The following is a 48,196-nucleotide window of genomic DNA, read 5'->3' as shown; positions in this document are numbered from 1 at the left end:
ATCGGCCGCGTGGCCGCGCCCGACATCACGCCGGCCGGCCTCGCCGCGCGCGGCTGGACGGGCGCCGACCTGCAGACGTTCTTCGGCGTCGGCATCGCGCCGCAAGGCTCGGCATTCGGCGAAATGTACCCGGTCGTGCACCTGAGCACGCAATACATGACGAAGGACGACCTGCGCGCGCTGTCCGTGTACCTGCTGGGCGATACGCCGCCCGCGCCGCAACCGGTGAAGCCGGTGTCGGCCGACGCCGCGCAACTCGCGGCCGGCCGCTCGGTGTATCTCGCGGTCTGTGCGGGCTGTCACGGTTTCGACGGTGAAGGCAAGCCGCACGTGGCGGTGCCGATGAACGGCAATTCGACGGTGCGTCAGGGCGACCCGCGCAACCTGCTGGTCGCGATGCTCGATGGCATCGGCGAGCAGAAGTTTGCCGGGTTCGAGAACCTGCAGCCGATGCCCGGTTTCGCGCACACGCTGAGCGACGACGAACTCGCACAGCTCGCGAACTACCTGCGTGCGACGTGGGGCGGCCAGCCCGCGAGCGTCACGCCGGCCGACGTGAAGGCCATGCGTTAAGTCGTGCTGCAGGGCGGGGCGTCGCGCGCGATTCAGCCGGTTTCCGGTACTCGCGCGCGACGCGTCGCCCGATTTATTGCGGCGGCTCTTCAGTAGCCGCCGCCTCCTCCGCCACCCCCTCCGCTACCTCCCGCGCCACCGCCGCCGTACCGGCTCATGCCCGGTCCTTGCGATACGCCGCGATCCGACGACGTACATCCCGCCGACAGCACGAGCACCAGCGCCGCGATCAGCGCCGCAGCCAACGTTGACGATTTCATTTTCCGCCTCCTTGCCACGCGCAGGCCGCGGGTTAGCCCGGTTCGCATGAACCGCGCGTCTGCACGCTGACGAAACGTTTCGGGCGGGCTGTTTATTCCATGCGTTTTGATTGCGGATCGTCGAACGCAAAGGGGCCGGACCGGAGCCATCGCACCGTGCGTTGGTACACTCCGGCACGCCGCCATTCCGATTCCGACTACAAAAAACATGAGTGCCACCTCCGAACGTCCGCCGTCGCGTCCGTCCAATCCCGTCGTGCTCGGCTGCATGTCGTTTGCCGTCGGCGGCCCGCTGGTCGCGGCGCTCGTCTGGCCCGGCGTGATGCTGATCGCATGGTCGTTGATCGACGGCCCGTCGTGGGACGTCCTGAAAATCAGTGCCGGCATGGTGCCGATGATTTTTATCGCGTCGTTCGTATTCGGCTATTTCCTGCCCGCGACGGTCGCGGGCGGCATCATGGGCGCAATCGGCACGCGGATCCGGCGGCGCTGGTTCGTACTGCTGGGGATGGTTGTGGGCACCGCCACGATGATCGGCTACGTGCTGTTCCAGACCTGGCTGATCAACGCCGACAAGGTTGGCGACATCAACGCGATCGCCACGATCGATGCGATCGTGACGTCGGCGGTGTTGTCGAGCTGGCTCCATCGGCGGCTCGAACGCCGGCGTTGAGCGCGACGCGGGGTGAGGTCGCGTGCCTGAGCGGCGACCCGTATGAACGGGACGAACCGAACGGTACCCGTGACCGCAACGGCGGCCAGCGCGCTGTCATGCTTCACTGGTTGCGGATGCCGCCGTCACGGTGGCCTGCGATCAACGATAGACGAGATCGGCGCGGCGGTTCTGTGCCCACGAATCCTCGTCGTGGCCGAGCGCGACCGGCTTTTCCTTGCCGAGGCTGACCGCCTCGAGTTGCGTGGCCGGCACGCCGAGCGTTTCGAGTCCGCTCATCACGGCCTGCGAACGACGTTGGCCGAGCGCGAGGTTGTATTCGGACGTGCCGCGTTCGTCGGTGTTGCCCTGGATCAGCACGTGCCGCGCCGGATGGCTGCGCAGGTAGTCGGCGTGCGCTTGCATTAGCGACTGGTATTCGGGCTTGACGGAGTACTGGTCGAAATCGAAGTAGATGCTGCGCTTCGCGAGCGGGCTGTTCGGATTGTCGAGATCGTCGGCCGTCACCGTTGCGACGGCTTCGCTGGAGGGCGTCGGCGCGGTGCCGGCATTCTCGGGCGTCTTCGCCGCATGGTGGCAACCGGCCAGCAGTACGACGGTTGCCAGGATCGCAAATCGGTTCGTTTTGCTCATCGTTCGCCTCCAGCAGTTGACTGCGTTGAACGCGTGGGACGTGCGATCGGCACGTCCGTATCCGGCCGCAATGGCGCGAAAGGCCCGGCATCAACGACGCGAATCATGTTCGTAAGCCGGTGGTGCGCCATATGAAAGAGTGTTGCGACCGGAACGCCAAATCTCGGCGTCGCTGCAAACAGATTAGGAAAAATGTCACAGCGTGACCAGTTTCTCCGCATTTATTTGCGCGGACGAGACAGACCGGGCGGCATTCCTGCCGTCGCGCGGGGCGATGCCACAGCGAAAAAGGCCGCGCACGGGCGCGGCCTTTCCGGCTCGGGGCATGACGATCGAGCGGTGCTGGAAATGCATGCCCGACACGGTCGGCGCAGCAGCGTTGCGCTGCGCCGCTCCGTGTTGCACCGTCAGAACTTGTGCCGCAGCCCCAGTGCGACGACGACCTGGTTGCTGTTTGCCGATGGCGTCAGCGTCCAGACGGTCGCGTTGAACGCGGGATTGCCGTTGCCACCGCTCACGCTCTGGTAGACGCCTTCGAGATACGCATCGGTGCGCTTCGACAGCGCATAGTCGGCTTGCGCGACGACCTGGTTCCATTTCGGGCGCGTCTGGCCGGTGCGCGTGTCGAAGCGGCCCATCGTGTACGTGTACGCGGCCGAGAGACTCAACGCACGCGTGACGAAGAAGCGCCCGTCGACCGTGAAGTTGTCGAACACCAGCGATTCCCCCTTCAGCGGCGCGATGCTGCCGCCCTGGAGCACGCCCGTCACGCCGTCGGTGGTCGAGTGCGACCATGCGGCGCCGACCGAATGCGGCCCGAACGCATACCGGCCGGCCGCGGCCCAGATCTGCTGGTTGCCGCCCGTGATCGTCGCCGAGCCGTCGACTGTGCTCAGCGCGCCGTTCGGGTTAGGGGCATTGCGGTCGCGGCTGATCTTCAGGTAGCCGGCCCCGAGCTTCAGCGGCCCGTTCGCATACGACACGCCCGCGCTCCACGCCGCGTTGTTGGAGAACTGTCCGGCCGTGTTCGAGAACCCGTACATTGCGCCGAACGTCAGCCCGCGGTACGTCGGGCTCGTGTACTTCACCGCCTGGTTGATGCGGAGGTTGCGGTTCGAATCGTCGTTGTCGTACGGATGCACCGCGAGGTTGCCGCCCCAGCCGGGACCGGACGCGCCGAGCGGCGTCACGAAATCGAGGATCAGGTCGTACTGGCGGCCGAACGTGAGCGTGCCGGCCGTCGTCGAGCTCAGGCCGATCCATGCCTGACGGCCGAACATGTCGACGCCTTTCTGCGACAGCGCGCCGGTGGTGCCCGAGAAGCCGTTTTCGAGCGTGAAGACCGCAGCCGTCCCGCCGCCGAGATCCTCGCGGCCGCGCAGCCCCCAGCGCGACGCGTTCAGTGCGCCGCTCGTCATCGCGACGGTGCCGCTGCCCGGCGAGCCGGCGCCGTGCGTGCGCTGGTTGGTCGCGTAGGTGATCGACGTGTCGATCAGGCCGTACAGTGTCACGCTGCTCTGTGCGTGTACACCGCCCGACGCGAGGGCGGTCAGGCAGGTGGCGATGGCGGTCCCCGCGAGTCGAGTGCTGGCGTGCTTGTTCATCTTGTAGGAATGCATAGGAGTTTTTATCGTTTTCCCGGCCCGGTGGCCGGCGGATCGAGCGGCCATTATTGGAGATCGTGCGGCCGTCGATTAAGGCGCTGCACAGGAAAGGTCCTCTGCGAATTCACGCAGAATCGCGGCGAGGCAGGGGCTGGTGGATGTTCTGTCGGCCGGCCGTCGACGTACCCGGGCACGCCGACGCCGTGCGATCCAGAGGCCATGGCCGACACGATCCGGTATCGTGACGCGACGCCGCTTGAGCCGGCGCGGTGACATGACGTCGAGAGCGATCAATACATTGCGCCGCGAAATCGGGCGGATATGGTTCGACGTGTTTAAAGCGGGGGCGGGCAGGATGACCTCAGCACCGAGTCACAGTTCGGCCGCGGCGAGCACGTAATGTTCGCGTTCGATCGAACGATACCGATCGGGTAGCCCTGATTCAGGCAGTTCGTCGGGGCGGTGGTGCCGGGACTGCCGTCGCCGGACGCACCCGCGCATTGATGCGAACGCGGCGCGGCGGCAACAGGAGGATGTGCGTGTGCGACCGCGTGCGGGGCCGGCGCTCGAAGCCCGGCCCCGCGTTCGTCAATGCGGTGCAACCAGGCGCGGATCGATATACGCGTCGATGTCCTGCGACTGCTTGTACACGGCATTGCGCACGTTGAACGCATTCGCGTTGCGCGTCGAGCCATAGATCGAGTCGAGCCCGTCACCCTTGCGGAACGCACGCTTCGCGGCAGCCTCGTCGAGCAGGTGCGTGCCTTTCAGCAGCGGGAGGTATTGCTCCGGCGCGAGCCCGACGCGTGCGGACATGATCCTGACCGCGTCGGCCTGCGTCTTCGGATCGTTGATGTAGGCGACGCAGCGATACCAGACCTTGATCACCTTGGCCCAGTCGGCACGGCGCGCGGCGAGGCTCGCCGGTGCGACCGTGATCGCGTCGTAGATCAGCCCGGGCGCATCCGCCGACGTGAAGATCGCGCGTGCACCCGGGGCGCGCTTCAACGCCTCGCCGGCGTTCGGCTGCCACGCGGCCACCGCGGCAATGTCGGTCGACGAGCCGAGCACCTGCGGCAGTTCGTTGGTTTTGGCGTTCACGAGCGTCACGTCGCCGTCCTTCAGCCCGTGCTTTTGCAGCGCGGTTTCGAGCAGCAGGTGATCGACGAGACCGAGTTCGACGCCGACCTTCTTGCCCTTCAGCGCCTCGACGCTACGCAGCGGCGGCTTGGCGACGATCATGTCGTTGCCGGCGGAATAGTCGGTGAGCAGGATCATTACGTTCTTCGCGCCCGCCGCGCCCGTCACGAGCGCATCGCCGTTCGTCGCCGCGACCGCGTCGAGCTTGCCCGCGGAAAATGCGTCGAGCGATGCCGAGTAATCGAACCATTCGAAATCGACATCGACGCCGGCCTCCTTGAACCAGCCCTTGTCCAGCGCGACCTGGAACGCGACCCAGCCGGGCCAGTCGCTGTAGCCGATCTTGAGCGGCGCTGCCGCGTGCGCGGCGGGTGCCATGAGTAGCGTGGCGGCCGTGGCAGCGGCCCCCAATGCGTGACGGACGGAACGGCGGGACAGCAGGCGGTGGAGCGCCAGGGCGGGGCGGGTCATCGTTTTCTCCAGGAGACCGGGATCGGGATCGTCGATACGGACCATGCCAATGCACGGTCCGGCCGCGTGGCCGGTTCCTGCGGATGCGGAACGAATGAAGCGGCCACGGAGAGGCGCGACGGCCGTTGCCATCGCCAATCTCCCGGGCTTTTGTCCCGCCGTGTAGCGCGTGCGCGTCCGGTCTCGCGATCGGACGAACCCGCGCCGGGCTGCTCTCGGACCAGACGTTCGATGAACCGGAACCCTAGCACCCCTAAGATGCGACGCCGCCGCACCTCTCGGCGTCATGCCGAGCGAGAAGCGTGCCAACGGCGCGCGGCGGGCGGGCTCAGCGGCGGCGCGACATGCGCTGCAGTTCGATGAAGCGGGCGGAGAAGAGCGCGCTCAGCGCGCGCCGGAGCAGGTCGAGCTTGTTCATGAGGTGTCGCGTAACGAGTGAAGGTGCATGCATCGAGCAATGCCCATGCCATCGCCGATCGTGTCGTGCAGGCGGGCGCGGCGCGCACTGCGCCGGTGCGGGAGCGCGTTTGCATGGTGCGCGGCACGCCCGCCGCGAGGGCAGCCATCCGAATCCGGTGCGGCGCGCGTCAACGCGCGCATGCCGGGAAGCCGCGTGGCGCGGCGATTCCGCACACGCTGGCACGCAACTCGCTTAGTCGTTGCCCGAGAGGTGCGAAGCAATTTGCATCATCTTCAGGATCGCTAGGGTTCCGGTCGTGCGGCGTTCGCGCTGCGCGATGGCTGGTCCGAGAGCAATCCGGTCTTGTCTTCTCCTCGATTCGAGGAAACGGCGAGGCTCCACGGAGGGATAAAAGCCCGGGAGGTCGCGATGTCGTTCGGTCGCCCTCTCACGCCTTTTGTCCAACCGACCACGGAGCCGCCATGTCGCCGAGCCCCCAAGCCGTCCTTGCCCCGCCGCCACACGTCGTGTGGGAAACGCTCATTCCCGCCGGAACCCACTGGTCCGGCATCCTGCGCCGCGGTCTCGCGCTGCGCATCGTCGATATCGACGGCGGCGCGAACCTGTCCGCCGTGTTTCATCGCCAGGAAGACCCGCTCGAACGCTACAACATGGCCGACACGCTGAAGGCGCAGCACACCGCGCATCTCACGCGCGGCCACGCGTTGTACACGGACATGGGGCGCGTGATCGCATCGATCACGGCCGATACGCTCGGCTGGCACGACCCGCTCGGCGGCGTCGGCGATGCGCGGCTGTTCGCGCACAAGTACGGCACGACGTCGTACCAGGCCGATCGCAACGCGATGATCCGCAACGGCCGCGACAGCCTCGTGCTCGAACTCGCGAAATACGGGCTGTCGGCGCGCGACCTCGTCGCGAACGTCAATTTCTTCAGCAAGCTCGACACACGCGACGACGGCGCGCTCGATTTCGTCGCCGGACATTCGCCGGCCGGCAGCGCCGTCGACCTGCGCTTCGAAATGAACACGCTGGCGGCGTTCTCGACGGCGCCGCATCCGCTCGATCCACGCCCGGACTATGCGCCGAAGGCCGTGAAGCTGATCGCGTACCGCGCGTATCCGGCGGATGGCGCGGCACCGGAAGACGACCCGTGCCGCCGCACCTGCGCCGAGAACACGCGCGGCTTCACCAATACCGATCGCCTGTTTGCGTAAGGAGCCGAGCCATGCCGATCATCGAAAGCCGTCTCGACCCACGCGACGCGATCCACGACACCACGCTGAACGCGGGCGAACCGTGGCTGCACGAGCTGAAGCGCGGACAAGTCTTCCGCATCCTCGACCTGGAGGGCAACCAGGCCGTCGACACGCTGTTCTACCGCTCCGACGAGCCCGAAGAGCGTTACAGCGCGCAGGACACCATCCGCGCACAGCGCAACCTGTACCTGAGCGCGGGCAGCGTATTGCTGTCGAGCCGGGGCAACCCGCTGTTGACGATCGTCGCCGATACCTGCGGCCGCCACGATACGCTCGGCGGCGCCTGCGCGGCCGAGAGCAACACCGTGCGCTATGCGCTCGACAAGCGGCACATGCACAACTGCCGCGACAGCTTCCTCAACGCGATCGCGCACTGCACGTGCGGCGCGGGTGCGCGACTCACCAAGCGAGACCTCGTCGGCAACGTCAACTTCTTCATGAACGTGCCCGTCACGCCGCTCGGCGGACTGACCTTCGAGGACGGCATTTCCGCACCGGGCAAGTACGTCGAGATGCGCGCGGAGATGGACGTCACGGTGCTGATCTCGAACTGTCCGCAGCTCAACAATCCGTGCAACGGGTACAACCCGACGCCGGTGCGCCTCACGGTCTGGGAGGCTGAATGAGATTCACGAAAGTCCTCGTCGCGAACCGCGGCGAAATCGCGTGCCGCGTGATCCGCACGCTGAAGCGGCTCGGGATCGCGTCGGTCGCGATCTACTCCGACGCCGACCGCGATGCGCGTCACGTGGCGCTCGCCGACGAAGCCGTGCGGGTCGGCCCCGCACCGGCGGCGGAGAGCTACCTGAACGTCGCGGCGATCCTAGCCGCCGCACGCGAGACGGGCGCGCAAGCCGTGCATCCGGGCTACGGCTTCCTGTCCGAGCACGCCGGCTTCGCCGACGCATGCGAAGCCGCGGGCCTGCGCTTCATCGGGCCGCGTGGCGACCAGATGCGCGCGTTCGGGCTCAAGCACACCGCACGCGAGCTCGCTGCTGCGCAGGGCGTCGCGCTGCTGCCGGGCACGGGCCTGCTCGACGATGCACGGACGGCGCTCGCCGAAGCCGACGCGATCGGCTATCCGGTGATGCTGAAAAGCACCGCGGGCGGCGGCGGGATCGGCATGTCCCTGTGCCGCGACGCCGCGCAGCTCGAAGCGGCGTTCGATTCCGTCGTGCGGCTCGGCGCCGCGAACTTCGCGCATGCGGGCGTGTATCTCGAGAAATTCGTCGAGCACGCGCGGCACATCGAAGTGCAGATCTTCGGCGACGGCCGCGGCGATGCGATCGCGCTCGGCGAACGCGATTGCTCGGTGCAGCGCCGCAACCAGAAAGTGATCGAGGAAACGCCCGCGCCGGACCTCACCGATGAAGAGCGCGCCGCGTTGCACGCGAGTGCGGTGCGGCTTGCCCGCGCGGTCGGCTATGCGTCGGCCGGCACGGTCGAATTCGTGTTCGACGCGAACACGCGCCGGTTCTATTTCCTCGAGGTGAACACGCGGCTGCAGGTCGAGCATTGCGTGACCGAAGCGGTGACGGGCATCGATCTCGTGGAATGGATGATCCTCCAGGCGGAGGGCGACCTGCCGCCGCTCGCCACGCTCGCCGTCGCGCCGCGCGGCGCGAGCATCCAGGTGCGGCTCTATGCGGAGGATCCGCACAAGCAGTTCCTGCCGAGCGCGGGGCTGCTGACGCATGTCGCGTTTCCGGACGACGTGCGCGTCGACGGATGGATCGAGGCGGGCACCGAGATCAGCGCGTACTACGATCCGTTGCTTGCGAAGCTGATCGTGCATGGCGATACGCGCCGCGACGCGCTGGCCGCGCTGCGGGGCGCACTGGCGCGCACGGAGCTGTACGGCATCGAAACCAACCTCGACTATCTGCGCGCGATTGCCGGTTCGGACACGTTCGCGCGCGGTACATCGACGACAGCCTTCCTGTCGCGCTTCGCGTTCGCGCCGCACACGATCGACGTGCTCGACGGCGGCGTGCAGACCACCGTGCAGCAGGCGCCTGGGCGCGTCGGCTACTGGAACGTCGGCGTGCCGCCGTCCGGGCCCATGGACGATCGCGCGTTCGCGCTCGCGAATGCGTTGCTCGGCAATGCACGCGACGCGGCCGGGCTGGAATTCACGATGGTCGGCGCGACGCTGCGCTTCAACGCCGAGACGCTCTTCGTGCTCGGCGGCGCGCCGCTCGCGGCATCGCTCGATGGCGAACCCGCACCGTTCTGGCGGGTGCTGCGTGCACGGCCAGGCGCGGTGCTGAAGCTGGGCGGCGTGACGGGCGCCGGCGTGCGTGCTTGCCTGGCCGTGAAAGGCGGCCTGCAGGTGCCCGACTATCTCGGCAGCAAGGCGACCTTCACGCTCGGCCAGTTCGGCGGCCACGCAGGGCGTGCGCTGCGCAAGGGCGACGTGCTGCATCTGGACGCGGAGGCCGGGCGCGGCGACGCGGGCGCAACGCTGGCCGCGGCGGACATTCCCGCGTTGACGCACGCGTGGACGCTCGGCGTGCTCGATGGCCCGCACGGTGCGCCGGATTTCTTTACGCCGGACGACATCGCGATGCTGTACGGCACGCAGTGGACGGTCCATTACAACTCGAGCCGGACCGGCATCCGGCTGATCGGGCCGAAGCCGCAATGGGCACGCGCGGACGGCGGCGAGGCCGGCCTGCATCCGTCGAACATCCACGACAACGCGTATGCGATCGGCGCAGTCGATTTCACCGGCGACATGCCGGTGATCCTGGGCCCGGACGGCCCGAGCCTCGGCGGCTTCGTGTGCCCGGTGACGGTCGTGCATGACGAGTTGTGGAAGCTCGGGCAACTGCGGCCGGGCGATACCGTGCAGTTCGTGCGCGCCGGCGTGTCAACCGAGCCAGCCGCCGACGCGATTGCGCGTCCGGCACCCACCGGTGCGCCGGACGATTGCGTACTGCATCGCGACCCGTCGGCCGGCGGCGGCATCGGCGTGGTCTACCGGCGCTCGGGCGACCGGAACGTGCTGGTCGAATACGGGCCGTTCGTGCTGGACCTGAACCTGCGCTTTCGCGTGCATGCGCTGATGTGCTGGCTCGACGCGCACCGCCTGCCCGGCATGCTCGACCTGACGCCGGGCATCCGTTCGCTGCAGGTGCAGTTCGACGCGCGGACCCTGCCGCTCGACACACTGCTCGCGCATCTGCAGGCGGCCGAGCGTGAATTGCCGGAAGTCGCCGACATGCGCGTGCCGAACCGCATCGTGCATCTGCCGTTGTCGTGGGACGATCCGTCGACGCGCATCGCGATCGAACGCTACATGCAGTCGGTGCGGCCCGATGCGCCGTGGTGCCCGAGCAATATCGAGTTCATTCGGCGGATGAACGGACTGGCCAGCATCGACGACGTGAAGCGCGTCGTGTTCGACGCCCGCTATCTCGTGATGGGCCTCGGCGACGTGTACCTCGGTGCGCCGGTCGCGACGCCGATCGATCCGCGCCACCGGCTCGTCACCACGAAGTACAACCCCGCGCGTACCTGGACGCCGGAGAACGCGGTCGGCATCGGCGGCGCGTATCTGTGCGTGTACGGGATGGAAGGGCCAGGCGGCTATCAGTTCGTCGGCCGCACCGTCCAGATGTGGAACCGCCACCGCACCACGCGCGAGTTCGAAGCCGGCAAGCCGTGGCTGCTGCGCTTCTTTGACGAGATTCGCTTCTACGAAGTCAGCGAGGCTGAGCTGGCGGAACTGCGCGCGGATTTCGTCGCGGGGCGCGCCGGGCTGAAGATCGAGGAATCGGTGTTCGATCTTGGCGAATACAACCGCTTCCTGCGCGACGAGGCGGATTCCATCGCCGCGTTCAAGGCATCGCAGCAGACGGCGTTCGAAGCGGAGCGCGAACGGTGGCGGGTGGCCGGGCATGCCGAATACGTCGGCGACGCGGCGCAGGGCGATGCGGACGCCGCGCGGGAAGGCGGCGCGCTCGCCGATACGCAGCGCGCGATTGCCGCGGACGTATCGGGCAGCGTGTGGAAGGTGCTGGTCGAAGCAGGTGAGCGCGTGACCGAAGGGCAGGTCGTCGCGATCGTCGAGTCGATGAAGATGGAGGTCGCGGTGACGGCGACGGAAGACGGCACGATCGAGACGGTCGATTGCGCGCCGGGCGCGGCGGTGGTGGCCGGCCAGCGGCTGATGGTGATGAAGGCGGGCGCCGCCGAGGAGGTTGCATGAGCACGACGGAACGTTCGATCTTGCCGGGCGTCCGCTCGATCGCGGCGCTGCGTGCGCGTTATGCGGCGGGCGACCTGACGCCGCACGCGCTCGTCGGCGCGATCGCCGCGCATTTCGCTGCGGGCGATCCGCATCACGCTTGGATCCGGCCGCTGACGCATGCCGAGATGACGGTGTATGCCGACGCGCTGGCCGGGCGCGACATCGCGTCATTGCCGCTGTACGGCGTGCCGTTCGCGATCAAGGACAACATCGACCTCGCCGGCATACCGACCACAGCGGCATGCCCGGCCTACGCTTACACGCCGGCGCGCAGCGCGCCCGTCGTCGAGCGGCTGATCGCGGCCGGCGCGATCCCGATCGGCAAGACCAACCTCGACCAGTTCGCGACCGGGTTGTCGGGCCAGCGCTCGCCCTATGGCGCGTGCCGCAATGCGCTCGATCCGCGTTATGCGTCGGGCGGGTCGAGCTCCGGGTCGGCGGTGGCCGTGGCGCTCGGCGTCGCGTCGTTCTCGCTGGGCACCGACACGGCCGGCTCCGGGCGCGTGCCGGCTGCGTTCAACGGGCTCGTCGGGCTCAAGCCGACCAAGGGCGTGTTGAGCACGCTCGGCGTCGTGCCGGCCTGCCGGTCGCTCGATTGCGTGTCGGTGTTCGCGCATTCGGCTGCCGACGCGCGGGCGGTGTTCGCCGTCGCGCACGGCGTGACCGACGGCGATCCGTACGGACGCGCATGGCAGCCGCTGCTGGGCGCGGACGGGCTCCGCGCGCAACCGGCGCGACCGTTCGGGCAGTTGCGCTTCGGCACGCCGCGCGCCGATCAGCTTCAATTCTTCGGCGACGAATCGTATCGCGCCGCATGGCGCGCCGCGCTCGAGCGCCTGCGAGTGACCGGGGCGCGGATCGTCGAGATCGATTTCAGCGCGTTCCTGGCTGCCGCGCGGCTGCTTTACGAAGGCCCGTGGGTCGCCGAACGGCTCGCCGCGATCGGTGCCTTCGCCGCGCGCGAGCCCGATGCGCTGCATCCGGTGATCCGCGAAATCGTCGGCGGCGCGTCGCGCTTCAGCGCGGCCGATGCGTTTGCCGCGTTCGACACGCTCGCGACGTTGCGCGTCGAGGCCGGTCGCGCATGGGACGGACTGGACGCGATCGTCATGCCGACTTCGGCCACGACGGCGACCGTCGACGCCCTCGAAGCCGACCCGGTCAGCATCAATTCGCGTTTTGGTTACTACACGAACTTCGTCAACCTGCTCGACCTGTCGGCGATCGCGGTGCCCGCCGGCCGCTGCGAAACCGGGCCGCATGCAGGGTTGCCGTTCGGCATCACGTTCGTCGGTCGCGCGCACGACGACGCGCGGCTGCTCGATCTTGCGCAGGCGTGGACTGAAATGGGCGAACGCGGCGGCGGCGCGGGCGAGGGTGGCGATTTGCAGGCGGGTGTCGCCGGCGACGCGTGTGCAACGACGGCGCTTGCGCCCGGCGTGTCCGACGGCGTCGTGCGCGTGGCGGTCGTCGGCGCGCATCTGCGTGGTGAACCGTTGAACGGGCAGCTCACGCAGCGAGGCGGACGTTTTGTCGCCGCGACGACGACGGCGCCCGCCTACCGTCTCTATGCGCTGTCCGCGGCGGCATCCGGCGGCGTCGCCAAGCCGGGCCTCGTGCGCGTGCCGGACGGCGGCGCGGCGATCGCGGTCGAGATCTGGGAGATGCCGGTCGACGCTTACGGCAGCTTCGTCGCCGGCATTGCCGATCCGCTCGGCATCGGCACGCTGACGCTCGCGGACGGCTCTCGGGTGCAGGGTTTCCTGTGTGAAAGCGCGGCGCTCGACGGCGCGCGGGACATCACGCACTTCGGCGGCTGGCGCGCTTACCGCGCGAGCGCCGCGAGCCACGCATTGCAATGAACGTCCGGTCGCGCGGCGCCCCGGCATTCGCGCGACCGGCACCTGAAACGATACGGAGATTTTCATGCCAATGACCCGCAACACGACCGGATGGCTTGCCGTGCGCCGCGAACTGTCGACACGCGGCAAATGGACGCTCGGCGTGGCGTCCTTCCTGCTGCCGTTCGCAGTCTGGTGCCTGATCAGCTATGTGCCGTTCATCTGGCATTCGCAAATGCGCATCACGAATCCGGGAAGCGTCGACTACTTCCAGCCGGGCATGCAGATCGACCGCGACGTGTTCGACGACGAACTCGCGCATGCGCGTGCGACGCACGCGGCCGTGCCCGAAGGCGTGCGTGTGAACCCGGTCTACCTGCCCGCGCCGCACCAGGTGCTGCGCGCGTTCTACACGGCGTTCACGACACCGCCGGCATCCCGCGATGGCGTCTGGCTGCACGAGAGTCTGTGGCACAGCATCCGGATCATTTTCTGGGGCTTCGTGATCTCGTCCGCGATCGGCGTGCCGCTCGGCATCGTCTGCGGCACCTTCAGTGCGCTCGCGCGGCTGCAGGAGCCGTTCCTGGAGTTCTTCCGCTACCTGCCCGCGCCCGCATTCGGCGCGCTGATGGTCGCGATCCTCGGCATCTACGATGCGCCGAAGGTCGCGATCATCGTGATCGGGACGCTCTTCCAGCAGGTACTGATCATCGCGAACACGACGCGCAAGCTCGAATACGGGCTGTTCGAGGCCGCGATGACACTCGGCACGAAGAAGCTGAAGTTGCTCACGCACGTCGTGATCCCCGGCGTGCTGCCCGACCTGTATCGCGACCAGAGAATCCTGCTCGGCTGGGCGTGGACCTACCTGATCGTCGCCGAACTCGTCGGCACCAGCTCCGGCATCACGTGGTACATCAGCCAGCAGGCGCGCTACCAGCATTTCGACAACGTGTATGCGGCGATCCTGATGATCGGGATCATCGGCCTCGGCACCGACATCGTGCTCGGGCTGCTCGGCCGCAGGCTGTTTCCGTGGGATCGCACGCTGAAAGCGTGACGCCCGTTGACGCCCACCCATCGACCGATTTCCGCAGAGGCCATCATGCAGAACCCGCAAGCCGTTCCCGATTACCTGATGCAGTCCGACGCGGTGCGCGAGCGCTTCGCGCGCTTGAAAACCCGCGACGTGATACTCGACGTGCGTCACGTCGGCAAGCGTTTCGCGACACCACAAGGCGAGTGCATTGCACTCGACGACATCAGTTTCCGTACGTACCGGCGCGAATTCGTGTGCGTGATCGGCCCGTCCGGCTGCGGCAAGTCGACGCTGATCCGCATCCTAGCGGGGCTCGACGCGCAGACGAGCGGCGAGGTGCTGCTCGACGGCAAGCCCGTGCAGGGGCTTGCCGTCGATCGCGGGATGGTGTTCCAGGGCTATACGCTGTTTCCGTGGCTCACCGTGAAGAAGAACGTGATGTTCGGCCTCCGGATGAACGGCAGCAGCAGCGGCGAAGCCGAGCGCGAAGCGCTGCAGTGGCTCGATCTCGTCGGGCTGACGCGTTTCGCGGATGTGTATCCGCACCAGCTGTCGGGCGGGATGAAGCAGCGCGTGGCGATCGCCCGCGCGCTCGCGAACCGTCCGCGCATCCTGCTGATGGACGAGCCGTTCGGCGCGCTCGACGCGCAGACGCGGGCGCGGATGCAGACGCATCTGCTCGACATCTGGCGCAACATCGACGTGACGATCCTGTTCATCACGCACGATCTCGACGAGGCGATCTTCCTGGCCGACCGGATTCTCGTGCTGAAGGCGAATCCGGGCGGGGTGCAGGAACTGATCGAGGTGCCCGTGCCACGTCCGCGGGACTATTCGCAGGTCAATACGCCCGAGTTCATCGCGACGAAGGCGCGGCTCGAGGCGCTGATCCATCCGAAGGAGGCGGTGGCGATGGACGACGGCGTGAGGCCGCACATGATCCGCATGACGGATGTGTCGGACAACGTCGAGTGAGCGGTGAAGCACGCGGCCGGACGGTCGCCACGCGTCTAGTCGCGCGCGAACGCCAGCGCCGTCGCGACATCGCCGCGGCGATACGCAGCCCGGACGGCCGTTGCCGTGGCCGCGACGATTTCCGGCGGCGGGGACTTCCGCAGGCGCACGACGACACGCGGCAGCGATGCGAGCTGATGCCGAAGGTCGACGATCAGCCGGCAGCAGCGAAAACCGACGGACGAGGCTTCCGGGCGGACGGCGGCGTCGGCAAGCCCGGCCGTCCACTCGACACCGCGGTGGCGCCTGACTTCGTCGAGATTCAACAGATGGCGCGCGTCGCCCGATAACGCGATCAACAGCGCGGCCCACTGCGCGCCGCGCCATCCAAGGGGCATGTCGCGCGTGAGGTCGGCCAGCAGCGCGTCGTCCAGCACGGACAGGCTTTGCTGGCACAGGTAGTGGAAGTCGAGCGGCTGGTAGCGGACCTGCGGGTAGTCGCGCAGCACGTGCCCGAGTTCCGCGCCGGTCTCGACGGCGGCGGCGAGAAACCGTTCGGCCGGTGCCGGGCGGTTCAGCAGCAGCGTCGGTACGCTCCGGTAGAGCCGGTGGAGATCGTCGGGGTGATAGTGCATCGCGAATGTCGGGGTGATCGACCGGCCCGCGGCGTACCGTTCAGGTTGGCTGCTGGTCGCTGGCCAGCAGCGCCGTATAACGCCGCTGCATTTCATCGGGGGCGACCGCTTCGATCGTGTGCCCGATCATCCAATCGTATCCGAACGGGTCGCGAATCTGACCGGAACGCTCGCCGTAGAACTGGTCCTGGATCGGGTGCGTCAGCCGCGCGCCGGCCGCAATCGCTGCGGCGATCGTCGTATCGGCGTTGTCGACGAGCAGGTGAAGCAGCATCGGTGCCTTGCCATCCGGGTCGAGGGCAAGGAGATCGTATTCGGGGAACTCGTCCGAGATCATCAGCGTGCACGGCCCGAGCTGCAATTCCGCGTGGCCGATGCGCCCCGACGGTTCGACGAGGCGGAATTTTTCCTGCCCGCCGAACGCCTTCGTATAGAACGCGATGGCTTCGTCCGCGTGCTTGGCTCGCAAATAGGGAAAGACTTCGTGAATCGCCATGATGCCCTCCGACTGATTGTGTGGGTGTCGCTCGATCCTGTCGGGCCTCGAGGGCCCGGTCTTGAACAGAATTTGCCGCCGCGCCTGACTTGGAAATGGCGGGTACGACGCCCGGACCGAGTCGATGAAAGATCGCAGGGCGTCGCCGGGGCGGCGGCCGAGGATCATGTCTTTTACGGTGTCGTGAGCGGCGAACACGCTGATTCTACAGACGAATTGTGTGGCCGGGGCGAGGGTGGTGACGGGGAGGCGGGGGCTTGGCGGGTGGGCAGCCGTCCGCAATCAACCGGTCATTGTTGCGATTCCCCCGTGGGCCGAAAGCGATCCCGGTATGCACCGGGGCTGAGGCCGACCTTGTCCTTGAACAGCCGGCAGAATGAGCTCGTATCGCTGTATCCCACCTGGGCCGTAATCCGCTCGAGGCTGAGATCGCCGGCCTCCAGCAAACCGCGCGCGGCTTCGATGCGCAGGCTCTGCAAATATCGCAATGGCGGCTGGTTCAGCGCTGCCTGGAATCGACGGATGATCGTGCGCTCGCTCACGCCGAGGTCATGCGCCATCTCCGACATCTTCACGTCCTTCGTCATGTGCTTCTGCAGCCAATGCTGCGCGCGGTGAACCAGCGAATCCGCGTGCGCCTTGTCGGTCAGCAACGGAAGATACGGCAATTGCTTCGTCTGGCTGACGTCGATCAGCATGGCTTTGGCGCACTGCGCGGCGATGACCGCCCCGGAGAAGCGTTCGATGACATGGATGGTCTGCAGCAGGTAGGACGCTGACGCGCCGGCGCAGATCAGGCGGTCGGCCTCGGTGACGACGGGTTCCAGCTGAAGGTCGACACGGGGAAACCGGCTGCGAAACTGGTCAGCCAGCCACCACGTGGTCGTCGCGGGCCGTCCGTCCAGAAGGCCGGTTTTGGCCAGCACGAACGTGCCGGTGCAGTTGGCTGCAAGGTAGGCCCCCGCGTTCCATTGCGAAACCAGCCAGCCGCATGCGGCAGATTGTCGTGCCAGCAACTGGTCGAAGGCCTTGCCGCTCGCGTAGTGCGCACTGGGAATGAACACCAGGTCGAACGTCTCGCGCGGCCGGATCGGCTCCGTGTTCAGTTGCAGCCCATTGCTGGCCATGACGGGCTCCCCCGTCGGAGAAACGAACCGCCATTCGAACTGCGTATTTCCATTGCCTCCTTGTCGCCGCAAGTGCGCGTTCGCGATCTGAAGGATGTCGGCGAACCCGCCCAGGCTGGAGGCGTAGCAATCGTCATACGCAAGGATGGCGGCGCGGGGCATCGTGTGTCGGATATCGCATTCAATGTGTCAGTTTAGCCAATGTACGGCAATTCGAACTGCGAGGAAACTGTCGGTGTCTACTTGGCGCCAGCGCCGGGCGGTGGCCGGATCGTCAACGTGGTCGGCTGCGCAGGGGCGGCGGTGTCGTGTGATGCCCGGGCCGCGCGAAGGCAAATGCGGCCGGCGCGCGGGTATCTCCGGCGCCTCCGTTGCCTGGCTGCGTGGATTGCCGTCGGCTTCGCACCGGCGATTCAGCCGTGCAGTGACGCACGTCGTGGTCGCACCGCGTTTCCTGCATGCGCAGGCGCTTTCGTCTCAACCTGAACCGAAAACATCATGAAAACCAGGATCACAGAACTCTTCGGCATCGAATATCCGATCATTCAGGGCGGCATGCACCACGTCGGGTATGCGGAGCTGGCGGCAGCCGTCTCCAACGCCGGTGGCCTCGGCATCATCACCGGCCTGACGCAGCGGACGCCGGCCGATCTCGCTGCCGAAATCCGGCGTTGCCGCGAGATGACCGACAAGCCGTTCGGCGTGAACCTCACGTTCCTGCCGACGGTCACTTCGCCCGACTATCCCGGCTATATCCGGGCCATCGTCGAAGGCGGGGTCAAGATCGTCGAAACGGCCGGCAACAACCCACAGCCCTATCTGGCAGCGCTCAAGGAGGCGCATGTCAAGGTGATCCACAAGTGCACGTCGGTTCGTCACGCGCTGAAGGCCGAGTCGATTGGCTGCGATGCGGTCAGCGTCGATGGATTCGAATGCGGTGGTCATCCCGGCGAGGACGACATTCCGAACTTCATTCTCCTGCCACGCGCGGCCGACGAGCTCAAGATTCCGTTCGTGGCTTCCGGCGGCATGGCCGATGGCCGGTCGCTGGTTGCGGCACTTTCGCTGGGCGCGGAGGGCATCAACATGGGGACGCGATTTATCGCCACCCGCGAGGCACCGGTGCACGAGAACGTGAAGCAGGCACTGGTCGCGGCCACCGAACTGGACACGCGCCTGGTCATGCGCCCGTTGCGCAATACCGAGCGGGTGCTGCGCAATGCCGCGGTCGATCGCATCCTCGAAAAGGAAAGCAGGCTCGGCGCCAGTATCCGGTTCGACGATATCGTCGAAGAGGTCGCCGGCGTGTATCCGCGCATCATGAAGGAAGGTGCGCTCGACGCGGGCGCATGGTCGTGCGGCCTGGTCGTCGGGTTGATCAGGGATATCCCGACCGTGAAGGAACTCGTCGATCGCATCGTGAGCGAGGCGACGGAGATCATTCGCAGTCGGTTGGCACGCGTCGTTGTTTGATCTGATTGTCGAGTTGAGGTGCCGCAGGCCTTCGCTGAAGAATCTTCGGCGGTCAGTTCGTGCGAGAGCCGAGTTCGCCGAAGCGCGGCGACGAAGCGCAACGCAAGTCGTGCATCGCGGCGCTTCCGGCCCCGCCCGGCCCCATTGGGCCAGGCGAGGCTGGAGAAGGACGAACCACTGCCCGCCATCTTCACGCGCGACACCACCCAAACCCGTCAAACCCCGCCGACCTCCGTCGACGGCGACGGCATTGCTGTCCAACGAGCGCCTCGTGCCTGATTTTTTATGTATGCTCGTCAGAATGCCGCCGCCAGCCCGGCCGTATCGTTGTTTTCGGCGTCGATGCGCCGTCGTCGTGCGGGGCGCAGGCAAGGGTGGTGCCGCTGGTCAAGGGCTTCGGGCATTCACTGTCGGCGAACCGCGCCCGCGCCTCCCTGATTGGCGTGCATCTTAAATGAGCGTGCCCGGCGATAACTGACAAGTTCTGACATCCGGCGCGCGGGCGGCACCGGGACGCCGGAGGGCGTCGCGCGTTCGGTTATAGTGTCGCCCGATCGCAGACACCAGCACGAATCCCATGATGTTCCGGCTCGCCTTCCTCATCTTGATTGCCTGGGCCTCGGGGGCCTCGGCGGCAACGCCCATTACGCTGCCGGACGGAGGACAGGTTGGCATCCGGAACGGCTGGGATCTGTTGCGCGATCCGGGCAACACGCTCACGGTCGAGCGCATGTCGGAGCCCGAGATCGCGCGCGCGTTCATCGGCCAGACGTCGGAGCCTGCGCTCGGCTATGTCAACGGCGCGGCGTGGCTGCGCCTGACCGTGACGCGTCCGGCGAGCGCACCGCCGATGTGGCTGCTGGAATTGCGGTCGTCGCTGCTGAACGACGTCATGCTGTACGTGCCGCAGCCGGGCGGCGGGTACCAGCGCCACGTCGCGGGTGATCGCAAGCCGGTGGAGCAGCGCGACATCGCGTACCGCAACCCCGTCTTTCGCCTGGATCTTCCGGCGGGCCAACCGGTCACGCTCTATCTCCGAATCCGCAGCACCAGCACCATGAGTTTCTCGATGGCGCTGTGGTCGCCCGACGCGTTCATCTCCGCAACGAGCAAGGAATCCTTGCTGTTCGGCCTGCTGGACGCCGCGCATCTCGTGCTGATTGTCTCGAGCCTGTGGCTTTTCCGGGTGACGCGCGATGCGTCGTTCGGGCTCTACGGGCTGAGCGTCATCGTGAACCTGCTCACCGCGCTCGGCGCCGAAGGCTACATCTATCAATACCTGCTGCCGGACTTTCCGGCCGCGAGCAATGCTGTCTACCTGCTGAGCTGGCTGCTCGGCACGCCCGCCGGCACGCTGTTCACCGCGCATTACCTCGGCCTGTTCAACGGGCGCTGGCGGCGTCCGACGGTCGCTTTTTCCGCACTGACGATCGTCGTCGCGCTGGCTGCCGCGCCCCTGATGCTGGTGGTCAATGTCTGGTGGGTGCGCCCGCTCTACTTGTTCTGGCAGATGGCGGTCATCCTCGTCACGATGGGCGTTGCGCTCTGGCTGACTGCCCGCGGACACCGGCATGCACGCGTGGTCGTGCTCGTGCTGCTGCTGTTGCTCGGCGGCAGTGCGCTACGTGTCGCACGCAACGTCGGCTGGATTGCGCCGGGCCTGTTCGCCGACAACGCCGGATATCTGGGGATGCTCGCGTTCATGCTGATCATGAATTCGGCGATCAGCTCGCGCTACAACGCGATGCGCAATGCGATGGAAGCGGCACAGGCCGACGCATTGCATGTCGCGCGCCAGGCCGAGCGCGATCTGGAAGCAAAGGTCGCGTTGCGCACCCAGGCGCTTCGGGAGGCGATGGAACAAGTGGAAGCGTCGCTGGCGATGGAAAAGCGTGCACAGGACGAGCAGCGCCAGCTTCTGGCAACCGTGTCGCACGAGCTGCGGACGCCGCTGGCAGTCATCGACGCCACCGCTCAAAACCTCGACCTCGACGACTCCCGCGCCGATCCGCTGACCTCGTCGCGCTACCAGAAGATCCTGCGCGCGACGCAGCGTTTGACGGTGCTGATCAACGACTCGCTTCACGAGGACGGGTTCGAGCTGCTGCGACGCGGAACCCGCATCGGCGACACCCGGCTGGCGGCGCTGCTCGACGATGCGGCCACCGCTGCCAGTGCGCTGTCCGATGGCCACCGCCTCGAGATCGACGCGAAAGACCTGCCGGACACCTTCGCGTGTGACGCGAGCCTGACGCGCCTCGTGCTGCGCACGCTCGCCGACAACGCCGTCAAATACACGCCCGCCGGCACCCGGATCGTGCTGCGCGGCCGGCGTGTGCCGGGCGGCGTGGCGCTGGAAGTAGAGGACGACGGCACCGGCATTCCGCCGGCGGACCTGCCGTACGTGTTCGACCGTTTCTATCGCGGCCGCAACGTGGGGCGCAAGCCGGGTACGGGCCTCGGTCTCCCGCTGGCGCGCCGGATGGTCGAGATGCAGGGCGGTACGTTGAACCTGGTCAGTGAGGCAGGGCACGGCTGCCGGGCTACGGTCTTTTTGCCCACGAACGTGAACGCGGACAGGGCGGCCGTTGCCGGTCAGGCGAGCATCAGCGGCGCGGCGAACGTGTAACCGGTGCGATGGACGGTCTTCAACGGTAGTTCCGAACCCGCCTCGCTTCGCCAGCGCTGCCGCAGACGGCTGACCATCGTCTCCAGCCTGCGCTCGTCGTAGTCGACCCAGTTGAAACCGAAATCCTCCGCGATCTGTCGTCGGCTGACTGCCTTGGATGGATGCCGTGCGAGGAGGGCGAGCAGGGCGATCTCGCTTGCCGACAGATCGAGCCGGCCACCGGCCGGCGCGGTCAGCACGCGCGCTTGGCAGTCGAGCCGCCAGTCGTTTGCCACCCGGCGGCCGAGTGCCTGGAGAATGGCGTCGAGTTCGAGCAGTTTCACCGGCTTGACGAGATAGTGATCGGCGCCGCCAATCAGGCCGTCGATCTTGTCCTGCGTGTCCCCGCGGGCAGTCAGCATGACGATGCCGCAGTCGCGATGGCGAGCCCTGAGCCATGTGGCCGCATCGAAGCCGCTACCGTCCGGCAGCATCACGTCGATGATCGCGAATGCGAGATCCGACGCCCGTTCCTGGAATTCCGCGACCGTGCCGGCCTGATCGACCGCCCAGCCGCGTCGTTCCAGGAATGCGGCGATTTCCTCGCGCAACTCGACCTCGTCGTCGAGCAACAGCACCTTTGCCATACCGCTACCTTGGACTCGCGTTGTGTAGATGCGGAGTCTGCTCGTGTTTCAGCCACGATCGACGGCAGTGCCGCGCTGGATAGCGCGATGCTGCCGTCATCGGACCCGCATTCGCCTGCGCTTTGCAAGCGCCGGGATTTTAGCCGACCGCGGCCGCTGCGATCGTGTTAGGCGGGAAATATTGATGTTCGGGATCTTGTGACGTTGACGGATGCGAACGAGCGTGCTGTCCGCGCGAGCGACACCGGAAAAAGCGGAAAGGAGGGCGGTGAGGAACAGCGCGTGTTATGGGGCCGACTGCTGACACCCTTGGCGCAGCTAGCGCGCGCAAAGTGTATGGAAATCCAAGACCCCGGTGTTGCGCCGCACAACACATTCCGGTATCATTCACGCCCCCCATAAGCTGCGCACACGGATTTCGCGCGAGGCGTCCCGCCCTCGACTATCTGTGCGTACACGATTCCGTTCGCATCCCGGCAGGCAACCCATTCTGGCGTCATGCTCGCGACGATCGTCGGCTCATCTGTCGAGGAGCATGTATTGGCAATTCCTGATCGTAACGATTCCACATCCCCTGAAATCACAGTCACGGCAAAAGCCGGCCGCCGCGTGTCGAAGGGAAAGGCCCAGGCCCTGACACCGACGGACACCGCGTCACTGGCACGCCAGAATGAGGAGCGCCAGCACCAGATGCGCGCGTTGATCGCGCTCGGTCGCGAGCGCGGCTATCTGACCCACGCGGACATCAACGATCACCTGCCCGACAACTTTGCCCAAACGGCGGCGATGGACACGATCGTCAGTACGTTCAGCGACATGGGCGTGGCCGTGTACGAACAAGCGCCGGACGCCGAAGCGCTCCTGTTGACCGACGCTGCGCCGGCCGTGGCATCCGACGATCAGGCGGACGAGGAGGCGGAAGCTGCGTTATCGACCGTCGATTCCGAATTCGGCCGCACCACGGATCCGGTTCGGATGTACATGCGTGAGATGGGGGCCAGCGAACTGCTGACCCGCGCCGGTGAAATCGAGGTCGCGAAACGGATCGAAGATGGTCTGCAGGACATGATTCAAGCGATTGCCGCGTGTCCGTCGATCGTGTCCACGATTCTTGCCGATGTCGACCGCATCGTTGCCGGCGAACTGCGCATCGACGAACTGGTCGATGGCATCAGTGTCGACGCCGACGAAAGCGAAATGACGCCGGACTCCCAGGAAGAGGATGCGGAAGCACTCGCCGCCGACGATGATTCGGACGAAGACGACGTCGAAACGGACGCCGGGGATTCGGAGAAGGTGAACGCGGCACGCCTCGAAGAACTCACGAACGACAGTCTTGTGATTTTCGCGCGCGTGCGTGCACTGTTCGAGCAGTTGCCGGATGTGCCTGTTACTGGCGATGCCCGTTCCGCAGCCGCCGCGCAAGTGCGCACGGCGATCCAGCATGAACTCGCGCCGATCCGCTTTACGGCCAAGACCATCGACCGCCTGTGCGCCATTGTGCATGGGCAAGTGACTGAGGTTCGCGCGATCGAGCGCAGCATCCTGGCGATTGCTGTCGACCGTTGCGGCATGCCACGCGACGCGTTTGTCGAGTCGTTCCCGGGCCACGAGACCGACCTCGAATGGACGAACCGCACGGCGGCTACCTCGCAGCAGTTTGGCGCGGCGCTCGAGCGACATCAGCCGGCGATTCAGGCGGCGCAGCAGAAGCTCGTCGACATCGAGTCCCGGGTCTCGTTGCCGCTCCAGCAGCTCAAGCAGATCAACCGCCAGATGAGTGCCGCGGAACTGAAAATGCGGCAGGCGAAGCGCGAGATGATCGAGGCGAACCTTCGTCTTGTCATTTCGATCGCCAAGAAATACGTGAATCGCGGCATGCAGTTCCTGGATTTGATCCAGGAGGGCAATATCGGCCTGATGAAGGCCGTGGACAAGTTCGAATACCGGCGCGGCTGGAAGTTCTCGACCTACGCGACTTGGTGGGTCCGGCAGGCTGTCACGCGTGCGCTCGCCGATCAGGCGCGAACCATTCGCGTGCCGGTCCACATGATCGAGACGATCAACAAGCTGAACCGGATATCGCGCGAAATCTTGCAACAGACTGGGCAGGAAGCGCATCCCGCAGTGCTCGCAAAGCGCATGGAGATGTCCGAGGAGAAAGTGCTCAGTATCCTCAAGATCGCCAAGCAACCTGTCTCGCTCGAAACGCCGGTGGGTGACGACGCCGATGCAACGCTCGGCGACATGATCGAGGATGTTTCCGCGAGTTCGCCGGCTGAGGCGGCGATTCACGCGAACATGCGCGCGGCGATCGACGAGGCACTCAACGGGTTGTCGCCGCGCGAGGCCAAGGTTCTGCGGATGCGATTCGGGCTCGACACAAACTCCGATCACACGCTTGAAGAGGTCGGCAGGCAGTTCGACGTGACCCGCGAGCGGATCCGTCAGATTGAGAGCAAGGCGATGCGCAAGCTGATGCATCCCAGCCGTGCAGACAAGCTCAGGCCCTTTCTAGAGCGCTGAGGCAAGCCGGGCGTGGTATCCGACGCCCGGCTCCAGACTTGCGGCGATCACGCGTCGGCCTGATCGTTGTCCTGACCGGGCGTGTTCGCTGCGGGGAGAGCTTACAGCGGCTTGATGCTGGCGGCCTGCTTCCCCTTGGGGCCTTGCTTGACCTCGAAGCTGACCTTCTGGCCCTCCTGAAGCGATTTGAAGCCACTTCCCTGAACCTCGGAGAAGTGCGCAAACAGGTCTTCGCCGCCGTCATCCGGCGAGATGAATCCGAACCCCTTCGTATCGTTAAACCACTTGACGGTACCTGTTGCCATACTCTGAACGCTCCAAGGAAATCGGTTGTAAATGATGCGACTGGCCTGTGCCAGACAGCGGCTACCTTGTATCACGACGGGGCTGTCACTGACAATCCAGATTTTTGGTAAGCCACGCTGGCATAGCCGATGCGTGCCCCTCAAAATCTTCGTTGAACCAGACGCGCTGCCTCGTAAGCGATTTCGGCGTTAGCACCTGGCGAACGGGAAAATAGAGTCGACAGGCTGGATCAGCTCTTTCTTGACGTCTTCGCGACAAATGGCGTCGGTACGTGTTGAACCTGTTCGCTTCCGCAATGAGGGCAGGGCGGATGAGCCGATGCATGTTCGGCGAGATGCTCGACGCTCTCGAACGTTTTGCCGCACTTCTCGCAACGGTATTGGTAGGTCGGCATGGCATTCCTCCGGTATCGATGCTGCCCGAGGATATGAGTATGGTTCGTGGCGGCGCGAACTTGATATTGCAGTGAACCCGCATAATGCGATGGCGAGGGACTTGAGCTGCAACTACGCTCGATCGCACGAACCTCGGTCATCTGTTCACGCCCCCCGGGCACACGATCTGCGTGCTGCCAATGCAGCGCTGTTACGCATGGCTTCCAATCGCAGGGGCAACCGGTAACACACTGCGTCAAGACTCCAATCAGCATGAAGGCAGAGCCGCCCGGACGTCATAACTCTCAAGACACAGCCATATGCCGGTAGGAAGTTTTGGCGCAACGCCGAAACGTTCAGGCTTCCGAACTTCGAGGCCCTGATTCGTGCGTGACGGCGAACCGGAAGCGCGTTGGTTATCGCGCTGCGCCTGAAGCGCCTGCGCAACCTGCAGCACGTGGCTTAGGCGTTTGTGTTCGATGATCGCGCCTTGATCAACCTCCGCCAGCTTGTCCAGATTCTCGTCGTCTCGCAACGGTCGATGCGCATCACGGCGGCTTCGCGAACCGAGCGTTATACATGGCGATGAAGGAGGGCGCATAAGCGTTGGCGTCGGCTACCGTATTGATCCCGCGCAATCGCATCTCCTTGACCAATCGATCCTGCAGCGTCAGGTGTGCTCGTTCGACTCGCCCCTTGGTCGAGCTGCTGTTCGCACAGAACGTGTCGATGTTCAGCTCGTACATCGCCCGACCAAACGGCGTCACGCGATTGCCAGTCTTGCCCGGCTTCACGTTGCGAAACACGCTGGCCTTGTCGCTGTAGAACGCTCCCGGCTTGCCATGGCGTTCGATGTACGCCCGCGTTGCCTCGAAGTAGCTGAAGATCGATTCGGTCTGCGTGAAGTACAGCATCATCAGGTGGCTCGTCGCGTCATCCACATACACCAGCAGCGTGCAGGCCGGCGCCCGTTCCTCGAACCACCGATGATCGCTGCCGTCGATCTGGATCAGCTCGCCCAGGCATGCTCGTCGTGCTCGCGGCTGGTAGACCTTCGGCGGACGCTGTCGGCGCGGAACCCACAAGCCAGCGTCCGTCATCAGCTTCCTGACCGTCTCCTTGGCCAGCCGGATACCGTGGCATTCCCAGAGCTTCTCGCAAGCCAGCGTCGGCCCGAAATCGGCGTAGCGGTCGCGAATGATCGTCAGCGCTCGCCGAGCCAGTTCCTCGTCCAATCGGCGGTTCCCCGGACGACCACGTTTGCGCGACGTCAGTCCGGCCGCTCCGGATTCCCGGTACCGAATCACGAGCCGTTCGATCTGCCGTACCGTCAGGCCCAGCCGTTCGGCCGCACGTCCGGGCTTCAAGCCCGTGTCCACCACAGCCTGGATTACCTTCAGACGGTCGAGTTCTCGCATGTTCAATGTCACCAGTGCTGTTCGGTGCATCGCCGGCTCCATGGTTTGACGGGGAGCCGGCAAGCTTACCGAGGTCCAAACGCGACATTTCTAAATGGCTAGAACACGACATTTCTAAAAAGCTACCACAACACAAACTATCGATAATTCACGTTATGTCAAATAAGATTGATTTGATGTTAACCGCCCAGATTCGACTCTGTTTGCCGCGCGCCGTCGTCCCCGGCGCGCGGCCCACCCGATTACGACTGCGAGATCCGGCGCAAGCGATCAATCACCGATTCCGAGCCGGCGGGAGCGCCACCCGCAGCGATGCGACGCGCTTCTTCGACCGCAGCCTGCTGATCGAGCGGTTTTTGCCCGATGGAGGCCACGGTCTGCGCGGCGTCGGCCGAGACACGCGCCTGGGCGGCAGCAGCCTGCAACGCGCCAAGTCCGGTTGAAGCGGAGCCGGTGCTCGCGCGCAAGCGGTTCAGTTCGTCCTGCTGCTGTTGCATCAATTGAGCCCGCTCGCGATCAGCCTGTGCCTGCGCGAGGTCCGCCATTGCGGCGCGTGCTTTCGCATCGAATTCGTTCAACTGGGTTTCGACGGTCCGCAGGATTTCCTGCAGCGTCTCGACGAGTTGCCGAGCGCTATCGGCTTCGGCCTCACGCTGCGGCAGATCCCGCTTGCGGCGCTCGAGATCGTCGGTGAACTGCGTCAGCGTTGCTTCGTTGATCTCCTGCTTTTCGAACTTGTCGATCAGCACGACCGACGCTTTCACGTCTCCGTCGATGCTTGCCTTCAGTTCAGCCGCCGCGGTTTGCGCCTTGTTGCTTTTCTGCTTGGCCTCGGCAAGCTTTACCGCCACTTCATGCAGTTTCGCCTGCAGGTTGTCGCGGTCGACTTGCGTAGCCGTTTCGGGATCGAATGCGGCGATCTGTTGCGCCAGACGATCGCCGACGGTTCCCACGTGTTTCGCAAGCAGTGACGAAACGAGTTTCCAGCCAGACATGGTGTTCTCCTTGGTGAACCTTGTATTGCGGATGGATCGAGGCGGCTTAGCGCCTCAGAAAATCTTGACTCGCAGCGGATCGAGGGCAAGGCCGGCGAAATAGTCGACCCAGACGGCCGGCGCCGGGTGTCCGTCCATCGTCTCGACGTGCTCGAAATCGATCCACAGGCGCTCGATCGGGCCGCTTTCCTGCGCCGGGCCGGCCGGCAGGCGCCGCACGTACTGCATGAACGAATGCGTCTTCTCGACGCCCTTCTCGCCGACGCTATCGTCCAGACGACGCTCCCGAGCAGTCCACGGCCTGATGTAGTCGCCACCGGGCGCGTCACGCTCGAACCCGATCGCATCGTTGCCGCCGAGCAGCGCATCGACGCGCGCCGGATTCCTGGCGAGATGGGCGATCTGGTCAAGCTCGTCGCGATCCATGTCGTAACGATCCTGCCCGAGCCCGTAGCCGTTGCCGAGGAATGCATCCTGCTCCTCGGACGTCACCGGATATTCGCGGTACAGGAACTGGTAGTAGGCGACTTCCCGAATATCCTGGGGATCATCCCTGCCCGTCATGACCTGCAGGAACGCGCCCTGCCCGTTCCTGTCAGGTCCCGTGTTCGTGTACATCCGGAAAATCGACAGATCCGCGTCGGCGTCGATATGCAGGCGGCTGACCGCAACGATCGGCATCTGTGCGTCCGGCGGCACGACGAGGAGCGCGCCCTCCAGTAGAGCGAAGTCGGCCAGCACAAGCTTGATCATGCCGCCGATGCATGCGCCGAGCGGTAGTCCGGTGTCGACCCGGTCCGGTTGAGCGGTGCGCGCTCGCGCGAAATCGTCGAGGCGCTTTTCACCGATGCGGCGAGCGAGTTCAAGGATTCCCATGTTCGTTCTCAGAGGCGATAGTTGGTGTGGGATGCATAGCGCGCCTTTCTGAGTAGCCACGCGCGGCGCGCACGCTGGAACATCCCAACGACGAGACAAGCGGAGATAAAGATCATTCCGCCGAACAGGAATGCATCCATGATCGGATGCTTGCTTTCCCCTGCCGGTTGTTTTTCCGTCGTTGCCGGCGACTGAGCGAGTGTTTCCGCCCGGGCGTCGGATGCGGCGTCCGGCGTGGCATCGTCGCCGGATGTATTTCGATATCTTGATGCTGAGGTCGAGTCGACCGAACGCGCCATCGGTTGCTGGACCACGACGGTTTCGCGCGGCGAGCTGCTACGTCCGAGCAAGTAGCCCAGCAGGAGCCTGTCATTGCTGCTGGATTGCTGTCCAGCCACCGGCGGCGCTGCGCCATGAGCGGGTGCGCTGGATGTCGACGCGGTGCTTTGCGTCCCGTATGACGATGTATCTCCGGACGCGCCGTGGCTGAGCGAGCTGCTGCTACCGGCGCTATCGCTGCCATGCGACGGCTGGTTCGAATTCAGCGTTGCAGCCGCATCGCGGCTCGACTGAGCCGCATACAGTGCGCCGCCGAGTGCGGTCGCGGCGATCACTTTCCTGGAACCGGAGCTGCTGAACCCCGACTTCGAGGACGTGCCGGATGGACTCGCCGACGAACGAGCCGATGAGTCATCGGAAGCGTTTTTCGAGCTCGACGAGCCGTATGAGCGGCCGTAACCGGAGCTGGATGAACTTGCCGACGACCGAGCGGATGAGTCGTAGGACGAGCCTTTCGAACTCGACGAACCGTATGAGCGGCCGAAACCCGAGCTGGATGGACTCGTCGACGACCGAGCGGATGAGTCGTAGGACGAGCCTTTCGAACTCGACGAACCGTATGAGCGGCCGAAACCCGAGCTGGATGGACTCGTCGACGAACGAGCCGATGAGTCGTAAGACGAGCCTTTCGAGCTCGACGAGCCGTATGAGCGGCCGAAACCCGAGCTGGATGGACTCGTCGACGAACGAGCCGATGAGTCGTACGACGAGCTTTTCGAGCTCGACGAACCGTAAGAGCGACCATAACCCGAGCTGGATGACGAACTGCTGGAACTCGAGCTGGATGAGTAGCGACTGGAGCTTGAGCCGGACGACGAGCCGCTGGAACTCGAGCTGGACGACGAGCGGCTCGAACTGAAGCCGGAACTCTTTGCAAAGGCGACCGGCGTCGCGGAACCTGTGGCAAGCGCGAAGGCGACCAACGTCGCAGCGACCTTCTGGCGTGTGGTCCTCATGTTGTTGACGTCCTTGTTGTTCAAATATTGTCTGCCTGGGCCGGCCGGCCTCTCGGTTACCGTTCCGGTCCAGCTTCGTGCGCTGATTCTCGCGCCGTCTCTGCGTGGATCACGCGCTAGTGTCGTGCAGTGCGCGAACCGAATTACCCGCCCCCCTCGACGCGCGCATGATCGTAGCAAGTTTAAAGAAAGCTTGCATGATCATTTCAATATGCATGGGTTGGCATGACCGATTCACGCCACTGTTTCAAAAAATTAAATAATTCGAATAATTGTTTTCTTGTGCAGGCTCGATCGCCAAAGACTTCGCGAGTCGGGTGACGGTCCGTCCTGACCGTCGGTTTTCGCTTGTCGCCGATCATGTCTTGAAGCCGTTTGCGCCGAGTTCTTTGCGGGCGAGGGGCGTGACGGGCGAGGCGAAGCTCGGCATCGGACGAGCCGACCTTGTAGCTTGGGAGTGCGCATGCCGGTCATGCATTCGCACCCTCCCCCGAGGGGATACATGTTCACGCGAGCATAAATGTATCGTCTATTGTCGTGGCGGACATGACATTGCACGCGCGTCCGACGCAGGTCGTCGATACAATTCTTCATTTTCCACTCTTTTCCGACTGGGCCTGTATTCGGAGTTTAATGTGGTTTCAGGGCCAAGGTTTCCATAATTTGTTTTCTTTAAACCATTTCGTTTGTTTTCTACTTACAACACTCTGATGGTTCGGTATGCAAGATCTATCATGATCAGTGCGCCCGGTCTTGAGTTCGCATTTGTTTAAAACAGCATCTTTTTCATCATTCATTTCGTGGTGAGCATCCTTTAAGAAGTGCGCCGGAACGATGAAACTCCCTTTTCGAACGTACGATGTTACCTGGGGGGCCTCAACCTCGCATGCGCCAAGTCGATGCAGTTGTCCGAATATGTCCGGCCGGCATACCAGTGAACACACGTTAATGGGAAGCCATTCCTCATCGCGTTCCCACGGTGCATTTTTGTCCGTGCGCTTCAAGCGAACGTACAGCCCTTCGATTTGAGTAAAATTCACCCGTGCCCCACGAATATCATGCTGGTGATCCGAGATGGCGACTTGCTCTGCGTGCTTTCCCTTTGGCTGCTGTGTATATTCGGCTGATATGAGCCCTCTGTTGGGGCGCGATATTTCGATGCTGGTTCTGACCTTGTTCGGGCCACGCCATGCTGTTGTATTTTCATCCTCGCCCTTTCCCCAAGGTGAGAGCCCAAGCGGATCAATTCCATTTATCGCATTCGGTAGGTAGCGATAAAGATTGAGCCCGCCAAGAAGCCCGATAGGGTCCTGGGAAATGAAGATTCCGCCTTCTGGGCTATAATATCGATGTCGGTTATAATGCAACCCCGTTTCTGTATCGTGATATTGACCTTGTAGTCGAAGTGGTTGATCGAATTCGTCGCAAGTCTCGGTTCGACGGATTGCCCCCCAAACTCCATATTCGCCCTCCCAAATGACTGTTCCCAGCGGATCAATCATTCGTGTCGGAGTTCCATTTGGATCCGTGTGAAAGTAATGAACCGCCGGAGCTTCTTTGTCCGTGGATTCAATATTGGTTGAGTATCTACACCGCACCTCGGCCAATGGTCGGAAGGTTTCCGGATAATAGACCCATTCGCGCGCGTCGGTGAAACCAATCACCTGCTCCGAATTGCCGGCTGTTTGGCGACTCATCGCGGGTTGCGGAGCGATTGCGTTTGAAGATGCATTGGCATCGTTCTCGGTGGCGTGAGACAACTCTCCGACCAGGAGGTCGCCCGCCCAGAGAAAACAGCTGGTGCGGGACAGCGCTATGCTGTCGAACGAAGATTCAGGCGGCACGTTGGCATCCTGTCTGACTCGTGTGACCTTGCTCACTCGTCGGTGGAATGCATCGTATCCGTAGCGCGTGCGAATGCTGAGTATGTAACCTCCATCGGTGCTGGAGGTTGGCTCTTGGCGTAGCGTCAACGTTTCGATCAACAGCCCGTCACCGTCCCACTGTAGCCGCAGGTCCTGCTGGCTATCCTGCTTGCGCACGAGGTTCCCGATACGGTCGAACACGTAGTTGCAGCCATCGAGCTCGCCTTCCCGTACCCATGTGTCGATCTGCGAATTCTTGTCGATTGTGCTGCGCTGCCTGATACGCGTTTTCATCAGATTGCCGGCTGGGTCGTACAGGAAGCGATTTAGCTTGCCAACCGGATCGACGTGTTCGATCAGTTTGCCGGTCGGATCATATTTGTAGCGTACGAAACCAAGCCGAGAGTCCTGCTTCGAGGTCATCTCTTCGTTGGCGTTGTAGGTATATTCGCTGACGAACAAGGGACCGGTATTGGTCACCAGTGTCTGTTTGGCCAGCAATCCTGCTGACGTGTAAGACAATTCGCGTCGCAGAGCATCCCCAAGATGCTCGACGCGAGTCTGCCCCAGTGCATCCAGTTCAATGTGGATCTCGGCCGAGTCGTCAATTGTGATCGAGCTGACTGAACCGAAGGCCTCGTACCCGTAACGAACCCGATGCTCGATGAGCTTGCCCCCTGCGTTCAACTGCGTTCGGCGTTCAATCTGGTTGCCTACTGCGTCGTACTCATAACCAATCACGAAGTTGTCGCCCTGCTTCTCCTCGACGAGGCGACCTGCCACGTCGTACACCATTTCGACTCGTCTGTCCGGAGTCTCTGCAGTTACCAGATAGCCAAAATCATCGTACGAGAACTTTTCAACACGGATCCCATTGGGCTGCCGCGAGTCGGGTACTTGCTTTTGTACAATACGCCCGAGCGCATCCGTCTTGTAGTCGATTGCCTGTCCCAGTGGATCGACGCTGCGTCGCAATTCGCCCGCCATGCCGTATTCGTAATAGCGGGATTGTCCCCAGTAGTCGACTTCCTCTACGATTCGTCCCAGCGCATTGCGTTTCAACTGATAGTGCTCGCCGCACTCATTGACGACGCCGATTAACTGTTCCTCGGTATCGTACTGGTATTCAACTATGCCGCCGTCGGGGGTATGCAGCTTGATGACATGCCCCAGTGCGGAATATTCCCGTTGGGTAATCTGTCCGTTCGCGTCGCGATAGCGTGTCAGGTTCCCCTCACCATCGTAGTAGCAATGACGTTCACGTCCACCAGCTTCGATCGTTCGTACAAGATTGCCGTTGCGATCGTATTCGTAACGGGTGATTTGCTCCGACACGTCCACAATCTGAATGACGTTGGCGCGCTCATCGTGTGTGTACCAAGTGCGACGGCCAGATGCATCGGTAAGTCCTGCGAGATTGCCATCTCGATCGTAGTCAAAATGCGTCACCGCCCCATACGGCGCGGTAACGGCAATAAGTTGACCGTGCCGGTCATATTCGTAGCCTGTCGTTGCCAGACCTGGTGTCGTTTGCTCGATCAGGTTGCCTCGATCATCCCATGCATATCGCCACTGCCGTCCCCATGCATCGGTTACGCATGTTGGGTTGTGGTCGGCTCCATACTCAAAGGAAACCACTCGCCCATCGGGCAGCATGCGCGTAAGCAGATTGCCATATGCATCGTATTTCCACGTACTTATGCGACCGGACGGATCGGTTTCGGAGCTTGTTCGACCCCACGCGTCGTATCGATAGGTCGTTGCCCCCCCGACTGGATCAATCCGTGCCACCGGATTGCCGCGCTGGTTCGCTTGGAGGATCGTCGTGTGGCCGAGTGAATTGATGATCCGCGTTTCCCGATGCTCAATATCGTGAACGAAGCAATAATCCAGAATGCCGTTATCCCCCCAAGCACGGTCAACTCGCCAGGTACCGTCATCATGCAGTCGATGGTTGTAATGGAAGGATATTCCTCGTGCATTCGTATGACGAACCATACGATGACCCGCGGCGTATGCAAAATAATGCGGTTGCTCCATTGCATCGCATACGGTAACCAAATCACCACGCAGATCGTTTTCGTAGCTAACGAGTGGATAGCGGCCACCATCTGTACCAATTAGTGTCAACGTGGTGTGCAGATTCGAATGGCGTTCGACCAAGTTGTCGGTGTCGGGCTTGCATTCGATCACGCGCCCTGTTGGCTCGCCTGACTTCCACTCGACTACCCGATGGAGTCGGGAGTCCGGGCCGCGTTCAAACACCCATGCATTATTGTTGAGATCAATTATTCGCTCAACTGGCAACGTTAAATTACTCGTTGATGCAAACCCGTCCGGAATGCGTTGTTCGTGTGGTAATGAAAACTCATGTTCGATACCGGTACGTGTACGCAGAATCAACGTGGAGTCGCGTTGGTACAGAGAATATCCGTTCTGCCAATCATGCACGCGCGTCGACCAACCGGTTGCGCCTGGCATCGCGTCGAATGCCGTTGCGTGGTCGGGAAAATGAACTAATACTGCGTCAACGCCAGCGTGCCGCACAACTTCCATCCGGATATCGGCGGGTGTTTGCCATCCCACGCCGAGCGTTCCGTGCCATGTATCGTTGCTACTGTAGTAGCGCTCCCAGACAAGTGGCAGGCGGCCGGCAATCGTGAAATCTCGCTGTTGCACGACAACTTCGCCTGTAATCGCATTGACAGGCTCAGCATGCAGCACGTTGCATCGCAAGAACCCCGACTTCAGGTTCAACTTGTCCGCCAGCGCCTTCGCCCACTTCGAACCCTGAAACGCCTTGAACAACCCCTTCGCCGCCGCGGCCATGTTCATGATCGGCGGCCCGCCCACCAACACTGGCCGCCCCGCCGGAATCGGCAACATCACCGAGCTCGGCATCGACGGGTAGGTGCGATCCGTATGCGCGCTGTTATGTGGAGGCGGCTCCATCCCGATCGACCAGCAACTCAACGCCTCCAGCGCCATGTATGACATCGGATCGTTGTTGGCGAGCACCGTCTTGCTGCCCATGAACGATTCGCCGTCGTTCGACGGTTCAACCTCCTCAGGCGGCGGCGCAAACGATTCCCCGAGCGGAAAATGCAACCCAGGAACGTGATACGCATGCGTCCCGGCCGTGGCACGCATCATCCCGTTCACGAAAATCGGCCTGCCGCTGCCGCCGCCCGATCCGACGTTCGAGCCAAGATCGTCACTGATGCGGCTCTTGATCTTGTTGGCCTCTTTCGCGAGCCTCATCCCCTCCGCGACAGTGGGGTCGTCCTTGAAGTCCGGCAGCTTTCCGCCACCCATTAAGTCATTGGCCTGCTGGTTTGCCTCATCGGCCAGGTGTTCCAGCTTCTTCACATCTTCGGGGTGGTGTTCGATGTATTCGTTCACCTTTTCCTGCACGATCATCGTCGCGATGCAACCGACCACGGCCTTTGCCGCCTGGATGTATTCGCGCATATCGAGCATGAACCCGACATGAGGGTGCGGCAGGAACACCGGCGGCGTACCCGGCGTGACCAGCACCGAATGAACGTCCACGCCAACAACGGGATCGAGATGCTTGACGGCCAGAAGTGCCACGGTTTCGCCTCCGCTCAGCGCCCACTACGCAACGCCGCGACCTTTTCGCTCAACGCGTTGCGCCGCCGGTCCTGTACACCCAGCTGCGACACCATCCACTCGACAACCATCGGCAGATTGCTGTTCGCCCGCATCGGCTCGTCGATCATCAACCCTGCATCGAGCGCATTGAACCCGGCCTCGAGTGCATGCTCGCGCTCCCCTGCCCGCTCCCAGCACACCGCACTCATCCGCCAGGCCTCGACCGTCATCAGTCCGTCCTTCGCCGCCGTAGTCGACGCCGCCGCACGCTCGTAGCAATAAGCCGAGTGCGCATAGTCCTTGTGCGTCAGATGCACGCTCGCCTCGCCGAACAACCCGTTCGCCACGAGCTTGTGCCCCGCCGGATGCCCTGCCTCGACTGCACGCATGCCGCTGCTGGCAGCGCTCCGATACGCATCGATCGCCTTCTCCCGATCACGCCATTTCAGATACGCGGCCCCCGCAATCAGGTGCACGACAACGCATTGATCGAACCACTGCTCGCGCTCAGCCACCTTCAGCGCCGCGGCACGCAGTTCCTCCAGCCGAGAAGGATTACCGCCTTCGATCATCTCGGTCAGCATCACGAAATGCCGTCGAAACTCGCCGCTCGGCCCGCGCTCGCCCGATTCCGCCAGCAGTTCACGCGGCACGCTCGCCATCGAATACTTGCCTTGCACGACGCGCACCGCTGCCCGATGCCGTTGCATCAATGCTGTGAATGGCTCGATCTTGATACGAGGTACGACAAAGCGCACACGCTCGGCAAGCTGCGGTGCGACCGCAATGATCGACAGCAAATCGTCCATCCATCGCACCCATGCCGAGTCATCCCGCACTTTCACCGGCTCCAGCACGAATACCATCGCCGGGAAAACGTCCGGATGGTGCTGCATCAGGCTGTCGGTCACCGCGAACAGATACAGCACGGGATTCTTGCCGTCGTCGTACGGCGCCTGCCAATCAGCACGTATGCCCTGCGCATGGGACGCCTCACGCCGGCTGTTGTAGAACGCAATGAGCTCGTCCGTCAGCGCCTTCGCAAAACCCGATTCGTTGACGAACGACGCCCGCATCGTTCTGACCGCGCACGACGTTTCATCCTGAACCTGGAAATACAGCCGCACGAGTTCCGCATCCGTCTCGTCGGTCTGCCAGATCATCAATCGCGCGTCCTGCTTTTTCGCGAAACTCATCCAGTCCGTGTGCGCGTCCATGAACCTGCGCTCCACCGGATTGGTCGGCTGCCAGTTCTGCATTCGCGCGGACCTCCGTCACGGATTCAGTTTCAGGACGGCGCCTTCGACCGTGTGCTCCGCGGTCGCCGACGACGTCACCGTCTTGCCGTTCACACTGTGCGTATTCGTGCCGGTCGATGCGACATTGACGCCCTGGATCGTGATCGTGCCATCGCTTTTCATCACGATGCTGGACATCCCGCAGACGAGCGAAAGCTGATCGCCGGCGTTGACGAACACCTGATGTTGCACGTTCGTCGTATGGTTCGCACCGACGTTGACCGTGTGTTCGCCGCCGACCGTGTGCGTGTGCGCGTTCGCGATCGTCGACGTTCGCGTGCCGATCTCTTCGGTGTGCGCCGACGCAACCAGCGTTTTCATGTCCTGCGACGTCGTCTGATACATCTGTCCGACGTTCAGCGTCTTGGCTTCGCCGATCGTTTCGGTCTTGCCTTTCGCGACCGTCTCGGTATGCACGCCACCGATGGTCGCGTCACGATTCGCCGCGATGGTCACGGTTTCGTTCTTCCCGACCGTCCGCGTCCGATTCCCCCCCACCCCATGCGTCTCATCCACGCCAATCTGCGCCACCCTGTTCTGCCCGATATTCACCGTCTCGTTCTGCCCCACGCTCCGTTGCCGGTTGTTCTTCACCTGCATCGTTTCGTCGTTCCCGACCGTATGCGTATGGTTGTTCCCGACCGACAGCGTGTGATCGGCTTCCGTCTCCGCATCGAAATTCCTTTCCGCGTGCATCCACAGCTGCTCGGCGCCCTTCTTGTCTTCGAACCGGAACGCATTTGCATGGTCGGTCGTCCCGCCCGGCGACGACCGCGACAGCAACCCGCTCTGCGTCGCACTCCCGGGCAGCCCCCACGGCGGCATCTTTTCGCCGTTGAAAACCCGCCCGGTCACGATCGGCTCATCCGGATCGCCATTCAGGAAGTCGACCACCACCTCATCGCCCACCCGCGGAATCTGCACGCCCCCGAACCCGCCCCCAGCCCAGGGACTTGACACCCGCACCCAGCACGACGAATCCTGATTGCTCTGCCCGTACCGATCCCAGCGGAACTGCAGCTTCACGCGCCCATACTGATCGGTCCAGATTTCTTCCCCCGGCGGCCCGACCACAGTGGCGGTCTGCGGCCCGTTGGTGCGCGGCCGCGGCGTCTCGCGCGGCGACCGGTAAGGCAGGCTCGACGGCTGCACGAGCATCATCGTCTGATGCACGACCGCCTCCGCGCCCGGATCGCTCGCATACGCGTTCTCCTGAAAACGGTACTGGCACCGCACGATCAGGTACTCGCGGTTCTGGTCCGCGCGCGGGCAGTGTTCGAGCGTGAACAAATAACCGGGCGAGGCACCCCGCACGTCGGTATCGGCGCTCGCCCGTTCATGTTCGGCCTGCTGTTCCTCGAGCCGCACGCGGCTGTAATGCGCACCGGGTGCATCGTCGCGATAGCCGCCCGGCCATTCAAACGACGCAAAGCTGTCGTGATCATGCCCACGCGGATCGACCTTCTGCGACGAAAGATCGGCGCGCGGCTTCGTATAGTCGTAGTCGGTGGTCTGGTGCCGGCCGACGCTCACCTCCTGCGCGGGCAGCCAGCCGTCGATGTGCTCCTCGTCGGCGATCGCGGTGCGGTCGCGTGCGATGTACGGAATCGTCTCGTAGCCGGGCAGCACGGTGTGCGACGACATCGCGTCGCCGAGCATCAGCGTATGCGTGTCCTCCGCGTGCCGGAACCAGAAGTAGATCCCCTCGAACTCCATCAGCCGCGACACGAACGCGGCATCGGTCTCGTTGTACTGCACGCAATAGTCGCGCGGCACATACGATTCGGCGAGGTGGTTCTCGATCGGAAAGCCGTACGTCGACAGCACCTCCTGCACGATCTCGGGCACGGTCTTGTTCTGGAAGATCCGGCAATCGGAGCGGCGCGTAGCGAGCCACAGCCACGGGCGCACGATCAGCTCGTAGCCGTAGTACCGCTCGGCGCGTCGCCCGGCGAGCGATGCGCGCGCAACGATCCCGTTCAGGTAGCGGGTCGACAGGTCCTGCTGTTCGATCCGGACCGTCACGGGCTTGCCGAGCATGTCCTTCAGCGACAGGCTGTGACTGTCGGCAAGCGCCTCGATCCGGAATTCGAACAGGCGTCCGAGTTCGTCGCTGCCGTCGAGCGTATGGAACTTGAGGTCGTCGCCGTGCGGGCTGTCGAGTGTGAATACGCGATTCAAGTCGTTTCCTCCTCGTCGAACCGGTACGCGAACTCACCGTCGTCTGCGCTCAGCTCGATCGACGACAGCGTGCGGCCCTCGAGCGTGGCCTGCAGGATCGCGCGGCCGATGCGCGGCATCACGGTGTGCGTGAGAATCGCGTCGACCATCCGGCCGCCGGATTCGATCGTCCGGCAACGCTCGACGACCAGCGCGGTCGCCGCGTCGGTGCAGCGCAGCCGGATGCCGTGATGCGCGTCGATCCGCTGCTCGATCCGCCGCAACTGCAGTGCGACGATCCGCGCGAGTGTCGCGTCGGTGAGCGGGTAGTACGGCACGACGGTCAACCGGCCGAGCAGCGCGGCGGGAAACACGTCGAGCAGCGGCGCACGTAGCGCATCGGCGAGCGTCTGCACGTCAGGCAGGCGCTCGGGATCGCGGCACAGCTGCATCACGCGATCGGCGCCGACGTTCGAGGTCAGCAGGATCACCGTATGCCGGAAATCGATGTCGCGCCCTTCGCCGTCCTCCATCCAGCCCTTGTCGAATACCTGGAAGAAAATCTCGTGCACATCGCGGTGTGCCTTCTCGATCTCGTCGAGCAGCACGACGCTGTACGGGCGGCGGCGCACGGCCTCGGTGAGCACTCCGCCCTGCCCGTAGCCCACATAGCCGGGCGGCGCGCCTTTCAGCGTCGACACGGTATGCGCTTCCTGGAACTCGCTCATGTTGATGGTGATCGCGTTGTGTTCGCCGCCGTACAGCGTGTCGGCCAGCGCGAGCGCGGTCTCGGTCTTGCCGACGCCGGACGGCCCGCACAGCAGGAACACGCCATGCGGTTTCTTCGGATCGTCCAGCTTGGCGCGCGCAGTCTGGATGCGCTCGGCGATCAGCTCGACCGCGTGCTTCTGGCCGACGACGCGTTCGCCGAGCGTATCGGCGAGCTTCAGCACGGCCTGCGTTTCGTCGCGCACCATGCGGCCGAGCGGAATGCCGGTCCAGTCGGCCACGACGGCGGCCACCGCGTGCGTGTCGACGGCGGGCAGCACGAGCGGCGCGTCGCCCTGCAAGTCGGCGAGCGCCTGCTGCGCGGCCGACAGACGGGTTTGTGCCGCGGTGCGCGCGTCGGCGTCGAGCGCATGCGACGGATCGTCGTCGAGCAGCAATGCGCGGGCATCGGCGATCGCGGTCAATGCGTCGCGTTCGGTCTGCCAGCGCGTGTCGAGCCGGTCGAGTTCGGTCCGGGCGGCGGCAATGTCGTGCTCGATTGCATCGCGCCGCGCGGTATCGCCGGTGCCGAGCGCGCATTCGCGTCCGATCCGCTCCTGTTCGACGCGCAGGCTGTCGATCCGGCGGCGCGCATCTTCGATTGGCGCGGGCACCGCGTGCTGGCTGACGGCGACACGCGCACAGGCCGTATCGAGCAGGCTGATCGCCTTGTCCGGCAGCTGGCGGGCCGGAATGTAACGGTGCGACAGCGTGACGGCTGCCTGCAGCGCGTCGTCGAGCACGAGCACGCGGTGGTGGGCCTCGAGCTTTCCGGCGAGGCCTCGCAGCATCGTCAGCGCGGCCGCTTCTTCCGGTTCGTGCACGTGCACGAGCTGGAAACGCCGCGTGAGCGCCGGGTCCTTCTCGATGTACTGCTTGTACTCGGACCACGTGGTCGCACCGATCGTGCGCAGCAGGCCGCGCGCGAGCGCGGGTTTCAGCAGGTTCGCGGCGTCGCCGGTGCCGGCGGCCCCGCCCGCGCCGACGAGCATGTGAACTTCGTCGATGAACAGGATCGCGGGCCGCTCGGACGACATCGCCTCATCGATCACGCCGCGCAACCGGCTCTCGAACTCGCCTTTCACGCTCGCGCCGGCCTGCAGCAGCCCGATGTCGAGCAGGTACAGCGCGACGTCGCGCAGCGACGGCGGCACGTCGCCGGCGGCGATCCGCAGCGCGAAGCCTTCCGCGACGGCCGTCTTGCCGACGCCTGCCTCACCGACCAGCAGCGGGTTGTTCTGCCGGCGCCGCAGCAGGATGTCGACGATCTGGCGAATCTCCGGATCGCGCCCGATCACCGGATCGATCTCGCCGGCCCGCGCGCGGGCAGTCAGGTCGACGGCGAAACGCGCAAGCGCAGAGCCGTCGGTGGCGGCGGTGGTCGCGCCGCGCATCGCCATATCGCCGCCCGGCACCGCCTGCCCGGCCGGTGGTGCCTCCGGCGAGCCTTCGACGATCGACTCGAGCGCGTCGGCGAGCACGTCCGGCACGATGCGCTCGAATTCGCGCGTGATCGCCACCAGCACGTTGCGCAACTGCGGCGTTTTCAGGATCGCGAGCAGCAGCACCGCGCCGCGAATGCGCGTCGCGTCGTACTTCAGCGTCGCGTACACCCATGCGCGCTCGACGGCATCGTCGATATGCACGGACAGATCCGACACCGAGCCCGCGCCACGCGGCAGCTTGTCGAGCGCGGCAACCAGCCCGCGGTCGAGCGCGGCGTCATCGATCCCGAAGTGGCGCAGCACGCGTTGCAGGTCGCCGTCGGGCCGCTGCAGCATCTGCTTGAACCAGTGCACGAGCTCGACGTACGGATTGCCGCGCAGCCGGCAGAAGCCGGTCGCCTGCTCGAGCGTCTCGTAGAGAAACGGATTCAGTTTTCCGAACAGGTTGGCGCGGCCGATATCGGACATGACGGTTCCCGTTTAGACGGTTTCGCGATGAAGGGGGGCGCTACCGTGCCGCACGTCGTAGCGGACGACAAGGTCACGCGCGGGGCCCGGATCGAGCCGCTGCCCGAGCCACGCGGTGCGGCCGATGCCTTGCGGCGCGCCGAGCGCGATCGTCGGCACCGCATCGGCCGCGAGTTCGAGCTGCACGTCCCAGTCGAACTCGATGCCGACGTATTCGCGCACCCATTGCGCGAGCTGCCGGGCATGCGGGCCGCCCGGCAGGAAGCGGCGGTACGCGTCGAGCGACAGCGGGCCGAGCACGATTCGGAAGCGCGACTGCGCATCGCGCACCGCGACGCCGAGCGCGACGGCGCCGACCCGCAACGTCGGCCGCGTCGCGCGGATCGTGCAGCGCTGCGAACGTTCGATCGCGACCCACTGCGGCACGTGCTCGACGATGCGGGCCTCGACACCAAAATGCCGGCGCAGGATCTGCACGAGCCCTTCCGGGTTGCGCGTGTGCCGTACGAGATGGCCCGCATGGAAATAGCGCGCATGCGGTGCAAGCGTGTCGGCGTCGGTGCCCGCTTGCGCGGCCGGCCTGTCGCCATTCGCCGCCCGCCCGATCAGGCTCGCGACATAGCCGTCGAACCGTGCGCGCTCCGGGCGATCGAGGCTCACGGTCGGCTGCGCGTCGGCCCACGCGCGGTAGAACAGCAGGATCAGCCGGTGATGGAACAGGTCGGCGAACGCGGCGAACGTCGGGTCGTCGTGCTGCGCCGCGCGTTCGTGCGCGTATTCGGTCAGGTGCGTCGGCAGCGGCCCGTTCGGGCCGAACAGCCCGAACCCGTGGATCGCGATGCGCGGCGGCATGCCGCTGCCCTCGTCGCTCACGCCGGCCAGCATCGACGCCGCGAACGCGAGCGACGGCTGCTGCCCGAGCCGCACGGGTTCATCGCGCGGCCGCGTGGCATGGCCCAGCGGCGCACGGCCGGGCGACAGCGCATCGAGCCACCGAAGCGCCTGGAACAGGTCGTAACCGTGTGGTGCGGTGCGCAGGCGGGCCCACCACGCGTCGCGGCGTGCGGCTTCTGCGGCGGGCCCGGCACCCGGTGTCATGTCGCGCTTCATATCGCGGGCCGCCTGCCGATGCGCGCTGGCCAGTGTGCGAGCGTGCCGCGCTGTGCGCTGGTCAGCACGCATTCGGCGAATGCGTTGATCGACACGTGGCGCGCGAAGAACTGTTCGAGCACCGCGCCGAGCAGGAACGGGCTGTCGCCGGAGAATGCATGGTCGTCGACGGTCACGTCGACCTGCACGCCGCGCCCGAACATCAGCGGGCCGGACGCCGGCAGCCGGCGGAATACCGGCGAGAACGCCACGCGCAACACGCCGTCGATCTGCCGGCGCATCGCGGCGTCGGCCGGATCGGCATGCAGGCCGAGCAGTTCGCGCAGCGCATGCGCGCCTTCTTCGTCGTCGAGATCGGTCAGCGTGTGGCGTGCGAGCCCGAGATGGCGGATCAGCCGCCACGCGGTTTGCGCGTCAGCGATCGGCGGGCGCGGCCGCGACGGGCCGCGGATCGCGACGATGCTTTCGACCGGGGCCGATACGCGCAGCGTGAACGTGTTCGCGTCGCCGGGCGGCTGCAGCAGCACGAGATCACGGTTCGTGCACAGCGTGTCGGCCGCCAGGTAGCGCATCGTCTCGTCGTACGGCGCGCACTGGCTGTCGACGAGCGACACGTAGGTTTCACTGCCGACGTAGCCGGTGCGCGTGCCGCTTGCGCGCCCCTGTGCGGAAACGAGCCTCGGTTCGCGCCGCACCGTGTAGTACGCGCCGTGATTGCCGTCGTCGCGCGCGAACGACGCATGAAACGGCCGGAATTCGCGCGACTGGCCGTCGTCGCGCTGCTCGCTTGCGAGCCGCTGCACCGCATAGACCTCGTAGTCGAGCGGCCGGCTGCGATCGACGACGACATGGTGCTCACGCGCGCCCGGTTGCAGCGGAATGCGGTCGGCGCGGCGCGCGAACAGGTTCACGGCCGGCGTGCAGTTGAGCGCGAGGTGTTTCGCGCTGACGGCCGCTTCGAGTGCCGCATCGTGGCGGTCGAACAGCACGGTCAGCTCGAATTCGTCGCCGGTCGCGCGCGCGAGCGCGGCACGCAGCCCGCCGATGCTGAAGAACAGGAAGCGCGCCGGGAACGCGAAATACTCGCGCAGCAGCCGGTAGCCGTGGAAGCTTCGGCCGTCGTCGGGCAGGATCGCCTGTGCGGGATCGAAGCCTTCGTGGACGATCTCGTCCGCGTCGAGCGTATGCAGCCAGCGCGGCGGCTGCACCGGATCGTGGCACACGACGCCGAGCGCATGCGCGGCGATCAGTTCGAGCAGGTGCAGCGCGTCGCGCTCGGGGCCCGCGAGATGGAACGTCAGCCGGTCGAGCGGCAACTGGGCAAGTTTGGCGCCACCGCGCGCCTTCAGCCGGATGCGCAGTGCGCCGCGCACGTCCTGTCGCGCGACGACGGCGCCACGCGGCAGCCACGACGGCGCACCGGTGACGGTCGCATCGGTCAGTTCGAGCGGCCACAGCGTCAGGTCGTGCGCGGTGCGGAATTCGCATGCGGTCTGCTCGGACGCGGCCGGACGCGCGCGCAGCGCGGTGCCGGCCGGCAGCCGCCAGCCTTGCGCGAGGCTGCCTTCGTTCAGCATCGGCGCGAACCGCACGATCGCCATCGACGGCAGCGGCGCGATATAGCCGGGATACACCGCATCGAGCAGCGCCTGCGTGAAGCGCGGAAACTCGGCGTCCATCTTGAGCTGTACGCGCGCGGTGAGGAAGCTGAAGCCTTCGAGCAGCCGCTCGACGTACGGGTCGGGCGGCCCCGATTCATTGAGCCGCAGCCGCGCGGCTACTTTCGGGAACTGCTGCGCGAATTCGCCGCCGAGCTCGCGCAGGTACGCGAGTTCGCGGTTGTAGTAGTCGAGCAGGCGCGTATCCATCGCGTCAGGCCCCCGCCACCGATTGCAGCGACATCGCGCCCGTCTCGAGATCGAGGTCGGAGCGCAGCACGAATTCGAGCGGATGCGGGATCGACCACAGCGTGCCGCGAATCTCGAACAGCAGCACGTTGTGGCGTCGTTCGCCGGCGCGGCCGCCGGCCGCGTCGATCACGCTGCGGACGTCGACGCTGTCGGGCGCGATGCGCGGCTCGAAGCGGATGATCGCGTCACGGATCGACGCCTCGACCGACATCCGCTCGACGCCCGACATCGGCTTGCCGACGAGCGGCCGCATCCCGTAGTTGAGCACCGACGCCTGCGCGCGCGGGAACGCCGACCAGTCGACGAAGCCGTCCTCCGCGTTGCGCGTGTTGAGCAGCCACGCGAGATCGCGCAGCACGGCCGCGCGTAGGCGTTCGGTGCCGATCCACTGCGCGCCGGGCGCTTCGGTCGCGCGCTGCGGCGTGTCGTCGGTGAGCCGGTCGAGCAGCGCGGGCTGGAGCCGATCGCGCAGGCTGCCCTCCCGGCCGTCGCGGGTTCGCGGGTCGTCCATGGTCGTCTCCGCGCCGTCACATCTCGGTGTTTTCCTTGATGTTCCAGCCGACGGTCACCTCCGCGCCCTTGCCGCCGTTGTCGTTCTGCTGCCAGTACTGCTTCTTCACCTTCGCGGCCTGGAAGCCGTAGTGCATCATCAGCCGGTCGGCGACGTCGCCCGGATCGATGCCCGCGACCTGCGCGGACGTGACGAGCACTTCCTGCAGCGTCACGCGCATGAACTCGACCTGCGTGCCGCCCGTCTTGCAGGCGGATATCTCGACCGTCGAAAGGTGCTTGCCGTTCGCGCAATTCTTGATGATCGCGGGCGCGCCCTTGTCCATGTACGCGGCGACGACGAGATCGTTGAAGCTCGCCTTGCCCGCGTTGCCGCCGCTGCCGCTCGCCATCGCGCCCGGCTGGCTCGCGCCCCACGTGAACGACTGGATGTCGGTCCAGCCCTTGTGCTGGGCGTCCGCCGATTCGCCGGTCACGCCGTCCACCTTCATAAACATTGCCACGCCCATTGCCGTCTCCGTTTCAGTGCGATGTCAGGATGAATGCCGCGTTGAATGCCGATCGTTGCCTGCTCCGCCGCTCACTCGTTGGCCGCCTTCGCGGTCGGCAGCCGCGAGATGAGGCGCAGCGACACCGTGAGCCCTTCGAGCTGGTAGTGCGGCCGCAGGAAGAATTTCGACGTGTAATAGCCGGGGTTGTCCTCGACCTCGTCGACGACCACCTGCGCGGCCGCGAGCGGCTTGCGCGCCTTGGTTTCCTGCGACGAATTGATGGGGTCGCCGTCGACGTAGTTCATGATCCAGTCGTTCAGCCAGCGCTCCATGTCGTCGCGTTCGCGGAACGAGCCGATCTTGTCGCGCACGATGCACTTCAGGTAATGCGCGAAGCGGCAGCACGCGAACAGGTACGGCAGGCGGCCGGACAGTCGCGCGTTCGCCGTTGCGTCGGGATCGTGGTACTCGGCCGGCTGGTACAGCGACTGCGCGCCGATGAACGCCGCGAAATCCGAGTTCTTCCGGTGCACGAACGGCATGAAGCCGTTCTTCGCGAGCTCGGCCTCGCGGCGGTCGCTGATCGCGATCTCGGTCGGGCATTTCTGGTCGACACCGCCGTCGTCGGTCGGGAACGTGTGGCTCGGCAGCCCTTCGACCGCCCCGCCCGATTCGACGCCGCGGATCGACGAACACCAGCCGAACTGCTTGAACGAGCGGTTGATGTTTGCGGCCATCGCGTATGCCGAGTTCGCCCACGTATAGCGGTCGTGGTTCGCGGCGTCGGTGTCTTCCTCGAAGTCGAATTCGTCGACCGGGTTGGTGCGTGCGCCGTACGGCAGCCGCGCGAGAAAGCGCGGCATCGCGAGGCCGACGTAGCGCGAATCCTCCGACTGCCGCAGGCTGCGCCACGCCGCGTATTCGGTGTTCTGGAAGATCTTCGTCAGGTCGCGCGGGTTCGACAGCTCCTGCCACGAATCCATCTGCATCAGTTCCGGCGACGCGCCCGCGATGAACGGTGCGTGCGCGGCCGCCGCGATCTTCGACAGCTCGCCGAGCATCTCGACGTCGGGCGGGCTGTGGTTGAAATGGAAGTCGCCGACGAGGCAGCCGAACGGCTCGCCGCCGAACTGCCCGTATTCCTCTTCGTAGATCTTGCGGAACAACGGGCTCTGGTCCCAGGCGACGCCCTTGTAGCGTTTCAGCATCCGCGCGACCTCGTTGCGCGACGCCGGCAGCGCCTTGATCTTCAGCAGCTCGTCGGTCTCGGTGTGCGTGACGAGGTAATGCAGCCCGCGCCACGCGCCTTCGAGCGTCTGGAACTCGTTGTGATGGAGGATCTGGTTGATCTGCTCGGACAGCTTGCGGTCGATCTCCGCGATGATCTGCTTCACGCTGCCGTACGCATCGGTCGTCATGCCGACCGTATGTTCGAGCGCCTGCTGCGCGAGCGTGCGCACCGCGCGCTCGACCGACTCGCGCGCCTCGGCCGTCTTCGGCTTGAACTCCTTCTGCAGCAGCGCGGCGAATTCGTCGTGCACAAACGCAGGTTGCGCGGCCTCGCGCGCGTCGACGCGGGATTGGACGGGATCATTCATCGCGGGCCTCCGGTTGGGTCGCGTCGTCGCCCTGCGCGGGCTCGTGCGGGTTGCGCACGAGGGTCTTCAGCAGGTCGGGATCGTTGATCGCGCGCTCGATCAGCTGCTCGGCGCCGTGCTTGCCGTCCATGTACGACAGCAGGTTCGACAGCTCGGTGCGCGCTTCCAGCAGCCGGCGCAGCGCGTCGACGTTGCGTGCGATCGCGGCCGGCGAGAAATCGTCGATCTGCTCGAACGTCATGTCGACGTTGAGCATCCCCTCTCCGGTCAGCGTGTTCGGCACCTGGAACGCGACGCGCGGTGCGACCGATTTCATCCGCTCGTCGAAGTTGTCGACGTCGATCTCGAGAAACTTGCGCTCCGGCAGGTCGGGAAGCGGCTCGGCACGCTTGCCCGCCAGGTCCGAAATCACGCCCATCACGAACGGCAATTGCACCTTGCGTTCGGCGCCGTAGGTCTCGACGTCGTACTCGATCTGCACGCGCGGGGCCCGATTGCGCGCGATGAACTTCTGTCCGCTGCCCGCCGCCTTGGTTCTGTCCGTCATCGTCCACTCCTTCACATCGATCAGGTTGCGCAGTCCGTCGCCGCCGCCCGCATGGCGGCGCCTTTCGTTCGTTTCATTCGCTTCGCTCGCCGCTCAGCAGGTCCAGCTTCGGCAGGCTCTCCGGCGCGAGATCGCGGATGATTTCGTAGAAGTCGAGCGTGAGCAGCCGCTGGGCGCGCCGCAGCAGCAACGGCGCGGGATGGCTCGGCTCGTGCTGCTCGAAATAGCGGCACATCTTGTCGAGACCGATGTGCACGTCGTCGCGGCTCGTGACCTCGGCATCGCGCCACGCGTGGGCGTTCGGCATCGCTGCCGCTGCGGTTGCTGCGGAGCCGGTCTGCGACACGTCGCCGGACGCGGCCTGTTGCACGTCGGGTGAAACCGGTTGCGGCTCGGGCAGCGGCACTTCGCGCACGGTCCGCTGCAGCACCTTCTCCGCATCGCTTTCGTCGGGCGCCCATTCGCGGCCCAGCCTGTCCGTCACGCACACGCGGATCGCATCCAGCGCGTGA

36 protein-coding genes, 2 pseudogenes and 2 riboswitches are annotated in these 48,196 nt (G+C 64.9%); of the genes and pseudogenes, 13 read left to right on the top strand and 25 right to left on the bottom strand.

Features of this window, described 5'->3' with window-relative positions; all coding sequences use genetic code 11:
* The coding region (locus tag G3O06_RS24725; RefSeq protein ID WP_205817799.1) for a cytochrome c at positions 1–573 on the top strand (573 nt) is incomplete at its 5' end.
* An 89-nt stretch (positions 574–662) separates the two neighbouring features.
* Here the strand turns inward: G3O06_RS24725 and G3O06_RS24720 are convergent.
* The gene (locus G3O06_RS24720) at positions 663–833 is read right to left on the bottom strand and encodes a hypothetical protein (protein WP_174970111.1); all 171 of its coding nucleotides are present in this window, start codon (positions 831–833) and stop codon (positions 663–665) included.
* 208 nt (positions 834–1,041) lie between these two features.
* Between G3O06_RS24720 and G3O06_RS24715 the strand changes: the two genes are divergently transcribed.
* The gene (locus tag G3O06_RS24715) at positions 1,042–1,506 is read left to right on the top strand and encodes a hypothetical protein (RefSeq protein ID WP_174970112.1); all 465 of its coding nucleotides are present in this window, start codon (positions 1,042–1,044) and stop codon (positions 1,504–1,506) included.
* A gap of 141 nt (positions 1,507–1,647) precedes the next feature.
* Here G3O06_RS24715 and pal read toward each other — a convergent pair whose 3' ends face one another.
* From pal to G3O06_RS24700, 3 genes are all read right to left on the bottom strand, one after another.
* Positions 1,648–2,139, bottom strand: coding sequence for a peptidoglycan-associated lipoprotein Pal (gene pal, locus G3O06_RS24710; RefSeq protein WP_205817798.1), 492 nt, complete (start codon positions 2,137–2,139; stop codon positions 1,648–1,650).
* 407 nt (positions 2,140–2,546) lie between these two features.
* Entirely contained in the window at positions 2,547–3,743 is a 1,197-nt protein-coding gene (locus G3O06_RS24705; RefSeq protein ID WP_175000353.1) for a porin, read from the bottom strand.
* Between the two features lie 588 nt (positions 3,744–4,331).
* Complete coding sequence (locus tag G3O06_RS24700; RefSeq protein WP_205817797.1) at positions 4,332–5,354, bottom strand: ABC transporter substrate-binding protein; 1,023 nt, start codon at positions 5,352–5,354, stop codon at positions 4,332–4,334.
* Between the two features lie 137 nt (positions 5,355–5,491).
* Positions 5,492–5,613, bottom strand: a riboswitch (guanidine-I (ykkC/yxkD leader).
* 432 nt (positions 5,614–6,045) lie between these two features.
* Positions 6,046–6,179: riboswitch (guanidine-I (ykkC/yxkD leader) on the top strand.
* A 57-nt stretch (positions 6,180–6,236) separates the two neighbouring features.
* Between G3O06_RS24700 and G3O06_RS24695 the strand changes: the two genes are divergently transcribed.
* The 6 genes from G3O06_RS24695 to G3O06_RS24670 all read left to right on the top strand — a co-directional run bounded on the left by G3O06_RS24695 (position 6,237) and on the right by G3O06_RS24670 (position 15,144).
* Complete coding sequence (locus G3O06_RS24695) at positions 6,237–6,992, top strand: urea amidolyase associated protein UAAP1 (RefSeq protein ID WP_205817796.1); 756 nt, start codon at positions 6,237–6,239, stop codon at positions 6,990–6,992.
* 11 nt (positions 6,993–7,003) lie between these two features.
* Entirely contained in the window at positions 7,004–7,660 is a 657-nt protein-coding gene (locus G3O06_RS24690; protein ID WP_205817795.1) for an urea amidolyase associated protein UAAP2, read from the top strand.
* A complete protein-coding gene (gene uca, locus G3O06_RS24685; RefSeq protein WP_205817794.1) occupies positions 7,657–11,247 on the top strand; it encodes an urea carboxylase in 3,591 nt (1,196 codons plus the stop codon). Before G3O06_RS24690 ends, uca begins: the two co-directional genes overlap by 4 nt.
* Positions 11,244–13,151, top strand: a complete 1,908-nt coding sequence (gene atzF, locus G3O06_RS24680) for an allophanate hydrolase (protein WP_205817793.1) — start codon at positions 11,244–11,246, stop codon at positions 13,149–13,151. Before uca ends, atzF begins: the two co-directional genes overlap by 4 nt.
* 64 nt (positions 13,152–13,215) lie before the next feature.
* Positions 13,216–14,190, top strand: coding sequence for an ABC transporter permease (locus tag G3O06_RS24675; RefSeq protein ID WP_205817792.1), 975 nt, complete (start codon positions 13,216–13,218; stop codon positions 14,188–14,190).
* Between the two features lie 45 nt (positions 14,191–14,235).
* Entirely contained in the window at positions 14,236–15,144 is a 909-nt protein-coding gene (locus G3O06_RS24670) for an ABC transporter ATP-binding protein (protein WP_205817791.1), read from the top strand.
* Positions 15,145–15,179: 35 nt separating this feature from the next.
* On the opposite strand, the gene G3O06_RS24665 is transcribed toward G3O06_RS24670, so the two are convergent.
* The 3 genes from G3O06_RS24665 to G3O06_RS24655 all read right to left on the bottom strand — a co-directional run bounded on the left by G3O06_RS24665 (position 15,180) and on the right by G3O06_RS24655 (position 17,543).
* Positions 15,180–15,758 carry a hypothetical protein gene (locus G3O06_RS24665; RefSeq protein WP_205817790.1) on the bottom strand — a complete coding sequence of 193 codons (579 nt, stop codon included), beginning with the start codon at positions 15,756–15,758 and terminating at the stop codon, positions 15,180–15,182.
* A 40-nt stretch (positions 15,759–15,798) separates the two neighbouring features.
* Positions 15,799–16,254 carry a VOC family protein gene (locus G3O06_RS24660; RefSeq protein ID WP_174970132.1) on the bottom strand — a complete coding sequence of 152 codons (456 nt, stop codon included), beginning with the start codon at positions 16,252–16,254 and terminating at the stop codon, positions 15,799–15,801.
* A gap of 290 nt (positions 16,255–16,544) precedes the next feature.
* Positions 16,545–17,543, bottom strand: a complete 999-nt coding sequence (locus G3O06_RS24655) for a helix-turn-helix domain-containing protein (protein WP_205817789.1) — start codon at positions 17,541–17,543, stop codon at positions 16,545–16,547.
* Positions 17,544–17,879: 336 nt separating this feature from the next.
* Here G3O06_RS24655 and G3O06_RS24650 point away from each other — a divergent pair, with 336 nt between their 5' ends.
* Positions 17,880–18,854, top strand: coding sequence for a nitronate monooxygenase family protein (locus G3O06_RS24650; RefSeq protein ID WP_175000295.1), 975 nt, complete (start codon positions 17,880–17,882; stop codon positions 18,852–18,854).
* 577 nt (positions 18,855–19,431) lie between these two features.
* Complete coding sequence (locus tag G3O06_RS24645; protein WP_241020225.1) at positions 19,432–21,483, top strand: sensor histidine kinase; 2,052 nt, start codon at positions 19,432–19,434, stop codon at positions 21,481–21,483.
* On the opposite strand, the gene G3O06_RS24640 is transcribed toward G3O06_RS24645, so the two are convergent.
* Positions 21,450–22,109: a response regulator transcription factor gene (locus G3O06_RS24640; protein WP_174914088.1), complete on the bottom strand. Its 660-nt coding sequence runs from the start codon at positions 22,107–22,109 to the stop codon at positions 21,450–21,452. The genes G3O06_RS24645 and G3O06_RS24640 overlap by 34 nt on opposite strands.
* 498 nt (positions 22,110–22,607) lie before the next feature.
* Between G3O06_RS24640 and rpoD the strand changes: the two genes are divergently transcribed.
* Positions 22,608–24,635 (top strand): RNA polymerase sigma factor RpoD, encoded by a 2,028-nt coding sequence (gene rpoD / locus G3O06_RS24635; RefSeq protein ID WP_241020224.1) that lies wholly within the window; start codon positions 22,608–22,610, stop codon positions 24,633–24,635.
* Between the two features lie 101 nt (positions 24,636–24,736).
* Here rpoD and G3O06_RS24630 read toward each other — a convergent pair whose 3' ends face one another.
* Positions 24,737–24,940 (bottom strand): cold-shock protein, encoded by a 204-nt coding sequence (locus G3O06_RS24630; protein ID WP_174914086.1) that lies wholly within the window; start codon positions 24,938–24,940, stop codon positions 24,737–24,739.
* A gap of 230 nt (positions 24,941–25,170) precedes the next feature.
* Complete coding sequence (locus G3O06_RS24625; protein WP_174914084.1) at positions 25,171–25,335, bottom strand: zinc ribbon domain-containing protein; 165 nt, start codon at positions 25,333–25,335, stop codon at positions 25,171–25,173.
* On the opposite strand from G3O06_RS24625, the gene G3O06_RS24620 reads away from it, so the two are divergent.
* On the top strand, positions 25,264–25,410 hold the full coding sequence (locus tag G3O06_RS24620) for a hypothetical protein (protein WP_174982283.1): 147 nt from the start codon (positions 25,264–25,266) through the stop codon (positions 25,408–25,410). The two genes, G3O06_RS24625 and G3O06_RS24620, sit on opposite strands and share 72 nt — an antisense overlap.
* Before the next feature lie 173 nt (positions 25,411–25,583).
* Here G3O06_RS24620 and G3O06_RS24615 read toward each other — a convergent pair.
* The 4 genes and pseudogenes from G3O06_RS24615 to G3O06_RS24600 all read right to left on the bottom strand — a co-directional run bounded on the left by G3O06_RS24615 (position 25,584) and on the right by G3O06_RS24600 (position 29,218).
* Positions 25,584–26,763 (bottom strand): annotated as a pseudogene (locus G3O06_RS24615) (ISNCY family transposase).
* Between the two features lie 212 nt (positions 26,764–26,975).
* Positions 26,976–27,686: a hypothetical protein gene (locus G3O06_RS24610; protein ID WP_346779553.1), complete on the bottom strand. Its 711-nt coding sequence runs from the start codon at positions 27,684–27,686 to the stop codon at positions 26,976–26,978.
* Positions 27,687–27,782: 96 nt separating this feature from the next.
* Positions 27,783–28,604 (bottom strand): DUF2491 family protein, encoded by an 822-nt coding sequence (locus tag G3O06_RS24605; RefSeq protein WP_205817787.1) that lies wholly within the window; start codon positions 28,602–28,604, stop codon positions 27,783–27,785.
* Positions 28,605–28,612: 8 nt separating this feature from the next.
* Entirely contained in the window at positions 28,613–29,218 is a 606-nt protein-coding gene (locus G3O06_RS24600) for a hypothetical protein (protein ID WP_174969994.1), read from the bottom strand.
* 371 nt (positions 29,219–29,589) lie between these two features.
* On the opposite strand from G3O06_RS24600, the gene G3O06_RS24595 reads away from it, so the two are divergent.
* A complete protein-coding gene (locus tag G3O06_RS24595) occupies positions 29,590–29,802 on the top strand; it encodes a hypothetical protein (protein WP_205817786.1) in 213 nt (70 codons plus the stop codon).
* 738 nt (positions 29,803–30,540) lie between these two features.
* On the opposite strand, the gene G3O06_RS24590 is transcribed toward G3O06_RS24595, so the two are convergent.
* The 11 genes and pseudogenes from G3O06_RS24590 to G3O06_RS24540 form a co-directional block, all read right to left on the bottom strand.
* Complete coding sequence (locus G3O06_RS24590; RefSeq protein ID WP_346779552.1) at positions 30,541–35,358, bottom strand: RHS repeat-associated core domain-containing protein; 4,818 nt, start codon at positions 35,356–35,358, stop codon at positions 30,541–30,543.
* Between the two features lie 14 nt (positions 35,359–35,372).
* Entirely contained in the window at positions 35,373–36,638 is a 1,266-nt protein-coding gene (locus G3O06_RS24585) for a hypothetical protein (RefSeq protein ID WP_205817785.1), read from the bottom strand.
* A gap of 15 nt (positions 36,639–36,653) precedes the next feature.
* Positions 36,654–38,858, bottom strand: coding sequence for a type VI secretion system tip protein VgrG (gene tssI, locus G3O06_RS24580; RefSeq protein WP_205817784.1), 2,205 nt, complete (start codon positions 38,856–38,858; stop codon positions 36,654–36,656).
* Positions 38,855–41,518 (bottom strand): type VI secretion system ATPase TssH, encoded by a 2,664-nt coding sequence (tssH, locus tag G3O06_RS24575; RefSeq protein ID WP_205817783.1) that lies wholly within the window; start codon positions 41,516–41,518, stop codon positions 38,855–38,857. Before tssH ends, tssI begins: the two co-directional genes overlap by 4 nt.
* Before the next feature lie 12 nt (positions 41,519–41,530).
* Positions 41,531–42,628 (bottom strand): type VI secretion system baseplate subunit TssG, encoded by a 1,098-nt coding sequence (tssG, locus tag G3O06_RS24570; RefSeq protein WP_205817782.1) that lies wholly within the window; start codon positions 42,626–42,628, stop codon positions 41,531–41,533.
* Complete coding sequence (gene tssF, locus G3O06_RS24565) at positions 42,625–44,496, bottom strand: type VI secretion system baseplate subunit TssF (protein ID WP_205817781.1); 1,872 nt, start codon at positions 44,494–44,496, stop codon at positions 42,625–42,627. Before tssF ends, tssG begins: the two co-directional genes overlap by 4 nt.
* 4 nt (positions 44,497–44,500) lie before the next feature.
* A complete protein-coding gene (tssE, locus tag G3O06_RS24560) occupies positions 44,501–45,049 on the bottom strand; it encodes a type VI secretion system baseplate subunit TssE (protein WP_174913982.1) in 549 nt (182 codons plus the stop codon).
* 16 nt (positions 45,050–45,065) lie between these two features.
* Positions 45,066–45,557 (bottom strand): type VI secretion system tube protein Hcp, encoded by a 492-nt coding sequence (locus G3O06_RS24555; protein WP_011355189.1) that lies wholly within the window; start codon positions 45,555–45,557, stop codon positions 45,066–45,068.
* A 71-nt stretch (positions 45,558–45,628) separates the two neighbouring features.
* Complete coding sequence (gene tssC / locus G3O06_RS24550) at positions 45,629–47,137, bottom strand: type VI secretion system contractile sheath large subunit (RefSeq protein ID WP_174969985.1); 1,509 nt, start codon at positions 47,135–47,137, stop codon at positions 45,629–45,631.
* Positions 47,130–47,684 carry a type VI secretion system contractile sheath small subunit gene (gene tssB, locus G3O06_RS24545; protein ID WP_205817780.1) on the bottom strand — a complete coding sequence of 185 codons (555 nt, stop codon included), beginning with the start codon at positions 47,682–47,684 and terminating at the stop codon, positions 47,130–47,132. The genes tssC and tssB overlap by 8 nt, the downstream gene beginning before the upstream one ends.
* A gap of 73 nt (positions 47,685–47,757) precedes the next feature.
* Positions 47,758–48,196, bottom strand: a pseudogene (locus G3O06_RS24540) (type VI secretion system protein TssA); the annotation flags it as partial.

This window comes from Burkholderia sp. Ac-20345 (genome assembly GCF_017104825.1).
GTDB lineage: Bacteria > Pseudomonadota > Gammaproteobacteria > Burkholderiales > Burkholderiaceae > Burkholderia > Burkholderia lata_B.
The sequence above is the reverse complement of the archived record's forward strand: the minus strand, read 5'-3'. Positions and strand labels throughout refer to the sequence as shown.

What these genes read in the sequence shown, in the direction of transcription:
- tssB (WP_205817780.1), bottom strand. Translation starts at nt 47,684, where the DNA reads ATGACGGACAGAACCAAGGCGGCGGGCAGCGGACAGAAGTTCATCGCG.
- tssG (WP_205817782.1), bottom strand. Translation starts at nt 42,628, where the DNA reads ATGAAGCGCGACATGACACCGGGTGCCGGGCCCGCCGCAGAAGCCGCA.
- tssH (WP_205817783.1), bottom strand. Translation starts at nt 41,518, where the DNA reads ATGTCCGATATCGGCCGCGCCAACCTGTTCGGAAAACTGAATCCGTTT.
- G3O06_RS24555 (WP_011355189.1), bottom strand. Translation starts at nt 45,557, where the DNA reads ATGGGCGTGGCAATGTTTATGAAGGTGGACGGCGTGACCGGCGAATCG.
- G3O06_RS24705 (WP_175000353.1), bottom strand. Translation starts at nt 3,743, where the DNA reads ATGAACAAGCACGCCAGCACTCGACTCGCGGGGACCGCCATCGCCACC.
- atzF (WP_205817793.1), top strand. Translation starts at nt 11,244, where the DNA reads ATGAGCACGACGGAACGTTCGATCTTGCCGGGCGTCCGCTCGATCGCG.
- G3O06_RS24695 (WP_205817796.1), top strand. Translation starts at nt 6,237, where the DNA reads ATGTCGCCGAGCCCCCAAGCCGTCCTTGCCCCGCCGCCACACGTCGTG.
- G3O06_RS24605 (WP_205817787.1), bottom strand. Translation starts at nt 28,604, where the DNA reads ATGGGAATCCTTGAACTCGCTCGCCGCATCGGTGAAAAGCGCCTCGAC.
- rpoD (WP_241020224.1), top strand. Translation starts at nt 22,608, where the DNA reads ATGCTCGCGACGATCGTCGGCTCATCTGTCGAGGAGCATGTATTGGCA.
- G3O06_RS24595 (WP_205817786.1), top strand. Translation starts at nt 29,590, where the DNA reads ATGAGCGGCCGAAACCCGAGCTGGATGGACTCGTCGACGAACGAGCCG.
- G3O06_RS24675 (WP_205817792.1), top strand. Translation starts at nt 13,216, where the DNA reads ATGCCAATGACCCGCAACACGACCGGATGGCTTGCCGTGCGCCGCGAA.
- G3O06_RS24670 (WP_205817791.1), top strand. Translation starts at nt 14,236, where the DNA reads ATGCAGAACCCGCAAGCCGTTCCCGATTACCTGATGCAGTCCGACGCG.
- tssF (WP_205817781.1), bottom strand. Translation starts at nt 44,496, where the DNA reads ATGGATACGCGCCTGCTCGACTACTACAACCGCGAACTCGCGTACCTG.
- G3O06_RS24585 (WP_205817785.1), bottom strand. Translation starts at nt 36,638, where the DNA reads ATGCAGAACTGGCAGCCGACCAATCCGGTGGAGCGCAGGTTCATGGAC.
- G3O06_RS24640 (WP_174914088.1), bottom strand. Translation starts at nt 22,109, where the DNA reads ATGGCAAAGGTGCTGTTGCTCGACGACGAGGTCGAGTTGCGCGAGGAA.
- tssE (WP_174913982.1), bottom strand. Translation starts at nt 45,049, where the DNA reads ATGGACGACCCGCGAACCCGCGACGGCCGGGAGGGCAGCCTGCGCGAT.
- uca (WP_205817794.1), top strand. Translation starts at nt 7,657, where the DNA reads ATGAGATTCACGAAAGTCCTCGTCGCGAACCGCGGCGAAATCGCGTGC.
- G3O06_RS24690 (WP_205817795.1), top strand. Translation starts at nt 7,004, where the DNA reads ATGCCGATCATCGAAAGCCGTCTCGACCCACGCGACGCGATCCACGAC.
- G3O06_RS24645 (WP_241020225.1), top strand. Translation starts at nt 19,432, where the DNA reads ATGATGTTCCGGCTCGCCTTCCTCATCTTGATTGCCTGGGCCTCGGGG.
- tssC (WP_174969985.1), bottom strand. Translation starts at nt 47,137, where the DNA reads ATGAATGATCCCGTCCAATCCCGCGTCGACGCGCGCGAGGCCGCGCAA.
- G3O06_RS24665 (WP_205817790.1), bottom strand. Translation starts at nt 15,758, where the DNA reads ATGCACTATCACCCCGACGATCTCCACCGGCTCTACCGGAGCGTACCG.
- pal (WP_205817798.1), bottom strand. Translation starts at nt 2,139, where the DNA reads ATGAGCAAAACGAACCGATTTGCGATCCTGGCAACCGTCGTACTGCTG.
- G3O06_RS24715 (WP_174970112.1), top strand. Translation starts at nt 1,042, where the DNA reads ATGAGTGCCACCTCCGAACGTCCGCCGTCGCGTCCGTCCAATCCCGTC.
- G3O06_RS24625 (WP_174914084.1), bottom strand. Translation starts at nt 25,335, where the DNA reads ATGCCGACCTACCAATACCGTTGCGAGAAGTGCGGCAAAACGTTCGAG.
- G3O06_RS24630 (WP_174914086.1), bottom strand. Translation starts at nt 24,940, where the DNA reads ATGGCAACAGGTACCGTCAAGTGGTTTAACGATACGAAGGGGTTCGGA.
- G3O06_RS24660 (WP_174970132.1), bottom strand. Translation starts at nt 16,254, where the DNA reads ATGGCGATTCACGAAGTCTTTCCCTATTTGCGAGCCAAGCACGCGGAC.
- G3O06_RS24650 (WP_175000295.1), top strand. Translation starts at nt 17,880, where the DNA reads ATGAAAACCAGGATCACAGAACTCTTCGGCATCGAATATCCGATCATT.
- G3O06_RS24620 (WP_174982283.1), top strand. Translation starts at nt 25,264, where the DNA reads ATGTTCGGCGAGATGCTCGACGCTCTCGAACGTTTTGCCGCACTTCTC.
- G3O06_RS24700 (WP_205817797.1), bottom strand. Translation starts at nt 5,354, where the DNA reads ATGACCCGCCCCGCCCTGGCGCTCCACCGCCTGCTGTCCCGCCGTTCC.
- G3O06_RS24655 (WP_205817789.1), bottom strand. Translation starts at nt 17,543, where the DNA reads ATGCCCCGCGCCGCCATCCTTGCGTATGACGATTGCTACGCCTCCAGC.
- G3O06_RS24720 (WP_174970111.1), bottom strand. Translation starts at nt 833, where the DNA reads ATGAAATCGTCAACGTTGGCTGCGGCGCTGATCGCGGCGCTGGTGCTC.